General features: G+C 64.4%; 59 protein-coding genes (1 of these 59 cut by a window edge). 33 read left to right on the forward strand and 26 right to left on the reverse strand.

Translation table 11 applies throughout. The annotated features are described in order from the left end of the window. A partial coding sequence (locus ABZ677_RS07330; RefSeq protein ID WP_358367859.1) for a carboxyl transferase domain-containing protein occupies positions 1-497 on the reverse strand: 497 nt, incomplete at its 3' end. A 49-nt stretch (positions 498-546) separates the two neighbouring features. Then, positions 547-1,689 (reverse strand): acyl-CoA dehydrogenase family protein, encoded by a 1,143-nt coding sequence (locus ABZ677_RS07335; protein WP_094633368.1) that lies wholly within the window; start codon positions 1,687-1,689, stop codon positions 547-549. A gap of 95 nt (positions 1,690-1,784) precedes the next feature. Between ABZ677_RS07335 and ABZ677_RS07340 the strand changes: the two genes are divergently transcribed. From ABZ677_RS07340 to ABZ677_RS07365, 6 genes are all read left to right on the forward strand, one after another. Next, entirely contained in the window at positions 1,785-2,366 is a 582-nt protein-coding gene (locus ABZ677_RS07340) for a TetR/AcrR family transcriptional regulator (protein ID WP_230596325.1), read from the forward strand. 81 nt (positions 2,367-2,447) lie between these two features. Further along, positions 2,448-3,467: an LLM class flavin-dependent oxidoreductase gene (locus ABZ677_RS07345; RefSeq protein WP_037192325.1), complete on the forward strand. Its 1,020-nt coding sequence runs from the start codon at positions 2,448-2,450 to the stop codon at positions 3,465-3,467. Positions 3,468-3,551: 84 nt separating this feature from the next. Continuing rightward, on the forward strand, positions 3,552-4,358 hold the full coding sequence (locus ABZ677_RS07350; protein ID WP_358367862.1) for a transglutaminase family protein: 807 nt from the start codon (positions 3,552-3,554) through the stop codon (positions 4,356-4,358). 111 nt (positions 4,359-4,469) lie between these two features. Then, on the forward strand, positions 4,470-4,640 hold the full coding sequence (locus ABZ677_RS07355; protein ID WP_008718579.1) for a CsbD family protein: 171 nt from the start codon (positions 4,470-4,472) through the stop codon (positions 4,638-4,640). Between the two features lie 94 nt (positions 4,641-4,734). Further along, positions 4,735-4,995 (forward strand): lipopolysaccharide assembly protein LapA domain-containing protein, encoded by a 261-nt coding sequence (locus ABZ677_RS07360; RefSeq protein WP_094633367.1) that lies wholly within the window; start codon positions 4,735-4,737, stop codon positions 4,993-4,995. Positions 4,996-5,023: 28 nt separating this feature from the next. After that, positions 5,024-5,251 (forward strand): hypothetical protein, encoded by a 228-nt coding sequence (locus ABZ677_RS07365; RefSeq protein ID WP_358367867.1) that lies wholly within the window; start codon positions 5,024-5,026, stop codon positions 5,249-5,251. 49 nt (positions 5,252-5,300) lie between these two features. Here ABZ677_RS07365 and ABZ677_RS07370 read toward each other — a convergent pair whose 3' ends face one another. Continuing rightward, a complete protein-coding gene (locus tag ABZ677_RS07370) occupies positions 5,301-5,591 on the reverse strand; it encodes a hypothetical protein (RefSeq protein WP_037192502.1) in 291 nt (96 codons plus the stop codon). A 132-nt stretch (positions 5,592-5,723) separates the two neighbouring features. Further along, complete coding sequence (gene thiD, locus ABZ677_RS07375) at positions 5,724-6,515, reverse strand: bifunctional hydroxymethylpyrimidine kinase/phosphomethylpyrimidine kinase (RefSeq protein WP_358367870.1); 792 nt, start codon at positions 6,513-6,515, stop codon at positions 5,724-5,726. Between the two features lie 208 nt (positions 6,516-6,723). Here thiD and ABZ677_RS07380 point away from each other — a divergent pair, with 208 nt between their 5' ends. The 6 genes from ABZ677_RS07380 to ABZ677_RS07405 all read left to right on the forward strand — a co-directional run bounded on the left by ABZ677_RS07380 (position 6,724) and on the right by ABZ677_RS07405 (position 11,592). Then, a complete protein-coding gene (locus ABZ677_RS07380; protein WP_358367873.1) occupies positions 6,724-7,161 on the forward strand; it encodes an SRPBCC family protein in 438 nt (145 codons plus the stop codon). A 154-nt stretch (positions 7,162-7,315) separates the two neighbouring features. Further along, on the forward strand, positions 7,316-8,908 hold the full coding sequence (locus ABZ677_RS07385; protein ID WP_094739619.1) for an NAD(P)/FAD-dependent oxidoreductase: 1,593 nt from the start codon (positions 7,316-7,318) through the stop codon (positions 8,906-8,908). Between the two features lie 153 nt (positions 8,909-9,061). After that, positions 9,062-9,418 carry an anti-sigma factor antagonist gene (locus tag ABZ677_RS07390; protein ID WP_358367876.1) on the forward strand — a complete coding sequence of 119 codons (357 nt, stop codon included), beginning with the start codon at positions 9,062-9,064 and terminating at the stop codon, positions 9,416-9,418. Between the two features lie 31 nt (positions 9,419-9,449). After that, complete coding sequence (locus ABZ677_RS07395) at positions 9,450-9,839, forward strand: anti-sigma factor antagonist (RefSeq protein WP_358367879.1); 390 nt, start codon at positions 9,450-9,452, stop codon at positions 9,837-9,839. Between the two features lie 28 nt (positions 9,840-9,867). After that, entirely contained in the window at positions 9,868-10,317 is a 450-nt protein-coding gene (locus ABZ677_RS07400; protein ID WP_358367882.1) for an ATP-binding protein, read from the forward strand. A gap of 15 nt (positions 10,318-10,332) precedes the next feature. Further along, on the forward strand, positions 10,333-11,592 hold the full coding sequence (locus ABZ677_RS07405) for a SpoIIE family protein phosphatase (protein WP_358367885.1): 1,260 nt from the start codon (positions 10,333-10,335) through the stop codon (positions 11,590-11,592). 27 nt (positions 11,593-11,619) lie between these two features. On the opposite strand, the gene ABZ677_RS07410 is transcribed toward ABZ677_RS07405, so the two are convergent. Then, complete coding sequence (locus ABZ677_RS07410; RefSeq protein ID WP_358367888.1) at positions 11,620-12,861, reverse strand: TetR family transcriptional regulator; 1,242 nt, start codon at positions 12,859-12,861, stop codon at positions 11,620-11,622. A gap of 209 nt (positions 12,862-13,070) precedes the next feature. Here ABZ677_RS07410 and ABZ677_RS07415 point away from each other — a divergent pair, with 209 nt between their 5' ends. Further along, complete coding sequence (locus ABZ677_RS07415; RefSeq protein WP_358367890.1) at positions 13,071-13,466, forward strand: LuxR C-terminal-related transcriptional regulator; 396 nt, start codon at positions 13,071-13,073, stop codon at positions 13,464-13,466. A 26-nt stretch (positions 13,467-13,492) separates the two neighbouring features. On the opposite strand, the gene ABZ677_RS07420 is transcribed toward ABZ677_RS07415, so the two are convergent. Beyond that, positions 13,493-14,428: an MBL fold metallo-hydrolase gene (locus ABZ677_RS07420; protein WP_358367893.1), complete on the reverse strand. Its 936-nt coding sequence runs from the start codon at positions 14,426-14,428 to the stop codon at positions 13,493-13,495. A gap of 2 nt (positions 14,429-14,430) precedes the next feature. Continuing rightward, positions 14,431-16,095 carry an FAD-binding dehydrogenase gene (locus tag ABZ677_RS07425; RefSeq protein ID WP_358367896.1) on the reverse strand — a complete coding sequence of 555 codons (1,665 nt, stop codon included), beginning with the start codon at positions 16,093-16,095 and terminating at the stop codon, positions 14,431-14,433. A gap of 127 nt (positions 16,096-16,222) precedes the next feature. Between ABZ677_RS07425 and ABZ677_RS07430 the strand changes: the two genes are divergently transcribed. Continuing rightward, on the forward strand, positions 16,223-17,428 hold the full coding sequence (locus ABZ677_RS07430) for a helix-turn-helix domain-containing protein (RefSeq protein ID WP_358367899.1): 1,206 nt from the start codon (positions 16,223-16,225) through the stop codon (positions 17,426-17,428). A 207-nt stretch (positions 17,429-17,635) separates the two neighbouring features. Here ABZ677_RS07430 and ABZ677_RS07435 read toward each other — a convergent pair whose 3' ends face one another. Next, entirely contained in the window at positions 17,636-18,427 is a 792-nt protein-coding gene (locus ABZ677_RS07435) for a 3-hydroxyacyl-CoA dehydrogenase (RefSeq protein ID WP_358367902.1), read from the reverse strand. 287 nt (positions 18,428-18,714) lie between these two features. On the opposite strand from ABZ677_RS07435, the gene ABZ677_RS07440 reads away from it, so the two are divergent. Continuing rightward, entirely contained in the window at positions 18,715-19,398 is a 684-nt protein-coding gene (locus ABZ677_RS07440) for a class I SAM-dependent methyltransferase (RefSeq protein ID WP_353955432.1), read from the forward strand. A 97-nt stretch (positions 19,399-19,495) separates the two neighbouring features. Then, positions 19,496-19,861: a DUF1330 domain-containing protein gene (locus ABZ677_RS07445; protein WP_037192341.1), complete on the forward strand. Its 366-nt coding sequence runs from the start codon at positions 19,496-19,498 to the stop codon at positions 19,859-19,861. 52 nt (positions 19,862-19,913) lie between these two features. On the opposite strand, the gene ABZ677_RS07450 is transcribed toward ABZ677_RS07445, so the two are convergent. Further along, entirely contained in the window at positions 19,914-20,738 is an 825-nt protein-coding gene (locus tag ABZ677_RS07450) for a dienelactone hydrolase family protein (protein ID WP_358367906.1), read from the reverse strand. A 158-nt stretch (positions 20,739-20,896) separates the two neighbouring features. Next, positions 20,897-21,274, reverse strand: coding sequence for a hypothetical protein (locus ABZ677_RS07455; RefSeq protein ID WP_358367908.1), 378 nt, complete (start codon positions 21,272-21,274; stop codon positions 20,897-20,899). A 67-nt stretch (positions 21,275-21,341) separates the two neighbouring features. Between ABZ677_RS07455 and ABZ677_RS07460 the strand changes: the two genes are divergently transcribed. Then, a complete protein-coding gene (locus ABZ677_RS07460; protein WP_358367911.1) occupies positions 21,342-21,881 on the forward strand; it encodes a TetR/AcrR family transcriptional regulator in 540 nt (179 codons plus the stop codon). 21 nt (positions 21,882-21,902) lie between these two features. Here ABZ677_RS07460 and ABZ677_RS07465 read toward each other — a convergent pair whose 3' ends face one another. The 3 genes from ABZ677_RS07465 to ABZ677_RS07475 are packed head-to-tail and all read right to left on the reverse strand — an operon-like array spanning position 21,903 to position 25,658. Continuing rightward, complete coding sequence (locus tag ABZ677_RS07465) at positions 21,903-22,697, reverse strand: MerR family transcriptional regulator (RefSeq protein WP_358367914.1); 795 nt, start codon at positions 22,695-22,697, stop codon at positions 21,903-21,905. A gap of 55 nt (positions 22,698-22,752) precedes the next feature. Further along, positions 22,753-24,045, reverse strand: a complete 1,293-nt coding sequence (locus ABZ677_RS07470) for an MFS transporter (protein ID WP_358367917.1) — start codon at positions 24,043-24,045, stop codon at positions 22,753-22,755. Next, positions 24,042-25,658 (reverse strand): AMP-binding protein, encoded by a 1,617-nt coding sequence (locus ABZ677_RS07475; RefSeq protein ID WP_358367919.1) that lies wholly within the window; start codon positions 25,656-25,658, stop codon positions 24,042-24,044. The genes ABZ677_RS07470 and ABZ677_RS07475 overlap by 4 nt, the downstream gene beginning before the upstream one ends. Before the next feature lie 152 nt (positions 25,659-25,810). Between ABZ677_RS07475 and ABZ677_RS07480 the strand changes: the two genes are divergently transcribed. The 3 genes from ABZ677_RS07480 to ABZ677_RS07490 all read left to right on the forward strand — a co-directional run bounded on the left by ABZ677_RS07480 (position 25,811) and on the right by ABZ677_RS07490 (position 28,753). Further along, complete coding sequence (locus ABZ677_RS07480) at positions 25,811-26,422, forward strand: TetR/AcrR family transcriptional regulator (protein WP_037192353.1); 612 nt, start codon at positions 25,811-25,813, stop codon at positions 26,420-26,422. A gap of 97 nt (positions 26,423-26,519) precedes the next feature. Further along, entirely contained in the window at positions 26,520-27,731 is a 1,212-nt protein-coding gene (locus tag ABZ677_RS07485; RefSeq protein ID WP_037192355.1) for an acyl-CoA dehydrogenase family protein, read from the forward strand. Further along, the gene (locus tag ABZ677_RS07490) at positions 27,728-28,753 is read left to right on the forward strand and encodes a phosphotransferase family protein (RefSeq protein WP_358367922.1); all 1,026 of its coding nucleotides are present in this window, start codon (positions 27,728-27,730) and stop codon (positions 28,751-28,753) included. Before ABZ677_RS07485 ends, ABZ677_RS07490 begins: the two co-directional genes overlap by 4 nt. A gap of 14 nt (positions 28,754-28,767) precedes the next feature. Here the strand turns inward: ABZ677_RS07490 and ABZ677_RS07495 are convergent, their stop codons facing one another. Beyond that, positions 28,768-29,700: an arabinofuranosidase gene (locus tag ABZ677_RS07495; RefSeq protein ID WP_358368576.1), complete on the reverse strand. Its 933-nt coding sequence runs from the start codon at positions 29,698-29,700 to the stop codon at positions 28,768-28,770. Positions 29,701-29,813: 113 nt separating this feature from the next. Continuing rightward, positions 29,814-31,421 carry a diguanylate cyclase gene (locus ABZ677_RS07500; RefSeq protein ID WP_358367925.1) on the reverse strand — a complete coding sequence of 536 codons (1,608 nt, stop codon included), beginning with the start codon at positions 31,419-31,421 and terminating at the stop codon, positions 29,814-29,816. Between the two features lie 192 nt (positions 31,422-31,613). Here ABZ677_RS07500 and ABZ677_RS07505 point away from each other — a divergent pair, with 192 nt between their 5' ends. Further along, the gene (locus ABZ677_RS07505) at positions 31,614-32,771 is read left to right on the forward strand and encodes a beta-ketoacyl synthase N-terminal-like domain-containing protein (protein WP_358367928.1); all 1,158 of its coding nucleotides are present in this window, start codon (positions 31,614-31,616) and stop codon (positions 32,769-32,771) included. Positions 32,772-32,830: 59 nt separating this feature from the next. Here the strand turns inward: ABZ677_RS07505 and ABZ677_RS07510 are convergent, their stop codons facing one another. Then, positions 32,831-33,034, reverse strand: coding sequence for a zinc-ribbon domain-containing protein (locus tag ABZ677_RS07510; RefSeq protein ID WP_037192361.1), 204 nt, complete (start codon positions 33,032-33,034; stop codon positions 32,831-32,833). Between the two features lie 27 nt (positions 33,035-33,061). Beyond that, positions 33,062-34,279, reverse strand: a complete 1,218-nt coding sequence (gene fdhA / locus ABZ677_RS07515; RefSeq protein ID WP_358367931.1) for a formaldehyde dehydrogenase, glutathione-independent — start codon at positions 34,277-34,279, stop codon at positions 33,062-33,064. A 268-nt stretch (positions 34,280-34,547) separates the two neighbouring features. Here fdhA and araB point away from each other — a divergent pair, with 268 nt between their 5' ends. Genes araB through araA form a run of 3 tightly spaced genes read left to right on the forward strand, consistent with a single transcriptional unit; the run spans position 34,548 to position 38,417 of the window. Continuing rightward, positions 34,548-36,218 (forward strand): ribulokinase, encoded by a 1,671-nt coding sequence (gene araB / locus ABZ677_RS07520; RefSeq protein WP_358367934.1) that lies wholly within the window; start codon positions 34,548-34,550, stop codon positions 36,216-36,218. After that, positions 36,218-36,895 carry an L-ribulose-5-phosphate 4-epimerase gene (locus ABZ677_RS07525; RefSeq protein WP_037192368.1) on the forward strand — a complete coding sequence of 226 codons (678 nt, stop codon included), beginning with the start codon at positions 36,218-36,220 and terminating at the stop codon, positions 36,893-36,895. The genes araB and ABZ677_RS07525 overlap by 1 nt, the downstream gene beginning before the upstream one ends. 37 nt (positions 36,896-36,932) lie before the next feature. Continuing rightward, the gene (gene araA / locus ABZ677_RS07530; RefSeq protein WP_358367938.1) at positions 36,933-38,417 is read left to right on the forward strand and encodes an L-arabinose isomerase; all 1,485 of its coding nucleotides are present in this window, start codon (positions 36,933-36,935) and stop codon (positions 38,415-38,417) included. Between the two features lie 21 nt (positions 38,418-38,438). Here araA and ABZ677_RS07535 read toward each other — a convergent pair whose 3' ends face one another. The 5 genes from ABZ677_RS07535 to ABZ677_RS07555 all read right to left on the reverse strand — a co-directional run bounded on the left by ABZ677_RS07535 (position 38,439) and on the right by ABZ677_RS07555 (position 43,764). After that, entirely contained in the window at positions 38,439-39,377 is a 939-nt protein-coding gene (locus ABZ677_RS07535) for a TAXI family TRAP transporter solute-binding subunit (RefSeq protein WP_358367941.1), read from the reverse strand. Between the two features lie 25 nt (positions 39,378-39,402). Beyond that, entirely contained in the window at positions 39,403-40,767 is a 1,365-nt protein-coding gene (locus ABZ677_RS07540) for an MFS transporter (RefSeq protein WP_358367944.1), read from the reverse strand. Between the two features lie 123 nt (positions 40,768-40,890). After that, positions 40,891-42,291 (reverse strand): HAMP domain-containing sensor histidine kinase, encoded by a 1,401-nt coding sequence (locus ABZ677_RS07545; RefSeq protein WP_358367947.1) that lies wholly within the window; start codon positions 42,289-42,291, stop codon positions 40,891-40,893. Between the two features lies 1 nt (position 42,292). Further along, complete coding sequence (locus tag ABZ677_RS07550) at positions 42,293-42,952, reverse strand: response regulator transcription factor (protein WP_037192371.1); 660 nt, start codon at positions 42,950-42,952, stop codon at positions 42,293-42,295. Between the two features lie 164 nt (positions 42,953-43,116). Beyond that, positions 43,117-43,764 carry a hypothetical protein gene (locus ABZ677_RS07555; RefSeq protein ID WP_358367950.1) on the reverse strand — a complete coding sequence of 216 codons (648 nt, stop codon included), beginning with the start codon at positions 43,762-43,764 and terminating at the stop codon, positions 43,117-43,119. A 99-nt stretch (positions 43,765-43,863) separates the two neighbouring features. Here ABZ677_RS07555 and ABZ677_RS07560 point away from each other — a divergent pair, with 99 nt between their 5' ends. Next, positions 43,864-44,019 (forward strand): hypothetical protein, encoded by a 156-nt coding sequence (locus tag ABZ677_RS07560; RefSeq protein ID WP_317800909.1) that lies wholly within the window; start codon positions 43,864-43,866, stop codon positions 44,017-44,019. 27 nt (positions 44,020-44,046) lie between these two features. Continuing rightward, positions 44,047-44,787, forward strand: a complete 741-nt coding sequence (locus tag ABZ677_RS07565; RefSeq protein ID WP_358367953.1) for a hypothetical protein — start codon at positions 44,047-44,049, stop codon at positions 44,785-44,787. Between the two features lie 8 nt (positions 44,788-44,795). Here the strand turns inward: ABZ677_RS07565 and ABZ677_RS07570 are convergent, their stop codons facing one another. Continuing rightward, on the reverse strand, positions 44,796-46,010 hold the full coding sequence (locus ABZ677_RS07570; RefSeq protein WP_358367956.1) for a hypothetical protein: 1,215 nt from the start codon (positions 46,008-46,010) through the stop codon (positions 44,796-44,798). Between the two features lie 103 nt (positions 46,011-46,113). Here ABZ677_RS07570 and ABZ677_RS07575 point away from each other — a divergent pair, with 103 nt between their 5' ends. Both ABZ677_RS07575 and ABZ677_RS07580 read left to right on the forward strand, forming a co-directional pair. Next, a complete protein-coding gene (locus ABZ677_RS07575) occupies positions 46,114-46,791 on the forward strand; it encodes a hypothetical protein (RefSeq protein WP_358367959.1) in 678 nt (225 codons plus the stop codon). 32 nt (positions 46,792-46,823) lie between these two features. Beyond that, the gene (locus ABZ677_RS07580) at positions 46,824-47,339 is read left to right on the forward strand and encodes a hypothetical protein (RefSeq protein ID WP_358367961.1); all 516 of its coding nucleotides are present in this window, start codon (positions 46,824-46,826) and stop codon (positions 47,337-47,339) included. 147 nt (positions 47,340-47,486) lie between these two features. On the opposite strand, the gene ABZ677_RS07585 is transcribed toward ABZ677_RS07580, so the two are convergent. Next, positions 47,487-47,894: a DoxX family protein gene (locus ABZ677_RS07585; protein WP_037192373.1), complete on the reverse strand. Its 408-nt coding sequence runs from the start codon at positions 47,892-47,894 to the stop codon at positions 47,487-47,489. Positions 47,895-47,984: 90 nt separating this feature from the next. On the opposite strand from ABZ677_RS07585, the gene ABZ677_RS07590 reads away from it, so the two are divergent. The 5 genes from ABZ677_RS07590 (at position 47,985) to ABZ677_RS07610 (ending at position 53,825) form a co-directional block, all read left to right on the forward strand. Next, on the forward strand, positions 47,985-49,268 hold the full coding sequence (locus ABZ677_RS07590) for a competence/damage-inducible protein A (RefSeq protein WP_358367964.1): 1,284 nt from the start codon (positions 47,985-47,987) through the stop codon (positions 49,266-49,268). Between the two features lie 129 nt (positions 49,269-49,397). Beyond that, positions 49,398-49,820 carry a YqhA family protein gene (locus ABZ677_RS07595; protein WP_358367967.1) on the forward strand — a complete coding sequence of 141 codons (423 nt, stop codon included), beginning with the start codon at positions 49,398-49,400 and terminating at the stop codon, positions 49,818-49,820. Between the two features lie 72 nt (positions 49,821-49,892). Further along, positions 49,893-52,481 (forward strand): AMP-binding protein, encoded by a 2,589-nt coding sequence (locus tag ABZ677_RS07600; RefSeq protein WP_358368579.1) that lies wholly within the window; start codon positions 49,893-49,895, stop codon positions 52,479-52,481. After that, a complete protein-coding gene (locus ABZ677_RS07605) occupies positions 52,472-53,071 on the forward strand; it encodes a sulfite oxidase-like oxidoreductase (protein WP_358367970.1) in 600 nt (199 codons plus the stop codon). Before ABZ677_RS07600 ends, ABZ677_RS07605 begins: the two co-directional genes overlap by 10 nt. Before the next feature lies 1 nt (position 53,072). Continuing rightward, positions 53,073-53,825 (forward strand): ferredoxin reductase, encoded by a 753-nt coding sequence (locus tag ABZ677_RS07610; RefSeq protein WP_094633332.1) that lies wholly within the window; start codon positions 53,073-53,075, stop codon positions 53,823-53,825. 11 nt (positions 53,826-53,836) lie between these two features. Here ABZ677_RS07610 and ABZ677_RS07615 read toward each other — a convergent pair whose 3' ends face one another. Continuing rightward, positions 53,837-55,216, reverse strand: coding sequence for an alpha/beta hydrolase (locus tag ABZ677_RS07615; RefSeq protein ID WP_358367972.1), 1,380 nt, complete (start codon positions 55,214-55,216; stop codon positions 53,837-53,839). A gap of 32 nt (positions 55,217-55,248) precedes the next feature. Next, positions 55,249-55,576, reverse strand: the 3' portion of a protein-coding gene (locus ABZ677_RS07620; protein WP_358367976.1) for a nucleoside deaminase. 158 nt of this gene lie beyond the right edge of the window; 328 of the gene's 486 nt are visible here — the last part of the coding sequence; the start codon falls outside the window, past its right edge — the gene reads right to left on this strand; the stop codon is at positions 55,249-55,251.

The raw sequence follows: 55,576 nt of genomic DNA on the forward strand, positions 1-55,576 counted from the left end.
ACTCCGGAGGCGCGGACGTTGCGGTGGAAGATCTCGCCGTACAGTCCGAGGGAGACGACCCCTTCCTGGATGCGGGCTCCGGCACCTTCGTTGATCCCGACCAGGGGGCGTCCGGTCTTGACGGCCAGGTCCATGACCTTGACGATCTTCTCGCCGTAGATTTCGCCCAACGAGCCTCCGAAGACGGTCGCGTCCTGGGAGAACACGCACACATCGCGGCCGTCGACGGTGCCGTAGCCGGTGACGACGCCGTCACCGAAGGGTCGGTTGTCGGCCAATCCGAAGTTCTGGGAGCGGTGCCGGGCGAGGGCGTCGAGTTCGACGAACGAGCCCTCGTCGAGCAACGCGGTGATCCGCTCACGGGCGGTCAGCTTGCCTTTGGCGTGGACCTTGTCCACCGCCGCCTCACCGGAGGGAATCTCCGCAACCGCGAGACGTTTACGAAGATCGGCCAATTTACCCGCAGTCGTATGAATATCGGGTTCGGTCGTTGTCATGAAGGTGTCCCCTACGGTTGCTGTTCGGACGTGTCGAATGGTTCTGATGTCAGCTGGTTGCGAGTGAACGAGCGATCACCAGACGCTGAATCTGGTTGGTGCCCTCGAAAATCTGAGTGATCTTGGCGTCGCGCATATAGCGCTCGACGCGGAAGTCGCGGGTGTACCCGTAGCCGCCGAACACCTGCACCGCATCGGTGGTCACCTTCATGGCAGCATCGGTGGCGATCAGCTTGGCCACCGAAGCGTTGCGCGAGTACGGAAGTCCGGCGTCACGCCGACGGGCAGCATCGAGGTAGGTGGCGCGGGCGGAGTCCACTGCCGCCGCCATGTCCGCCAGCACGAAACCGAGGCCTTGGTGGTCGATGATCTTCTTGCCGAACGCCGTACGTTCCTGCGCGTACTTCACCGCGTCGTCGAGTGCCGCCTGGGCGATTCCCACTGCTACAGCGGCAATTCCGAGCCGTCCGGCATCGAGTGCACTGAAGGCGATCTGCAGTCCCTGCCCCTCCGCGCCGATTCGCCACTCGGTGGGTACGTGCACGTTGTCGTAGTGCGCCGAGGTCGTCGGGATCGCGTGCAGTCCCATCTTCTCCTCGGGCCTGCCGAAGCTCAGGCCGTCGGTTCCATCCGGAACCAGAAAGCACGAGATACCCTTCGATCCTTCGCCTGTTCGAGCGAACAGGTTGTAGAAGTCGGCCACTCCGCCGTGCGTGATCCACGCCTTCGATCCGTTCACCGTGTAGCCGCCCTCGGTCGGGGTGGCCTTGCAACTCAATGCGGCAGCGTCCGAACCGGCCTGCGCCTCGGACAGCGAGTAGGCGCCGATCTGTGCCCCACCGAGCATGTCGGGAAGCTTGTCGGCTTTCTGTCGGTCGGTACCGAACGCCATCACGGGATAGCAAGCCAGACCGTGCACGCTCACTGCGACTGCCACTGCCGCCCAGCGCGACGCCAGTTCTTCGAGGACCTGGAGGTAGACCTCGTACGGTTGACCTCCACCTCCCCATTCCTCCGCGTACGGCAGGCTCAGCAGTCCCGCCTCACCCAGGGTGGCGAACACGCGGTCGGGGTACGCCTCACGCCGTTCGTGGTCGTCGACGATCGGGTCGAGCACCTTGTCTGCCACGTCGCGGGTCAGCGCGATGAGGTCGCGCGCTTCGGCAGTGGGCAACAGACGATCGACGGGCACGTGAAAAACCTCCGGAAAGTTCGGACCAGTACTGCCGGATGATCCGCAGTACTGATGCAGAGTACTGCACAAGGCGATGCAGTACCATCCCTGATGTGAACGCACCCGTGACCTCGCATGCGACGGCACGCCGTTCCGAACTCTTCGACCAGCTCGTGAGCCTGTTTCTGGCGGAGGGCTTCGCACACCTGACGCTCGACACCATCGCGGCCCGCCTCCGATGCTCCAAGTCCACCCTGTACACACTGGCGTCGAGCAAGGACCAGCTGGTCGGCGGTGCCACCGTGCACTACTTCAAGTCCATGACCACGCAGGTCGAAAGCGCGGTCGCCGAGGTCGACGGCACCCGCAATCGCATCACCACATATCTGACCGCGGTGGGAGCAGCTCTGGAATCGGCGTCCGAGCAGTTCATGACCGACCTGGCATCACTCGAGGCGGCCCGCTCGGTGTACGAACGCAACACTGCGATCGCCGCGCGCCGCGTCCAGGAACTGATCAGCGAGGGCGTGGCCAGCGGCGAAGTGCGCGACGTGCACGCGGCCTTCGTCGGCGACGTCGCCTCCTCGGTCATGGTTCGCATTCAGACTCGCGAGGTGTTCCGCCTGACCGGACTGAGCGACGGCGACGCCTATCTCGAACTGGCGAAGCTCTTGACCGCAGGCATCGGCGCGTAGCCCCGACGCCGGGAATGGATTCACCCCGACACACGCTGAAGTACAGTGAATGTAGTTGATCCTTCAACGGAAGAGCACGTGATGAAGAAGATCGGATTCCTGTCCTTCGGACACTGGTCACCGTCCCCACAGTCGCAGACGAGGTCCGCGTCGGACGTGCTGCTGCAGTCCATCGACCTGGCGGTCGCAGCCGAAGAACTGGGTGCCGACGGCGCGTACTACCGCGTCCATCACTTCGCCAACCAACTCGCGTCGCCGTTCCCTCTGCTCGCTGCCGTCGGCGCCAGGACGAGCACCATCGAGATCGGCACCGGCGTCATCGACATGCGCTACGAGAACCCGTTCTACATGGCCGAGGATTCGGGCTCCGCCGATCTCATCTCGGGTGGGCGGCTGCAGCTCGGGATCAGCAGAGGATCGCCCGAGCAGGTCATCGAGGGTTACCGCTATTTCGGCTACACCCCGGCCGAGGGCTCCGATCATGCCGACATGGCCCGCGAGCACACCCGTATCTACCTCGACCTCCTCGAAGGCAAGGGCTTCGCGCAGCCCAATCCACGGCCGATGTTTCCCAACCCGCCCGGACTACTGCGCCTCGAACCGCACTCCCCCGGTTTGCGGCAGCGAATCTGGTGGGGCGCCGGCACCCGCGAGACCGCCGAGTGGACCGCGCGACAGGGCATGAATCTGATGAGTTCGACGCTGTTGAGCGAAGACACCGGTGTGCCGTTCCATCAACTGCAGGCCGAGCAGATCGAGCGATTCCACAAGACGTGGAGCGACGCCGGACACGACTTCGCGCCGCGAACGTCCGTGAGCCGCAGCATCTTTCCGATCGTCAACGATCTCGACCGTGCCTACTTCGGCCGGGAGGGCACTGGCGACGACCAGGTCGGCTATCTCGACGGCGGCAAAGCTCGATTCGGCAAGACGTACGCGGGTGAGCCCGATCGGCTGATCGAGGAGCTCGCTGCAGACGAAGCGATCGCGGCCGCAGACACTCTGCTGCTCACCGTCCCCAATCAGCTGGGCGTCGAGTACTGCGCGCACGTATTGGAGACACTGCTCCGCGACGTCGCTCCGGCGCTGGGGTGGCGTTGATCACCTGGTGAGCGTATGCGTTTGGGTTCGGCGAACGTGGGTACTGGCAGCGAGTTCACCCACCCCCACCTGCCAGGAGTTCCCATGCTCAAACGCGACGTATCCGCGCGCCTCGATGTAGACATCACCGCAGCCACCACGCTCGAATTCCAGATTGCGATCGCCCCACATCCGGGCACGACGGTCACCGAATCACTGTCCTTCGTTCTCCACGGCAACCCCATCGAGGCAAAGGAAGTGAGCGGGCCGCACGGCAACCGAATTCACGTCATGCCTGCCGACGTGGGCAACCTGCAGGTGTCGTACGACGCCACGATCCTGGGCAACACCACCCCGGCACCGGTCACCGACTACGACATGTCGCTCTACCTCCGACCCAGTCGGTACGCCGAGGCCGACAAGTTCTACGGATTCGCCGCAACCGAATTCGGCGACTACGCGGACTCCGAGGAACTGCTGGCCAAGATTTCCGCATGGGTGGGCGCGCGCCTGAGCTACGTTCCGGGAAGCAGTGATCCGATCGACGGAGCCGTCGACACGCTCCTCGCCGGACAGGGCGTCTGCCGCGACTACTCACACCTCGTGGTCGCCATGCTGCGTGCGGTCAACGTTCCGGCCCGCCTGGTGGCGGTGTACGCACCCGGCTGCGATCCGATGGACTTCCACGCGGTAGCCGAAGCGTTCGTCGGTGGCCAGTGGCGCGTCGTCGATGCCACGTGCCTCGCACCTCGCTCGACGCTGGTCCGGATCTCGGTCGGTCGCGATGCTGCCGACACCGCTTTCCTGGACAACCACAAGGGTGCCATCACCCTGAACAGTTCTGTCGTCACCGCCGTGGTCGACGGCGAGCTCCCCCAGGACGACATCACCGAGTTGGTCTCCCTCACCTGATCCCCAACCGGGTGCCATCGTGAGCTACCTCACAGCGGCGTTTGTTTTCGGCGACTGAAACCGACTAAGTATCCGTTACCAACATTCACAGCCACCTGAAAGGTGTTCACCATGAGCTTCATCGACAAGGCCAAGAACGCAGCAGAGGACGCCATCGGCAAGGCCAAGGAAGTTGTCGGCGACGCCACCGACAACAAGGACCTCGAGGCCGAGGGCAAGAAGGACCAGGGTTCGGCAGGCGTGAAGAAGGTCGGCGAGAACATCAAGGACACCTTCAAGTAACCCACTCCATCGCATCGAGTGCCGCCGATCTCGATGATCGGCGGCACTCGCTCTTCACCCCACTCTTCTTCACACCAGAGAACGGATTCCCCTCATGACCTCATCGACCGACACGGCCGGGACCACCAAGCGTCGCGGCGGATTCGCTTCGAAGCTCGCCCTCCTCATCACGCTCGTCCTCGTCGCAGCACTGGTGATCTTCGTGCTGCAGAACACGATTCACACCAACATCAACTTCCTCGGCTGGAACTTCGAACTCGCTCAGGGTGTGTCCCTACTCGGTGCCGCTGTCGTCGGTGCCGTCATCACGCTCGCCGCAACGGCCGCACTGAAGGTCCGACGCGCAGTCCGCTGACCGACTTCGACACGACAGGATTCCTCCGATGATTCCCTTGCTCGCACGCAAGTACCTGTATCGCTACCTCATCGTCGCGGTAGGGCTCCCCATTCTCGCCCGACTGCTGGCATTCGCCGGTCAGAGCCTCGAGAAGCGAACGGGAAAGGACAACGTCGTATCGAAAGGTCTGAAGTCGGCAGGCAGATTCGCGCAACGACGAGCAGACAAGTCGCAGGGCAGCAAGGATCGCGAGTCCGAGCACGCCCTTCGCTAGACCGGTCGACGAGTGCGTCGACCAGCTGTACCGACCGGCACGGCGACGATCAATGTCCTGCCGGGTCGGTCAGCGACTTGCCTTCCTGAGCCTTCACGCGCTTGCGCTCCAGCAGCACAAGCACAATTCCGGCGATCAGGAGAACCGGCGCGGCTACCGCCCCGATCCACGTCCAGCCACCGAACCCGTACCCGGCCGCGGTGAGTGTGAGGCCGAGGCTCACCAATGCCAGGCCGATGCAGATGTATCCCGGCCAGTTGCGGGTGTCGACGATTGCCTCACCGGCGTGGCCGCGGGTTGTCCGGTCGTCATCGGTGGCACCGGCGTCGGCTTCGCTCATGTTCTCGTGCTCCATGCGGACCTCTCGAGATGATGTGCGACGGCCACTGACCGCAAGCCGGTCCTGAGAAGCGTTCGCCGCCTGCACCTCGCTCTTCCCCGAACCCGCCGTCCACAAACATGCGACCGAGGCTCAGTCGTGCCAACTCACTGCAGCGAACGGAGCGTGGCTCGTCAGTCGACCGACGATGCCGGCGTGGGCGAAATCTTTGGCGGTGGCGACCGCGTCGAGCACGTCCGTGCCCTTCGCGAGCTCAGCGGTGATGGCTGCGGCGAACACGCAGCCGGCACCCGACACGCGTTCTTCGCCCACCTTGGGGGCGCGCAGCACCGTCAGTTCGGACCCGTCGTAGACGACGTCGACGGCCTCGTCGCCGGGCAGACCCGCGCCGCCTTTGACCACCACGATACGAGGCCCGAGATCGGCAATTCTCTTGGCGGCCTCACCCAGGTCGTCGACGGTGTCGATGGCGTCCATTCCGGACAAGGTCTGCGCCTCGAACAGATTGGGGGTGATCACGGTGGCCAACGGAAGAATGTCGCGCCGCAGGGCGTTGTCGGTGTCGAGTGCGGCGCCCGGCTCCTGGCCCTTGCAGATCAGCACCGGATCGACCACCACATGCCGCCACGGCTGCAGACGCAACGACGTCGCTACCGTGTCCACGGTGACGGGGGTGCCGAGCATGCCGATCTTCACGACATCGAGATCATGTGCGGCAGTGGCTACTTCGATCTGATCGGCAATGACCGTGCTGTCGATGGGTACGAATCGGTGACCCCAGCCCGCCTTCGGATCGAACGAGACGATGCACGTGATCGTGCCGACTCCGTAGACCCCGAGCCGCTCGAAGGTCTTGAGATCTGCTTGCAGACCGGCTCCGCCGGTGGCTTCCGAACCAGCGATGACGTACGCGATTGTCGACATGACCTCAGTATGACAATCGCCGATCCGCACCGACGCGAGTGGTCGCCACCGGATTGGGTCCGGCAGTTTCGGGGCATACGTCGATTTCGTTCGTGCCACCGAGCACGCAACGACACCGCGCAGTACATCGACTTCGAGCCCAGGAGTAGCGGCGCACGATCGGCGATCGTGCAATCACGCACCACGACGAGAGTTCGGAGGCCGAATCGTGCCCACCAGCAGAAGTACGACAGCCAGTTGCGAGGACGTCTGGAGCGTCCTGGCGAACGGATGGAGCTATGCGACCTGGGTCGTCGGCGCATCCCGCATCCGCGCGGTCGATGGACACTGGCCCGCTGTCGGTAGCTCGATCCATCACTCGGTCGGTGCGTGGCCGGCGGTGCTCAGTGATGTCACGCGTTCGGTGGGACTTCACGCCGGTCGCGAACTGGTGCTGGAGGCACGAGCATTGCCGTTCGGAAAGGCGTCGATCACGGTGCGACTGCATCCTGTCGCCACAGGGTGCCGTATCGAGATCATCGAGCATGCGATCACCGCGCCCTTCGATCTGGTGCCGGATCGGGTACAGCACCTGCTGGCGCATCCTCGCAACGCCGAGGCGCTACGCAGGCTCGCGCTCCTGGCCGAGCGGTCCACTGCACCGTGAGCAAGACACCACTGCGGCAATCGGTTTCGGGAAACGTGCTGTTCGTGTTCGTACGCGTTGCCGGAAGCCCCGCTCTCGGCGTGAGAGTCGCGCCGCACTTCGTCGGTAACCTGCTGACCAGCAAGACCGCTACCGACCAGAGGAGTGCAGTCTCATGACCACCACCGAGGTCGACGCGATCGTGATCGGCAGTGGCCACAACGGCTTGGTCGCGGCGGCAGCGATGGCAGACGCCGGCTGGGACGTCGTGGTCCTCGAGGCCGCCGAACACCCAGGCGGCGCTGTGCGCAGCGCCGAACTCGTTCCCGGTTTCACCAGCGACCTCTTCAGCGCCTTCTATCCGCTGGCTCTCGCCTCGCCTGCCATGAAGGCACTCGAGTTGGAAAGCCACGGGCTGCAGTGGTCGCACTCCCCCGCGGTGTACGGCCACGCGCGGTCACCGCAGGACACCGACGCTCCGGTCGTCCACCACGACGTCGAGACCACCGCCGCGCGGCTGTCGGAACACGACGCGCGAGACGGCCGAACCTGGCTGCGGCTCTTCGAGCAATGGGAACGCATTCGCGAGCCCTTCATGAATTCGCTGTTCGGACCGTTTCCACCGGCCGTCCCCGCGGCTCGACTCGTCCGCACCCTGGGAGTGCCGGAGACACTGCGCTTCGCACGATTCGCTGCCCTCCCCGCTCGGGTGATGGCTCACGAGCTCTTCCACAGCGAGGCTGCTCGCTGCCTCCTGCTGGGCAACGCCATGCACGGCGACGTTCCGACCGATGCCCCGGTGAGCGGCATGATGGGTTGGCTGCTCACCATGCTGGCCCAGGACGTCGGGTTTCCTACCCCCGTGGGCGGATCGTCCGCGCTGACAAGCGCGTTGATACGCCGTGGGGCCGCGTCGGGTGCGGTGCTCGAATGCGGTCAGGCTGTCGAGCACATCGAGGTGCGCGGCGGCCGCGCTCGTGCTGTGCACACTGCGGCCGGAAGCACGTTTCGGGCGCGCCGGGCCATCGTGGCCGACGTGTCCGCACCGGCTCTGTACGGTTCGCTGCTTCCGTTCGACGCCGTTCCGCGTCGCGTCCACGACGACCTGCGCACCTTCGAGTGGGACACCCCGGTGGTGAAGGTGAATTATGCACTCGATCGTCGAATCCCTTGGAACTCACCTTCTTTGGCCGATGCCGGCACGGTTCATCTGGGGGCCGACGACAACGGTCTCGTGCATTGGGCAGCCGACCTCACCACCGGGGTTCTCCCGCAGAGCCCCTTCATGCTGTTCGGCCAGATGACCACTGCGGATCGGAGCAGATCGCCGGAGGGCACCGAAAGCGCCTGGGCCTACACGCATCTGCCGAGAGGCGTCGTCGACGACGCGGCCGCCGACACAGTGGCGGATCGAGTGGACCGAGTCCTCGACGCTCACGCCCCGGGATTCCTGGACTCGGTCGTCGGCCGGGTCGTACAGCGACCGAGCGATCTGCACGGTGCCGACGCCAATCTGCACGGTGGTGCGGTGAACGGCGGAACCGCGCAGCTGCAGCAGCAGTTGATCTTTCGTCCGACGCCGGGGCTGGGGCGATCGGAAACGCCGGTGGAGGGCCTGTTCCTGGGTTCGGCATCAGCGCACCCGGGTGGCGGAGTGCACGGGGCAGCCGGCCTCAATGCTGCCCGGGCAGCTCTCGGCCAGCGAGGTGTACGTGGCTGGGTGAAGAAGAAGATCACCGGTTCGCTCATCGACGTGTTGACCCGGTAGCGCCGTTATCGGACCGAGATCCTTCGTTACCGATTCGAGACCTCCGACGGAGTCTTCCGAAATCGGACACTGGCATCGTTGAAAGCACAACAACTCAGCGTCTCGCAACCGGGGGCACCCGCCGGGAACGATCGCTTCGGGGAAGAGGTAAGCATGTTGACCAGCACCGCAACCATGGAACGCTCCATTCGCGATGACGAGGGCGTGTTCCGACTCGAGACGGTCATGGGCTCGAACCGCCACAACACTCTGCGAGCCTTCGGCGAACTGGACATGTCCACTCGCGCCGAATTCGTCCACAGTCTCGACCGGTTGGCCTCCGCGTCCGATCGGGTCTCGGTCGATCTGTCGGAGGTGTCGTTCATGTACTCCGGCGTCGCCAACGCGATCATCGACGCCACCTACGTACATCCGGGCAAGATCGCCGTGCTCGCACCCGCACGGTCGGTGCGCATGGTCCTGGAGGTACTGGGTGCAGGCGGCCTGTTCGCCGACACGTTTCGGTCGTGAATCGGACTCGCTAACAGGTAACGTCGAAAACATGCCAGACGAGCCGACCGGAGCACCCTTCGAGATCGCGGCGGCGGCACACGACGCGACTACCGTGCTCACCGTTCGAGGCGAACTCGACCTCGACACCATCCCGGAACTGTCGGCCGTCGCGTTCCCCGCTGCCGACACCGCACGAGGTGGACTCGTGGTGGACCTGACGAACGTCAGCTTCCTCTCGTCCAGTGCGATCACAGTGCTGGTTCGAGTGTGCGATCGACTACCCGACGCCTCGCGCATGGCACTGGTGGCGGTCGACGGTGTCGTGGTTCGGCCGGTGCAGCTCAGTGGCATCGATCGGGTGATGGCGACCTTCACGACCGTGCCCGACGCGGTGGACCATGTTCGGTCGGCATCTCTCGACGAGGAGGTCGACCGATGACTCGCCGATACCGACTCGGACACCTTTCATGACCGAGAGCAGCCCCACGGCGCTCCCCCATCGCTGGAGCCACACCGCGCCCGCCGAGCCCGCCGTGGCAACCGTCATCAGGCACCGGTTGCACCATTGGACCGTCGAACTCGGCGTGAGGAACGATCTGGTGGACGACATCGTCCTCGGGGTCTACGAGGCACTCGCGAACGTGGTCGAACACGCCTATCACTCGGTGCCCGAGCCCGGAACGATGACCATCACCGCCGCCTACGAACACCGGACGCTGACGGTGACGATCTCCGATACCGGAACGTGGCGTCCACCGACGCCTGCGACCAATCGCAGCCACGGTCTGCAACTGGCAGCCGCGGTGGCCGACGAACTCCTCGTCGACCATCGACCCGGTTACGGCACCGTGGTGACTGCGGTGTGGACCGATCCGGTCACGACCGACCGCGCGAGATCCGCCACCCGCTCGTCATGACCGAAGGGAGTCCCCATGTCTGCCCCGGCTGCTGATCTACTCGACACGGCACCCTGTGGCGTCTTCTCGGTCGACGTCGCCACCTTGCGAATCCTCTACGCGAACACGGCCGCTGCGCGGATCACCTCGCGCAGCCGCGAGGCGCTCGTCGGAACGACCGTCACCGAGCTGTTCACGGTCGAGTTCGAGCCGATGCTGACGGCTCTGCTGGATGTCGCGTCGACATCGGGATCGGACTCACCGATCGGAGCGACCGCAGACTTGACCGTTGCGACCGATCGACGTGCCGCGATTGCCGTATCGATTCTGGCCAACAGCCTGCGTACGCCCGCGGGGGCCCTGACGGTGACGATGACGCTGCACAACGAGACCGAACGCAACGTGCGCGAAAGGGACCTGGTCGACGCCCGCGACACCGCGGAGGCCGCCCAGGACAACGCAGAGGCCGCGCTGGACAGATCGCAGGACGCACTGAGCGCGTCGGAGGAAGCACGCAAGCTCGCCGAGGCGGAGAGAACGCAGGTGCAGATCCTGGCCTCGACGTTGCAACGCACTCTGCTGCCGCCGATCCTGTCGGCTCCGACGGGCATGAACGTGGCAGCCCACTATCACCCCGCATCCCTCGACGAGGTCGGCGGCGACTTCTACGACGTGTTTCCTCTCGACAAAGGAACGTGGGGATTCTTCCTCGGCGACGTCAGTGGCAAGGGGGCCGGAGCCGCCGCCGTGACTTCACTGACTCGGTACACCCTGCGGGCCGCCGCCGTCTTCGACCGCAACCCGATATCGGTGCTCGAGAACCTCAATACCGTTCTGCACCATGAGTTCCACGGCGACGACCCACGTTTCTGCACGGTGGTTTTCGGCACCATCACCCCGGGACCGGACGGCGCGGTGGTGAATCTCGCCAGCGGCGGGCATCCGCCGGCCCTGCGCATCACACACGACGCCGTCGTCGACTTCGTCGACACCACCGGTGGCCAGTTGGTCGGAGCATTGGCCGAGCCGCACTTCGCGTCGGCATCGGTGACCCTGCAACCAGGCGACGTCATGGTGTTCTACACCGACGGATTGACCGAAGCGATCGTCGGACCAGGACGGACGCGCTTCGACGACCACGGTGGCCTCGAATCCTTCGCTGCCGGAGAGGGTTCGACGACCGCACCGAAGATCGTCGACGACCTGACTTCCCTCTTGGCGTCCTTCGGGGACGGCCTGCAGGACGACGTCGCTCTGCTCGCCTTCGAGGTACCCCGCGACGACGCCGACTCGTAGCTGTCGAGGCCGAGCCCGCGGGTTCGCTCAACGAGCGCGAATTCCCGAGAGGAACACCCGCAGAACGTAGTCGGACACTTGTTCCGGGCCTTCCTCGGACCGGGAGACGGATCTGATGACCACGTTGTTGGCGAGTATCGTCGCCAGTTCACTCGCCGACGCCTCCGTACCGAAGTCGCCTCGCCGCTGGCCACGTTCGAGGATCGGGGTGAGCGCCGAGGGCAGCGGTAGTTGCTCCCGAATGGTGGTGACGGTGCTCGGCTGGTGAAACTGCTCGAAGCTCAGGGCCAGCAGCATTCCCGAGCTCATCGAGCGGTTGCGCGCGACGAACTCCGCAAGCCGATTGACCGAACGCTCCAGTGCAGCAATCGGTTCCACTTCCAGTCGGGCGTCGGCGCGCCCCAGCCGAAGGACGCGCTCGAACTCCGGCGTCAGTGCAGCGACGATGATGTCGACCTTGCTCGGGAAGAGGCGCTTGAGATCGGCAACGGTGAGCGAGGACGCTGTTGCGATGTCGGCGAGGGTGACCGAGAAGTATCCGTGCGCCGCGAACAACGTCTCGGTCGCCGCGATGACGTCGGATTCGATGTCGGCCCTCGAATGATCGAGAGCCTCGACAGCTGCAGGCGCGTCCGCCGGTCGTGCGGTGCGTTCACGACGATCAGAGTGAACCGGGTCCACAGCCCAGTCCAGCAGCGATTCGACGGCAGCGGACGCTCGAGACGTGGGCACCGTTCCCGGGCTGAGGGTTTCGCGGAAAGCGAGCCCGTCGAGCAGAGCGACGAGGACCGTGGACAGTGCGGTCACCGTCAGCGGCGTTCTCACCGAACCCCCGAGCTCACGCAGCTCGAGTCGGAGAGCGTCCTCGACGGCGTCGTCCATGGCGCCGAATTCGGGTGCCAGCGACGATCGTGCTCCGGCGTGGTCGGAGGCGATCATGGCGCCGATCATTCTCCTGCGCAGCAGGCCGGAGGTCAGTTGCTCGAAATAGGACGCGAGATCCGACGAGAGATGCCCTGCGTCGTCGGGCTTCGCGTACTGCAGGGTCACGTGCGCGAGCAGGTCCTCGACGAACGCTTCCTTGCCACCACGCTCCCCTGCACGGGAGGACCCGGGGTACGCATTGTGAAAAGTCTGATGCGACAGCCCGGCTTCTTCCACGACCGAGGCAATCGACAAAGACCTGGCCAGCACCGACATGTCGAGATCGGTCAGCAACCGTGAGCCCGCCCGGAGCAGTTGTTCGCGGGGTGTGGATTTCGGGCTCAACGACGACCGCCTACGGTGTTCGATCCAGTGGATTACGAACTATAGCAATGGTTCCGTCGGCCCCTGATTTTACAAGTGTGTAAAGCCAATTCGACAACTATCTCCAATGCAGTGCTCGGCCTCGAACCCTTTGGTGTTGTTTCATGTTTTCCGGCGTGGTCGGATGTTCGAAACACCCAAGTCGGACAGCGGGGTCGGATGCAATGCGAGTGACGAGTACAGGTCTGTCGACCACGACGATTCAGGCTCCGCCCGGTACCTCGATCCACCAGGCGCAGCGATTCGCGCCGCGCCGCAGTGCATCGACGGTGCGGGCCAGGACCGCCGCGAATTCCGGCACCGAGAAGCCCACCTCACCGCAGGACGCGTCGACGCTTGCCGATCCGGGACTCACCGCACGCGAAATCGCAGTCCTCGGTGCGTGGTTGCGCTGCGACTCCAAACAAGAAGTCTGTGCGGTTCTGCACATCGCGCTCGGCACGGTGAATACCCACCTGTCTCGAATTCGCGCGAAGTATGCCACGGTCGGTCGAGCGGCACCCACCAAAGCCTCGCTCGTGGCCCGGGCGCTGCAGGACGGCTTGGTCACCCTCGACGATCTCTGACCGACCTGCGCTGAGACGGCCCCGGATCACACCCGCCCTCGGTCGGCCCACGGGTCGCTGCGTCGCCACAGGGTCGGTAGTTCGAGGGCGATGCCGTCTCTTCGCGCGCAGGCGTCCAGCACATCGATCGAGGCAGACATGTCGTCGAAGGCGTACGCGAGCGCCTGCAGTGGTTCGTCCAGGGACCGAAAGAAGTTGTCCCAGTGCGTCAGGACCACGCGTCGGGCACCGACCGCCACGACCGTCTCCTGCCAGTACTGCTCGACGAACGCGTGCGGTCGGCGGCCGAGTTGTCCTATCGAGAGGTAGACCACGTCGGCACGGCGACCGTCGAGCATGCCGGACCGGAAACCGGCGCTGCTGTGGACGAGTGCGGTCCGGCCACTCGGAACGTGTTCGACGTGCATCGACCATGCCTCACCGCACCGGTACTCGCGCACCCGAGCCGGTTGGGTCAGTGGCCGGTCTATCGTTCCGTGCGCTCGATCCGGATACGAGTGGACCGATTCGACGAACGTGACGGCAAAGTTGCCGAGCGCCGTTGTCCCACCGTTCTCGACCACGACGATGCGGTCGTCCGGGAGGTCCGAACCCCGCCCGATGAAACCGGTCGAGGAACCGCCGACCAGAACGGCACCGGTGCGCAGCGCTACCGCCGCCGAGTCGAGTGCGTGATCGTAGTGCGAGTGAGCGCACAGCACAGCGTCGAGCGTGGTGATCCCTGCTCTGCGCAGGGCCGCATCGATGCGCTGCATGTCCGACCGCAGCGGTAGGGCAAGGGTTTTCGGAAGCGACGGTCGCGAGAAGAAGCCGTCGGTGAGGATCGCCGATTCGCCGTCGTCGAAGAGCACCGTGCTGACGCCGAGGAACGACACCGTCACCGGCGACCGCGGACCCGCCGACGCCGTGGTGGCGATCTCCGTCGGACCGGGCAGCGCGGGACGACCGATTCTCCTGGCCACTGTCACGCCTGCGCAGCGAGCGCGCGTCCGGCCTGCCGGCCACCGAAGATGCACCCACCCAGGAACGTTCCCTCCAACGAGCGGTACCCGTGCACACCGCCGCCGCCGAAACCGGCGATCTCACCTGCCGCCCACAGGCCGTCGATCGCGTGTCCGTCGCCGTCGAGGACACGACCCTGCAGGTCGGTTTGAATGCCGCCCAACGTTTTCCGGGTGATGATGTTCAGACGCACGGCGATCAACGGACCCGACTTGGGATCGAGGATCTTGTGCAGTGAGGCCGTACGGGCGATGCGCTCTCCGCGCGAACGACGCGAGTTGTGTATTGCGGAGATCTGCAGGTCCTTGGTGAACGGATTGTCGACCTCACGGTCGCGGGCCTCGATCTGCCGCTTCAGATCGGCGAGGTCGATCAGATCCTCGCCGGAGACCCTGTTCATTCCCTGGACGAGTTCGGCGAGGGTGTCGGCGACGACGAAATCCTCTCCGTTCTTCTTGAACGCCTCGACCGGTTCGCTCGCACCGGGCAACACTCGGCCGAGAACGAGCTTGAGGTTCTTTCCGGTGATGTCCGGATTCTGCTCCGATCCCGAGAGCGCGAACTCCTTCTCGATTATCTTCTGCGTCAGAACGAACCAGGAGTACTCGAATCCACTGTCCTGGATGGCTTTCAACGTTCCAAGGGTATCGAATCCAGGAAAGTTGGGAACAGGGAACCGTCGCCCACGCGCGTCGAACCACATGGACGACGGGCCGGGAATGATTCTGATTCCGTGGTTCTTCCAGATCGGATTCCAATTCTTGATGCCCTCGGTGTAGTGCCACATCCGGTCCTTGTTGACCAGGCGGCCACCGACTTTCTCGGTGATGCCGAGCATGCGGCCGTCGACGTGTTCGGGAACTCCCGAGATGAGGGACTTCGGGGCCGTACCCAACCGTGCCGGCCAGTTCTCGCGCACCAGGTCATGGTTGGCTCCGATGCCGCCCGCCGTGACGAGCACGGCTCCGGCACGCAGCTCGAACTCGCTCACCTCCACGCGGGTACTGCCAGAACCTCGCTCCGCGGAACTGGGTTCGAGAACTGCACCGCGGACTCCCTCGACCGTTCCGGCGCTGACGATGAATTCGTCGACGCGGTGGCGAAAACCGAAGCGCACCAACCCTTTGTCGGCGGCCTCACGCACACGACGCTCGAACGGTGCGACGACTCCTGGCCCGGTTCCCCAGGTCAGGTGGAACCGCGGAACCGAGTTTCCGTGTCCCTCGGCGAGGTAGCCACCACGTTCGGCCCACCCCACGATGGGTACCCAGCGCACACCCTGCGCGTGCAGCCAGGACCGCTTCTCCCCCGCCGCGAAATCGAGGTACGCGCGCGCCCACTGGTGCCCCCAGTAGTCCTCGCCTGCGGGATCGTCGATGCCGCGGTCGAAGGTCGCGGTGCCGAGCCAGTCCTGCCACGCAAGCTCAGCAGAATCCTTGATGCCCATGCGTCGCTGCTCCGGAGTGTCGACCATGAACAGACCGCCCAGTGACCAGAACGCTTGACCGCCCAGGTTCTGCTCGGGCTCCTGGTCGAGGAGCAGCACCCGCTTTCCGGCGTCGGCCAGTTCGGCGGTCGCCACCAGTCCGGCCAAGCCTGCACCCACCACGATCACGTCTGCGTCCATTGCCCCACTCTTCTGCTCGACCGACTGTCTCCCTCGACTGTGCTGTCGTCGGTGCAGGAACTCAAGGAAAGTTGCTCCAATGACGATACGGCTTATCAGTCACTGATAAATGTGAGACGATGCCGCGGTGTACCGAGCCAGGGCCGCGGTGGTAGCCGAGATCGAAGCCGAACTGGTCGCTGTGGTGGCGTCGGCAGTGCAGGGCGTACGGGATGCGATCCCGGTCTATCGCAACCTGCACGGTCCGCAGTTGGCGGACGTCGAGGCGATCGCCTACTGGTCGTTGCGTCGCCTGATGACGTTGTGGGCGGGCGGCGACCCCGCTATCGACGAACGCGATCACAGTCGATTCCGCGCGATCGGCGCCGCTCGCGCAGCCGACGGCCGGCCGTTGGCCGACGTGCTGAGAGCGTACCGAGTCGCGTCGAGCGTGTTCGTTCGGCACGTGGCGACGAAGTACCTCGATGCGCTCGATCCACCGGACATCGCCGATCTCAGCCTGGGCGTGCTCGACGCCATCGACGCAATATCCGAGGAGATCATCGGCGCCTACATCGTTGCGCGCGAACAACTCACATCCAATCGGGCGCAGGCTCACGCCCTCTTGCTCGACGACCTACTTGCAGGCAGACACAATTCGCCAGGAGCAGTGGCCGATCGCGCCCGCGAACTCGACCTCGAACTGCCGAGTCACCCGAATCTGCTGGTGGTGGAGCCGACCAGCGCAGGCAGATCACTGACCGACGACACCGTCGAATCTCTCGTTCTCGCATTGGGACTCGCACCGCCCGATCGCACCGCGCCGTCGACGACGACGCGGAATCATCTGTGCACCCGGCGCGAGCAGCGGGCGATCCTGCTGCTGCCGTCGACGATCGGTCGCGCCCAGGTCGACGTAGCATGTCGAGCGAGCGGTGTGCGTGGATGCCTGGTGGAGCGATCGACCGTAGCCGGTGTCGGCAGCGCGTGGAGACTCGCGTCGGAGGCTCTGGACACTGCACCGGATCACGCGTTCGACGGTCGTGCCGTGCTCGACACCGGTGACGGGCAGTTGCTGGCACTGTTGACCGCGCGGCCCACCGCGGACACGAGCGAGGTGGTGCGTACCGTTCTCGGCTCGCTCACCGAGTCGGCGAATGCGCACATTCTCGAGGGGCTTTCGGCCTTCATCGCCGCCGGCACCGCAACGGCCGCCGCGTCACAGTTGCATGTACACCCGCAGACTCTGCGCTACCGACTGCGCCGAGCCCAGGAACTGACCGGCCGGGATCCGCGATCTGCGTGGCATCGACTCGCGTTGGACACTGCGATTCAACTGCGGCAACTCGGGTGATCCGGTGTTCAGCAATGCCGGGCACATCGAAAACCCGGACACCCATGCATGAATCTTTGCGCGGTCTCGTCCACCTGAATGGGACAGTGATCGAGCGATTCAGTTGATGTTCCACGACTCGACAGCATCGAGTCGCCGGCCGTCGGAATCGTACGTGTAGAAGCCCTCTCCGTCCCCGAGGCCTGTCTTTCCCGCGTCGATACCCTTCTACAGCATATCGGCGAATTCGACTTGATCCTCGACACCGCTCGCGCGCGCGATGTGTGCTGCGACGTTGAAGCCGACCGTGTCGTATATCTGGAACGGACCGGCGGGAGCCCCGGTGGCTATTCGCCACACGTTGTCGATGTCCGCCGGATTGGCAACCCCGCCGACGTAGAGGTTGGCTCCTGCTTGCAACAGCGGAATCAAGAGACTGTTCAACACGTATCCCGGAACTTCCTTTCGGACCGGAACGGGAACGAGACCGATCTCCGAAGCGAAGTTCAAAACTGTATCGAAGTAGACGGGATCTGTTGCAGCAGTTGCCATCACCTCACCTGTATTGTACCGCCACACGAGATTGGCGAAGTGCAATGCAAGAAATTTTTCCGGCCGCCCGGTAGCCTCTGCAAAACTGCTGGGCAGTAGCGACGACGAGTTGGTCACGAAGATAGTTCTCGGCGGGGCCGACGCGGCGATATCCGACCAGACATTTCTCTTCAGCTCGAGATCCTCCGGAACTGCTTCGATCACCAGGTCGGCGTCCGAAATGGCTTCCGCGACGCTGGTGGTGGTCGTGATGGATTCGATGGCCTCGTCGAATCGCGCCTCGTCGAAAGTCTTCAGGTCACGCTTGTAGTATCCGCGCATCCATTCCCAGCGATCCGGCAGTTTGGCCAATAATTCGTCTGAAATATCGTATCCAACAACGGTTTTTCCGTGGTACGCAGCCTGCATCATGATCTGTGAACCGAGCACTCCAGTTCCGAATACGGTCACTTTCTCAACGTCGATCATGGACGACACACTTCCCATTCATCGAGTCACTGGTTTTCCCGCTCTGCACGTTCTACCGCTGACCATGGAACCACCGCCTCGGGGTCCAACAACGGATCGACTCGCTGAACGAGCGGTCGAGTCTCCCCGAGGAGCTGCTGGCCGGCGAAGGAGATCGAGCGCGCTCCCCAAGGCAGCGGCATGGCCAACTGCCCAGGGTGTCACCGATACTGTCGGTTGTATCCGTATCCGGTGGCCCTTCGCCGCCGTCCGTGCAGGATTTTCGACACTATCGAGGAACCGACGCAGTGAGCAGACAGACACCGCACCGACGACGAAAGCCGGACACCGTGGCCTTGTGGTCCGACCGCCTGCTCCCCCGACTGATCGACGTCGTGCTCGACGCGTCCTACGTACACCGCTTGCGGGCCCGCGCCCTCTCCGGGCTCAGCGGCGACGTCGTGGAGATCGGGTTCGGCTCCGGCACCAACGTTCCGGTGTACCCGAGTGCGGTGACGTCCGTCGCCGCCGTCGAGCCGTCTCGCGGCGCGCGGCGTCTGGCAGCCGACCGCATTGCTGCGTCATCGATTCCGGTCCATTTCGTGGGACTCGACGGACAGTCGCTTCCCCTGCCCGACAACAGCTGTGACGCTGCGGTCAGCACGTTCACGCTGTGTACTGTGCCCGACCCCGCTCGTGCACTGCGCGAGATCGGACGCGTGCTTCGTCCTGGCGGCAAGTTGTTCTTCCTCGAGCACGGTCTGTCCCCGGACCCCCGCGTTGCCGCGTGGCAGCGTCGCCTCGACGGCATCGAGCAACGCGTCGCCGGCGGATGCCACCTCGTTCGCAACGTCCCCGAATTGGTGACGGACGCCGGCTTCACGATGGAGAAATTGGACACCGACCGGCTACCCGGGCCACGGCTGCTGCGCCCGTGGGGACATCTGTCCCTCGGGGTTGCCGCTCTACCTGTCCGATGCCGAGGTCGATGAGCGAGCGGCTGCGTGCCACACAGTTGGTGCCGTCGCGGGTGTGTGCGCGGGTGCAATTACCGCTCCATCGGATCGTCGGCTGACGCATACTCGATCGATGGCTGTAGATCCCCGCGGAAAAGACCTGAAGCGCTATCTGGAAGAAGACCCCGGTGGGCCTGTGGTGATGCTCAACCTGCTGCGGTTCGCCGACGGTGGCCGCGATTCGTACGCAGAATATGCGAAAGCACTGGACGAGACGTTCCTTCCGCGCTACGGCGCGACGGTGCTGTATGCGGGCGACGGCTCGACGGCATTGGTAGCCGACGACGGTCAGGCCTGGGATGCGGTCCTGCTGGTGCAGTACCCCTCGCGCAAGGCATTCAGCGAAATGGTGGCCGATCCCGACTATCAGGCAGTGACGGCACTGCGGACCAGCGCGTTGAAGGAGGCGGTTCTACAGGCCACCGTTCCGTGGTCGTGAATCCGGGGCTCGCTGACCGAATTGCTCGGTCACTCAGCAGGGGTTCGCATACTCAATCTGTCGTGAGCAACCGACTACGGAACAGATCGAGTACCTGATCCAGCGCCTCCCGTGTCGGCTCCCCCGGCTCGTCGATCAGCCCTTCGGTGACGACCGAATGCGGTGGTCCAAATGCTTCCGGGTTGAAAGAGGAGTCGGGCAGTTCCACCGAGACGAATGCGTCGCCGAGCTGCTCGCGCAGCCATTGGAATCGTGCGGGCGGGCACATCTTGTCGCCTTCGAAACGCATTCCCAGGACCGTGAGCTCCCCTGCTGCACAACGACTTTTCACCTTGTCCAGGTCGCCCGGGGTGATGTCGATGGATCTACCGCGAGACTTCGATGCCGCGAACGGAAGTGAGGGCTGCGAGAGCACCGGTGCGATCAGTCGATCGTCCGCCGCCATGGCGAGAGCGAATCCTCCGGTGAAGCACATTCCGATGGCACCGACGCCTGGTCCGCCGCAGCGCTCGTGCTCCTGCTCTGCCAGAGCGCGCAACCACACCACGATGCGCGACGATTTACCGGTGGCGAGGATGGTGAATTCTCGACTGATGCACGCCGGCACCATGGCACGCGACATGGTGGCAACGGTGCCGAGCGCTCCCAGTGGCGCGGCCAGCGGATCCTTGCCGTCGACTCCGAACAGGTGCGGAACGACGGCCGTACAACCGATTCCGGCGACAGTTCTCGCGAAGTCCGCGACCCTGGGAGTGATGCCCGGCATTTCCGACATCACGATCACAGCCGGCCCGGTTCCGATGCGATACACGGGCGCCGTCCGCCCGTCCGCGGTGAAGTCGGTTCGCTCGAAGTCGGCCAGCGTGTCATCGGTCATGGGAGTGCGTCCTTCTGCCAGAGGTCCACCGCGCCGAGCCGACGCATGCCGTCAAAGCTAGATCATCGGATGGACCACGGCGAGAACACCGCGGTACCGCCCCTCACCGCGCACCAGAGGGTACAGCGGCCCGACCGAGACGCCGATGATGCGGATGATCACGAAGCGGCCGAGTCCGCGATGATCGCCACGCCCAGCACGACGAACAGCGTTGCGCCTGCCGCCACTCCGGCCAGACTCGCAGCCGGCGCACCTGCCCGACGACCGATCACACTTGCCGCGACGTCGAGGACATCGATCGCGATCCCGGCCTCCACCGCTGCTTTGCGAACGTCTGCGGATGGGTGGTGCAGCGCCATTCCCAGCGCGAGATCGCGGACTCCGAACAGGCGCGTCGCCACCCCCGCACTTCCGACTTGATGCATGGGTCCGAGGCCGAAGGCACGCCACGAATGTGCGGGACTCGCCCACGAGATCAGTCCGGCGGTCGATCGCAGAACCGACAGTGCGAGCAAGGGAGTCGAACGTGTACGCATGACGTCTCCTTCGAGTTGTAGTGGTCACTACAACAAAGGTACCTGTAGTGACCACTACGATCAAGGTGTGGTCAAGAAACACTCACGCGAAGAGATGCTGTCCGTGGCACTGGAGGCCGCCCTGGAAGACGGCCTGAGCCGCTTGACCTTCGGCAGACTCGCATCGCGTTTGAAGATCAGTGATCGCATGGTCGTCTACTACTTCCCGACGAAGGACGAGCTCGTCACGTCCGTTCTGTCGGTAGTCGGAGATCGACTGCAACACGTGCTGGCCGCGGCGTTCTCGGTGCCGACGACCGACCACCGCTCACTCGTCGCGACGGCGTGGCCTGTGGTGGCCCAGCCTGAGTGCGATCCGCTGTTCGGGCTCTACTTCGAGGCCATCGGACAAGCAACAGCAGGAATCGAGCCCTACAAATCCGTGGCCTCGCACTTGGTGGAGGGCTGGATCGAATGGCTCGGCGGCTTCGTCGTCGGGGACCAGGACTACCGACGCAGAGAGGCTGCCGCTGCCGTGGCTGTGCTCGACGGCCTTCTGCTCATGCGTCTGCTGGGAGGCAGTGACCTCGCCGACACGGCATCGACGTCACTGCTCGATCACCGATAGATCCACTGGGGCAGAGCGGGTTCAGGACGTCACCGGTTCTTCGATCGGCGTCTGGAACGACCACAGGTGCCCCTCCGGATCACGAACGCCGTACTCCCTGACGCCGTAGGGCATGTCGGCGGGCGCGTAGTCGATCGCTGCCCCGGTTGCGGCCACTCGAGCGTGATGGGCGTCGACGTCGTCGATCAGGACCGCGAGCGAGGCGGTGACCATGCCGTTGGTCAGGGGAGAAACCATTCGATGTTCAGGAGCTTCGCGGTGCAACCAGACAACACCGTCACCGGCGTGAACCTCTCCGTGGACTGCTCGGTCACCGTCGTATTCGATCGGTCCCGGAGCCAGCCCCAGCACGTCGACGAGGTAGGAGTGGGCCGCTGCGATGTCGCGGTAGACCAACAACGTGGTCCGACCGGTCACCGCAGGCTCTTCGGTCGACAGGCACGAGAGTAGATCCAACAGCGCGTCGTCGCCGAGAAGAGCACCGTGCAGTAGTCGGTCCTCGACCGCACGAACCCGTTCGCGAACCCGAGCAAGGTCCGCCATCCGACGGTCCAGGTCTGCCAGATGTTGCCGAGTCAGGTGCTGGAAATCCGCCACGTCCGGATCGACATCGGCGAGCGGAGTTCCCAATTCTCGGAGCAGTCGAATACGGTACAGCCGATCAATATCTCCTCCGTCGTACCGACGCCTACCCCCTCCGTCTCGGTCCGGAGCGAGCAAACCCAGTTCCTCGTAGTACCGCAACGTGCGTTCGGTGACGCCGGTTCGACGCGCGACGTCACCGATTCCCCAGGTGATCGAACCTTTGCTGTTCATGAACCAGACGGTAGAACCTCACGTCGCGTCAGGAGCAAGATCTGCCGTGGTCGGATCACACGTCCTCGAGTCGAATTCCCTTCGTTTCCTTCATGAAGAAGCACGCGACACCGGTCAAGGCGGCCAGGAACATGATGTACACGCCGAACACCCAGCCCAGATCGAGGCCGAGGAAGAGTTGGTTGAGATAGGGCGCAGTTCCGCCGAACACCGCTACCGAGAACGAGTAGGCGAATCCGATCGCCTGCGTGCGGAGTCGGGTGGGAAAGCTCTCCGACAGTGTCGACGAGAGAATCGAAGCCGGGACTGCGATGACGAGCAGTGCGACCGTGGACGGGAGCAGCAACGTCCACCACTGCGTCGAGATCATCATCGTCAGCGGGATCTGCAGAACGAACATCGATACGGCGAAGGTGGCAAGCATCGGCCGGCGACCGATCGAATCCGAGAGACGACCGAAGAACGGCAAGGACACCAACGCAATCAACTGAGCGATGACGAGCATCCAGTACGCGGTGTCCGGATTCATTCCACGCTGCGTGATGGCGAAGGTCGACACGTACGAAGTCCAGGTGTAATGCGCCGCTGTGATTCCCGACGTCATCCCGATCATCAACACGATTGCCTTGACGACCGTCTTTCGTGCGATCGGTGCCTGCTTCACCTTGTTCTGCTCCGAATCGAAGACGTCGCTCTCGTCCATGTTCTTTCGCAGGTACAACGCGAACAGTGCCAGAAGTGCGCCGAGCAAGAACGGGATACGCCAACCCCATTGGCCGACAGCCGATTCGGACAGTGTCGAGGTGATGACGCCACCTACCGTGTATGCCAGCGCCGAGCCACCGAAGATTGCGACGAATGCAACGCTTCCCCACATCCCGCGTCGGTTCGGTGGCGCGATCTCGCCGACGTACGAGTAGGCCGTCGCCGACTCGCCGCCGTGCGCGAAACCCTGCATGACGCGTGCGAGCAACAGCAGTACCGATGCCCAGGCCCCGATGGCCCCGTAGGTGGGCATGATGCCGATCAGCAGGCTTCCGGCCGCCATCATCAGCATGGTGGTGACGAGAACGAACTTGCGCCCCTTCTTGTCTGCGATCCGGCCGAACACGATGCCGCCGAGCGGGCGCATCAGGAATCCGACGGCGAACACCGCCAACGTGGACAGTAGGGCCGAGACCGGATCGGTCTGGCTGAACATCGCCGCGGCGATGAACGGTGCGAAGACCGCGTAGGCGCTCCACTCGTACCACTCGAGTACGTTGCCGATCGTGCTGGCGAACAACGACCTCTTCCGCGAGGAGATGTCCGGTGTCGAGCGGGTGTCGCGGGGTGATCCGACGGTCATGAGGTTCCACTTTCGCTCGAGTGAGTCTGTGCTGAAACAGGTTTGAGTGCTGCGCGGCGAATCTTGCCGGTCTGCGTCTTGGGCAGCTCGTCGATGATGTGTATGTCTTTCGGACGTTTGTAGGCAGCGAGCCGATCGCGCGCGAAGGCCATCAGCTCGTCCGTGGTCACGGCCGAGCCACTGCGGACCGACACGTACGCGACGACCGATTCCCCCTGATAGGCGTCGGGACGACCGACCACGGCTGCCTCGAACACCATCGGGTGCTCGTAGAGGGCGTCCTCGACCTCCCGGGGCCAGACCTTGTATCCGGAGACGTTGATCTGGTCCTTCAGCCGGTCGACGAGATAGACCCACCCCTGTTCGTCGATGATCGCCACGTCTCCGGTGTGCAGGCGACCTTCGGGCATCGTCGACGCCGACGCCTCCGGGTTCTGCCAGTAGCCCGAGACCACCTGCGGCCCGGACACTTCCAGCTCGCCGGCGACTCCCGGCTCGGTGGGTAGCCCGGTGGGGTCGAGGGTGCGCAGCTGCACGCGAGGAAGCGCAAGTCCGACGGACAACGAGCCACTCGACGCGTCCACCGGTGCCCGGAGTCCGGGCGGCACCGCGATCACGCCTGCGGTGGTCTCGGTCATTCCGTATGCATTGTGGATGTAGCACCCGAACTTCGCCTCGAACGCGGAGACGGTGGCCGGAGGAATGGGCGCACCGCCCGAGTAGAGCGCCTTGACCGAGGCGAAATGTCTGCGGTCCACGCCCGGGCTCTCGGAGATCGCGTTGAACACGGTGATGGACCCGATGGTGTAGGTGACCCGATGCTCGACGAACGCGTCCAACGTGACGCCTGCGTGGAAGCGGTGAGCGAACACGAGCAAGCAGTCGCGCACCAGAGCCACCGCAGCGTCGAGCATGGCCCCGGTGATGTGGAACAGCGGGGCGACGGCGAACACGACGTCGCCGTCCTCCATTCCCACACGCTCACCGAAGTCCGTGGCTGTCGCCAACGCGTTGGCGTGCGAGATCCGAGCACCCTTGGGCGGCCCCGTGGTTCCGGAGGTGTAGGCCAACAGCGCAAGATCGTCCGGCTGCGGTGCGAATTCGTCCATCACGCGACCTCGGTAGGCCTCGACGAGGCCGAGCAGGTCGTTCTCGGGCGTCGGCATGATGCGCGTCGTCGCGTCGAACACACGCGGATCGTTACGAGTCTGTAGATCCAGTCCGCTGGTGCTCACGAAGAACCGAATCGTGCTGCCCTGCAACAAGGTTTCGAGCGCGACGAGATCCGACTCGTCGCACACGAGGGCGACGGGCTCCGCGTCGTCGAGCAGGTGGCGCAGTTCTCTGTTGCGGTACATCGGATTCAGGATCAGAGCCACGGCGCCGATCTTCCACAGCGCCAAGAACGTCAGGGCGTAGTGGGGAACGTTCTGCAGATAGATGCCGACGCGGTCGCCGCGGGTGACTCCGCGGTCCACGAACGCGGCGGCGAGAGCGTCGGAGGCCTCGTCGACCTCGCGGGCGGTGAGGACGCCATCGAAGTACGCCAGCGCGGGCCGATCGGGCGACCGGAGCACGCGGGCACGCCAGGCATCGAGGATGGTGAGGGGCATCGAGGACTCTTTCGATCGAACGTTGGCCTGGCCGAGATGGACCGACCGAGCACTCGCTCGGTCGACACTCCGTAGTGTTACGGATCACAGAACAAGTGTCAACCGGGTGCTTCCGGGACCACACCCGCCGCCCGGCCATCTACGGTGGGCGCATGACCGCGACCTCCACCTGGCGAACGTACGAGGGCTCGAACCTCTCCCCTGCCTTGTCGTCGGCGTTGAACACGTTCGTGGAACAGGGCTACCACGGCACATCGGTGCGGCAGATCGCGGCGGGAGCCGGACTGTCGGTTCCCGGTCTGTACCACCACTTTCCGTCGAAGCAGGCTCTACTGGTCGGCATCATGGACGCGTCGATGGACGAGCTGTTGGAACGAACTCGATCGGCAGAGGCCGGTGCCGGCTCGTCGCCGAGTGACCGTTTCGACGCAGTGGTCGAATCCCTGCTGCTGTTCCACATCCACAGGCGCGACGCCGCCTTCGTGTGCTCGACGGAAATCCGCAGCCTCGATCCGGCGAATCGCGACGCCTACATTTCCAAACGCGACGAGGAACAGCGGCTGCTCGACGCGATCGTCGCCGCCGGTGTCGATGCAGGCCTGTTCGACACTCCGCACCCGAGGGATGCCAGTCGAGCCGTCACGACGATGTGCGTCGGCGTCGCCACCTGGTACCGCCCCGACGGGCCACTGCCTCCGAGCGAGCTGGTGGCGGTCTATCTCGACATTGCTCGTCGTACGGTCGGAGCAGCGACCGGCGAGTAGGAGTAGCTGCCCCGGACTCCTTGACCCGACCGAGCGATTGTGTCAACCTTCCAGAGACCGAGCGAGTGCTCGGTCGGTACCGGAATGGGAGCGCATCGTGGCCATCGATCTGACGTACGACCCCGACATCGAGAAGCTGATCGATCGGACGCGCACGTTCACCCGCCATCACGTGCTTCCCATCGAAGACCGATTCCTGGGCAACATCGCCGACGCCGGTGGCGACGAGCTGCGCATCGAGATGCAAGCGGCCGCGAGGGACGCGGGCGTGTTCGCGCCGCACGCGCCGGTCGAATACGGCGGTCACGGACTGTCGATGAGCGACCGCGCGCCGGTGTTCGAGGAAGCAGGCTACTCGCTGTTCGGCCCGATCGCCCTCAACCTCGGTGCCCCCGACGAGGGGAACGTCCACATGCTCGCTCACATCGCGTCGGCAGCGCAGAAGGAGCAATTTCTCGCTCCGCTCGCGCGCGGCGACATGCGGTCTGCTTTCGCGATGACCGAACCCGCGCCGGGTGCCGGTTCCGATCCCGCGGCACTCACCACCGCCGCCGAGCGGGTCGAGGGCGGCTGGAAGATCAACGGACACAAGTGGTTCATCACCGGCGCCGACGGTGCAGGCTTCTTCATCATCATGGCCCGCACCTCCGGCGCGCCCGGTGATCGCGGCGGGGCAACGATGTTCCTCGCCCCCGCCGACACCGCGGGCATCAGGGTCGGCCGGCACATCGGCACTCTGGACAAAGCGATGATCGGCGGTCACTGCGAGGTGTTCTTCGAGAACGTGTTCGTGCCCGACGAGAACGTGCTCGGGGCCGTCGACGAGGGATTCGCCTACGCCCAGGTGCGTCTGGGGCCCGCCCGCATGACGCACGTGATGCGCTGGCTCGGGGCCTCCCGCCGTGCGCACGATATCGCCGTCGCGCAGGTGGCCAGGCGTGAAGGGTTCGGCGGAAAGCTCGGCGATCTCGGCATGGTGCAGAAGATGGTCGCGGACAACGAGATCGACATCGCCGCCACCCGCGCGCTCCTGATGGTGGCGTGCTTCGAGCTCGATCGAGGTGGGCACGCGGGCAACGAGACGTCGATCGCGAAGACGTTCGCGGCCGAGGCCATCTTCCGCATCGTCGACCGCAGCATCCAGATGTGTGGTGGCCTCGGGGTGTCCGACGATCTCCCACTGGCCAGGCTCTCACGCGAAGTGCGCCCGTTCCGCGTCTACGACGGCCCGTCCGAGGTTCACCGGTGGGCCATCGCCAAACGGACGATCGGTGCAGCCAAGCGCGCAGCGCGGGAGGCACAGTCGTGAGCGAACTGCCGGGCATGAATCGCGAGGCGCTGGAACGGTTCCTGCGAGGCAACGGCATCGAGGTCGACGGAGAACTGTCGGTCGAGATGATCAGCGGTGGCCGATCCAATCTCACCTACAAGGCGTACGACGACTCCTCGACCTGGGTCGTTCGCCGCCCTCCCACCAGTGGGCTCACGCCCTCGGCGCACGACATGGCCCGCGAGTGGGCCGTCACGGAAGCCCTTGCATCCACCGATGTTCCGGTTGCCACGACCGTCGCGTTCGATCGGGACGGTTCTGCGCTGGGTGCGCCCATGACCGTGGTGGAGTTCGTCCCGGGTCGAGTCGTTCGTAGCCGCGAGGATCTTGGCGATCTGACGGATGCACAGGTCACCGAGAACGCCGCCGAGTTGGTCCGAGTGCTCGCCAGGCTGCATGCCGTCGACCCCGACGCCGTGGGCCTCGGCAGCTTCGGCCGACCCGACGGGTTCGTCTCGCGGCAGGTCGCCACGTGGGCTCGGCAGTGGGAGCGAGTCAAGACTCGCGACCTGCCCGATGTCGAACGATTGCATCGTGCGCTCGAAGCGGCAGTACCGGCAGGATCTGCGTCGTCCATCGTGCACGGTGACTATCGGGTCGACAACACCATTCTCGCCGTCGATGACGTCGGTTCCGTTGCTGCGGTGGTGGACTGGGAGATGTCCACGCTCGGTGACCCCCTGACCGATGTTGCTCTGATGTGCATCTACCGCCAACCGGTCTTCGATGCAGTCCTCGGCGCCGACGCTGCGTGGACGAGCGATCGGTACCCCTCCGCGGCCGACCTCGCGCAACACTATGCAGTGGAATCCGGTCGAGAACTTCATGATTGGGGCTTCTACCTCGCCCTCGCCAACTTCAAGCTCGGAGTGATCGGCGAGGGAATCACCTACCGCGCGCTGTCGGGCTCCGACACCGGGGCCGGTGCAGGCAAGGCCGCGGAGGCCACCGGGGAGTTCGTCGCAGCCGGGCTACGAGCACTCGCAGGAGCCACCGACTGACGCGGAACCCTCTGTCAAGCAGGCTCTCTCATCACGCCGACATGGCGGACGGTACCCGACACACCAGGAAGCTCGCGAGGCTCGGACCAGGTGTTCAACCCGTCCGTACTGTCGGAGTAGAAGTACTTCCGGTTGGTGTAGTCGTCGTAGTACAACCGCCATGTGCCGTCGGGCAACTCGATGACCGCCGGACCTTCTTTCAGTGGTCCGAAATCGCGGGTGGGAACGACGGTGTACGGCCCGATCAACGACGGTGCCGTCCAATGCTCGATGACCTTGTGGGTCTCGTTCTTGGTGAATGCGTGGTAGGTCGGCCCCAGTTTGACCACCGTGGTGTCGATGTGGTCCGCTCCGATGCCGACGAACGGAACCGGGAAGCTCCACATCCTCAGGCCCGGATCCATGGCCGTCATCAGATACGGCACGAACCCGCCTCCGGTCGACAGCGAGACGATGATGCTCACGCGGTCGCCCTCGACGAACCACTCGGGTGCCCATGCCTTCGTGGTGAACGGAGACAATGACGGTCCGTCCGCGAAGCCGGCCGATCCGCTGAATCCGGGAGGGCTGGCCGATCCGGTACCGGCTCCGGTGCCCGGCAGGAAGGCGCAGCAGAACGGGATCGGGAAGTTCTGCAGGAAAGTCCAGTTCACGCGGTCACTGCTGCGCGCGAAGCCGACGTTCGCGCCGCCGCCGGTCGTGTACGTCGCGTAGTACATCCCGTCGGTGTGCCGGAATATGCTCGCATCGCGTACCACCCCGGACGGAGGTCGGTAGGCCGATGTCTGCAGTGCTGTGAAATCGGTGCCGTCGCTGGACTGGTAGACATCCATGTCTCGATCGCTGTCGTTGCTGAAGGCCACCATCGTGTAGCGCCACGCGGAGGGTGCAGCGGCACCGGTTCCTGCAGCGGAGAACAGCAGTCCGGCGACAGCCAGGATCACCATCGGTACGACGAGCAGGAACCTGCGCACGGTCGATATCACCGAAGCAGTATGTCCGACGCATACGCACCATGCGTACCTTTGGTAACAGATACAACAGATTGCTACCGATGTTGTTATGAATGCGAAATGTACTGAGTAACGGGCTTGGCCTGGTACATCTCGTGATCGGCATCGTCGAGGATGTCCAGAGCACTTCGAGTGTCGTCACGGTCGACGGTGACGACACCGATGCTCGCCGCCACCGTCAACACCCGCCCCGCGGTCGTGATGGGTGTGGCGAATTCGGCACGAACATCGTCGGCCTCGGTACCCACACAACGCGAAACGACCGCCACGAACTCGTCGCCCCCGATACGACCCACGAAAGCATCGGCCGGGAGAGCACGCGTCAGACGGTGTGCGACCACCCCCAGGACGGCGTCGCCGACGGTATGACCGTGCAGATCGTTGATGGTCTTGAAGTTGTCGAGGTCGATGAACAGAACGGCCATGGAGTCCTCGCGATCGGGCTTGGCCAGCTGTTCGTCCAGGCGAGCCAGGATCAACGGCCTGTTCGGCAGACCGGTCAGGTCGTCGTGCGTCGCTGCATGCTCGAGCTTCATGCTCATCCGGTAGGTGTCGGTGATATCGACGAACGTCGCCACGACGGAGGGGTTCGGGTCGCCCGCGGTGAGCATCGTCGCCGTCAACGACAGCCAGAAGTTCCGGCCGTCCCGGCGACGTTCGATCCCGATCACCGCCTGGCAGGGCTCGCCGGTTTTCCTGGTGACGGCGACGGGATGCTCGAACGGGTGGATCGGCCCTTCGTCGGTGCCGTACACCCGGAACGGAAGAACCGACGCCTGTCCTGCAGTCGGCACTCCGACCTGGATGTCCAGAATGGTCTTCGCAGACAGATTCGCCGATTCGATTCGGCCGGTGTGATCGAGAACGACGACACCCGCCTCCAGAGATTCCACGACCGCGGTGAAATGATCCTCGACTCTGCGCACGGCACTCTGGTCGGCACAGACCAGTACGTAGCCGTCGGGCATCTGGGCGGCGGACACGATCACCGCGAGCGCGGACCCGTCCGCACGCCGATGGGAATCGCACAGCCTCCCGCCCACAGCGAGAATCGCGGCCGGATCGCATGGCACCCCGACGGCCGTCGAGACCTCACGACCGAGCACGTCCGCTGCCGGTCGCCCGTAGACCGACTCCGCAGCAGGATTCCAGCTCGACACCAGACCGTCGGCGGACACACCGATGATCGCATCGCTGACGTGCTCGACCAGCGCGGCTTGCTTCTGCAGCGCCTTCTGCGCGGCCTTGTGTTCGGTGAGGTCCCGAAGAATGACCTGGTACGCCGGCTCTCCGTTCCACACGGTGCGCACCGATACCGCTTCCATCGTCAGCGTCGTCCCGTCGAGGGCCAGCACCGTTGCTTCCGACGCGGCGCTGGCGGCGCCGTGAGAGTCGAGGGCGGAGATCCGTTCGAGCATGGGGCCGACCGATTCCGCGGCGATGAACTTCGTGATCGGATGCCCGATGACGTCCGCTGCATCCTCGGCACGCAGATACCGCATCCCGGCGGGATTGAGGTAGACGAGGATGCCTCGTCGATGTACGCCGATCGCGTCCGGTGAATGCTCGACGAGAACCCGGTAGCGATCGGCGAGACCGGGCGACGCGGGACGCGATCGAGGGTCGTCGACGTCATCACGCTCCCCTGGAACCATGCTCGGTCCTCGCGATCGTAGACGGACGGTCAACAACCGATTGAACCACTTACCAACGTGCCGTTGGCGACTCACGTCCGTTTCGGACTGTATGTCCCGCTTTCCGACTGGACCTGATGCCGGTTTGGGGGGCTAAATCAAGGAGCGAGCCGAGTCCGGTTTCGCGAACCTCGAAAGAAACGGATTTCCACGATGAGCTCTCATGGCATCGACATCACCGGGATCGGCGCACTGTCCGGCTACGGCTGGGGCGCATCCGCCTTGTGGGACGGCCTGTCCACGGGCAAAGCGGCGGCCACGCTGCACCACGACCTCACCCGACCGGGCCAGAATCCGGTCTGGTTGGCGAAGGTCCCCGACGGCGGGGACCGGAGCGAAGGCACCAGCCGATTCGGACGGGCACTGCGCGGGGCAGCGCGGGAGGCAATCGACGACGCGATGGCGCGGGGCTGGCAGCCCGGCCGACGAGTGGGTCTCATCCATGCCGTCGTCCTGGGTGAAGTGGACGAGTGGCGCAACTTCTATCTGCGCGACGGCGGAGAACGCCGTGTTCGTGACTATCTGACGCTGATGCCGTCCACCCCGGTGTCCCTGCTGATGCAGGAATACGGCTTTCACGGCCCGGCCATGAACGTCTCGGCGATGTGCGCGTCGGGCAATGCGGGTCTGCTCACCGCCAAGATGTGGCTCGATACCGGGTTCGTCGACGACGTGGTGTTCGTCGCCACCGATCTGTCCCTGACTCCGGAGAACATCGACCACTTCGTCGAGCTCGGCGTCGGTGTGGTCGACGTGGAGCCGCAGGATGGCTGCCGACCGTTCCAGGAAGGCAGCCGCGGGTTCGGAATGGGCGAGGCCGCGACGGCCTTCGTTCTGTCGACGCGCAGTTCGGCCTCGTACGCACGGGTGCTCGGCGGCTCGATGACACACGACGCGTTTCATGCCACGTCGATCGACCCTGCGCTCACCCAGGTGCGGGCCTGCTTCGAGCAGGCGTTGGTCGACGCGGACGTCACTGCCCAGCAGGTGCGGTATCTCAACGCCCACGGACCCGGCACCGCACAGTGCGATGCGGCAGAAACCACCATGTTGGAGACGGTGCTGGACTCCCACGCGCAGGTGTATTCGGTGAAGCCGCTGACGGGACATTGCCAGGGCGCGGCGTCGGCTGTCGAAACCATCTCTGCGGTCATGGGATTCGAGCGCGGACTGGTTCCTGCTGCCCCGCAGGTCTCCGATGCCCATCCCCTGCTGCTCGACGGATTCACCACTGCCGAGCCAGGGTTGACCATGAAATCGTCATTGGGAATGGGCGGACACAACTCGGTGGTGGTACTGGCTCCTGCATGAGCTGCATTCGTCGAGCCGGCAGCCCGCGTATCGCAGGCGGCCGGCTCGACGTGCAGACGTCAGACCTGAGCTGTGTTGCCGCAGATTCCGCATTCCTCGAACTCGACTCGCTTCCAGCGCGCGACCGGAACGAAGAACAGCGTGAATTGCTGGTATTGCTTCATCCGCGCCCACTGGGTGGTGTTGTGGCACCGCGGACAGTTGCGGGTTGCCCCTTGGCCGATGTGTTTACGCTTGCTGCCGAAGCCGAACAGAAGGAACATGACACCAGCCTAGGGGCCCCGACTCCGTCAGCTCGCGATCATGCCGTGTGGATCGATGACGAACTTCTGCGCGACTCCACTGTCGAATTCACGGTAGCCCCGCGGTGCGTCGTCGAGCGAGATGACGGTTGCGTTCACTGCCTTCGCGATCGAAACACGGTCCTTCAGAATCGCATTCATCAATTCACGATGGTAGCTCATCACCGGGCACTGCCCCGTAGCGAACGACAGTGACTTCGCCCAACCGGTGCCGAGACTGAGCGAGAGTGCGCCGCGCTGGGCAGCCTCGTCCACACCGCCGGGGTCCCCGGTCACATACAGTCCGGGAATACCGATACCCCCGCCCGCCGTGGTGATGTCCATCAGCGAGTTCAGGACGGTTGCCGGTGCTTCGTGGGACGAATCTCCTCCGTGACCGCGGGCCTCGAAGCCCACGGCGTCGACCGCCGCGTCGACCTCGGGCACCCCGAGGATCTGTTCGATCTGATCCTGCGGAGCTCCCTTGCTCACGTCGACGGTCTCGCAACCGAACGTTCGCGCCTGGGCCAAACGATCGGCGTTCATGTCGCCGACGATCACCACCGATGCGCCCAGGAGTTGCGCGCCGACCGCGGCAGCGAGGCCCACCGGGCCTGCACCCGCGATGTACACCGTCGCACCGGGTTTGACTCCGGCAGTCACCGCTCCGTGAAATCCGGTCGGGAAGATGTCGGACAGCATCGTCAGGTCCAGGATCTTCTCCATGGCCTGGTCGCGATCCGGGAACTTGAGCAGGTTGAAGTCCGCATAGGGTGCCATGACGTACTCGGCCTGGCCGCCCACCCAGCCGCCCATGTCCACGTAGCCGAACGCCGAGCCCGGTCGATCGGGATTGACGTTGAGACAGATTCCGGTCTTGCGCTCCTTGCAGTTTCGGCACCGGCCGCACGCGATGTTGAACGGTACGGAGCAGATGTCGCCGACCTTCAGGAATTCGACGTCTCGGCCGACCTCGACGATTTCGCCGGTGATCTCGTGACCGAGCACCAGCCCCTCGGGCGCAGTCGTACGCCCACGAACCATGTGCTGATCACTACCGCAGATGTTGGTCGAGACGACCTTGAGGATCACTCCGTGCTCGCATTTGCGTCCGACGTTGGCCGGGTTCACTCCAGGTCCGTCGGTCAACTCCAGGCCGGGAAAAGCGATGTCCTGAACCTCCACCTTGCCCGGTCCGGCGTACGTCACTGCGCGATTGTCTGCCATGAGTTCTCCTCTTCGTCGAGTGAGCTGGGTGACCAGCGGGCCGGGATCATGGATCCGATCAGCTCGTGTGGCCCGTGTCACACCAGTATGCACAGATCCGAATAGGTGCGTTGCCGAGGAACTCGAATCGACGCAAGCGGACACCCCGCGAGACTCTTCGCCTCGCGTTCGATGAACCGATGCGTCCCACGCACTTGACGCAACGCGATGTTAGCGCTCACACTGTGTTGCACACGTCACAGCGGGTGGCACTACTAAGGAGATCTGGATGCCGGTTGACCGTTACACGTTGGGAGTCGATTTCGGCACGCTCTCCGGCCGGGCCGTCGTCGTCCGGGTCTCGGACGGTGCCGAGATCGCCTCTGCCGTGCACGATTACCGTCACGCGGTGCTCGAAGAGACACTGCCTGGCGGCACGGTCCGATTGCCCGACGCGTGGGCACTGCAGGTACCCGACGACTATCGCGACGTCCTGCGTCGTGCGGTCCCGGCTGCGCTGGCTGCCGCCGGCGTCGAACCCGAGCAGGTGGTCGGCATCGGTACCGACTTCACCGCGTGCACCATGGTCCCCACCTACGCCGACGGCACTCCGTTGTGTGAGGATCCGCGCTTCGCCGATCGACCGCACTCGTACGTGAAATTGTGGAAACACCATGCAGCACAGGCGCAGGCGGACCGCATCAACGATCTCGCTGCGCGTCGCGGAGAGAGTTGGCTCCCTCGCTACGGCGGACTGATCTCCTCGGAATGGGAGTTCGCCAAGGCGCTGCAGATTCACGAGGAAGATTCCGAGATCTACGACGCGATGGACCGATGGGTCGAAGCGGCCGATTGGATCGTCTGGCAGCTCTGCGGACACTACGTACGCAACGCGTGCACCGCCGGATACAAGGGCATCTATCAGGACGGGCACTACCCGTCCGTGGACTTCCTCACCGAACTGGCACCGGACTTCGGTTCCTTCGTCGCCGACAAACTCGATCAGCCGCTGGGCGAGTTGGGTTCGTGCGCAGGTACGTTGACCGCCGAGGCTGCGCAATGGACCGGACTGCCGGAGGGCATCGCCGTCGCTGTCGGCAACGTCGATGCGCACGTGACGGCACCCGCGGCCGGCGCGGTCGAACCGGGGCGGATGGTCGCCATCATGGGAACCTCGACATGCCATGTGATGAGTTCGACCGTTCTGAAGGAAGTTCCCGGCATGTGCGGGGTGGTGGACGGCGGAATCATCGCCGGATCCTTCGGCTACGAGGCGGGCCAGAGCGGCGTCGGTGACATCTTCGGATGGTTCACGCGCACCTCGGTACCCGCGTCCTACAGCGAGGCGGCGGCCGCGGCAGGTGAGTCGGTACACGAACACCTGACTCGGCTCGCGCAGATGCAGGACGTGGGTGAGCACGGGCTCGTCGCGCTCGACTGGCACAGCGGGAACCGGTCGGTCCTGGTGGACCACGAACTCTCCGGGCTCGTCATCGGAACCACGTTGGCGACACGCCCCGAGGACACCTACCGAGCGCTGCTCGAGGCCACGGCATTCGGAACCCGCGTCATCGTCGAAACGTTCCGCAACAGTGGAGTTCCGGTCGAGGAGTTCGTGGTGGCGGGTGGTCTGGCCCGCAACCCGCTGCTCATGCAGATCTACGCCGATGTGTTGCGAATGCCGTTGTCGGTCATCGCGTCCGCCCAGGGCCCGGCCCTGGGATCCGCCATTCATGCCGCGGTGGCCGCCGGGTGCTATTCCGATGTGCCCGTCGCATCGAAATCGATGGGCAAGGTACGTCGGGCCGCATTCGTACCCGACGAATCGCGATCGAAAGCCTACGACGCACTCTTCGAGATCTATCTGGAGTTACACGATCGATTCGGCCGAGACGTGCCGACCATGCGCCGCCTCCGAGCGCTCCGACGTGACGCACTGACGCGAAAGGTGGATGCATGATGACCGTCGTCGACGACGTACGCGAAGTCATCGAGGAGATCCGCCGCGACGTATGCACCCTGCACGCCGAGCTGGTGCGATACGGCCTGGTCGTGTGGACGGCAGGCAACGTCTCGGCGAGGGTCCCCGGCCGGGACCTGATGGTCATCAAGCCCAGTGGCGTCTCCTACGACGACCTCACGCCCGGCAACATGGTGGTGTGCGATCTGCACGGCAGGGTGGTCGAGGGTGACCATGCACCGTCCTCGGACACCGAGGCGCAGGCCTATGTCTACCGGCACCTCGAACACATCGGCGGTGTGGTGCACACACATTCGCCGTATGCGGTGGCGTGGGCGGCCCGAGGAGAACCCATTCCGGTCGTCACCACGATGTGCGCAGACGAATTCGGCGGAGACATTCCGGTCGGCCCCTTCGCGGTGATCGGCGACGACTCGATCGGACGCGGCATCGTCGATACCCTCGCCGACAGTCGATCTCCGGCGATCCTCATGCAGAACCACGGTGTCTTCGCGGTCGGCCCATCCGCCCGATCCGCGGTGAAGGCCGCGGTCATGTGCGAGGACGTCGCCCGATCGGTACACCTGGCGTATCAACTGGGACAACCACTTCCCATTCCGAGCTCGAAGGTCGACGCACTCTACGACCGTTACCAGAACGTCTACGGCCAGCGCTGACCGGCGCGCCGAATTCTCTTTCCACGGAGGTACCCCCATGTCCGAAATATGGTTTCTCACCGGTAGCCAAAGCCTCTACGGCCCCGAGACCCTCGAGCAGGTAGCAGTTCAGTCTCGCGAGATCGCGGACAAACTCGATGCGGCACTGCCCGTCTCGGTGGTCTGGAAGCCGGTGCTGCTCGACGCGTCGTCGATCCTCCGCTGCATGCGCGAGGCGAACGCCGCCGACGAATGCGTGGGCGTCGTGACCTGGATGCACACCTTCTCCCCCGCCAAGATGTGGATTGCCGGACTCGACGCGTTGGACGTTCCGCTGCTGCACCTGCACACGCAAGCCGGAATGTCGTTGCCGTGGTCGACGATCGACATGGAGTTCATGAACCTGAACCAGGCCGCCCACGGCGACCGCGAGTTCGGGCACGTCGAATCTCGGGTGGGTGTTCTGCGCACGATCGTGGCAGGCCACGTCGACAATCCCGCGGTGATCGAGCGTGCGGAGCAGTGGGTGCGAGCAGCTCTCGGTCGCGCGGAGCTGAGGTCGTTGTGCCTGGCTCGTTTCGGCGACAACATGCGCGACGTCGCAGTGACGGAGGGCGACAAAGTCGAAGCGCAGTTGCGATTCGGGGTGTCCGTCAACACCTACGGAGTCAACGATCTGGTCGAGGTCGTGGACGGTGTGAGCGATTCGGCCGTGTCGGACCTCGTCGACGAATACCGGTCGCTGTACGACATCGCACCGAGCCTCGACAAGGGCGGTGACCGCCACGACTCGCTTCGGTACGGTGCCCGCGTCGAAGCCGGACTGCGGCAGTTCCTCACCGAGGGTGGATTCAAGGCCTTCACCACCAACTTCGAGGATCTCGGTGGGCTTCGCCAATTGCCCGGACTCGCGGTGCAGCGCCTGATGGCCGACGGCTACGGCTTCGGCGGTGAGGGCGACTGGAAGACCTCGATGCTGTTGCGCGCCATGAAGGTGATGGCCGAGGGCCTCGACGGTGGAACGTCGTTCATGGAGGACTACACCTACAACCTCGTCCCGGGGGCGGAGAAGATCCTCGGCGCACACATGCTCGAGGTGTGCCCCTCGATCACCACCTCCCGGCCCACCCTGGAGATCCATCCACTGTCCATCGGCGGCCGCGAAGACCCCGTCCGCCTGCGCTTCACCGCCGATCCAGGCCACGGCGTTGTGGTCGGACTCTCGGACGTCGGTGAACGATTCCGGTTGACGGCCAACGTGATCGACGTCGTCGAGCCCGACGAGGCTCTCCCGAAGCTGCCGGTCGCCTGCGCCGTATGGGAGCCGCAGCCCTCACTCGCGGTGTCAGCGGAATCCTGGCTGACGGCCGGGGCACCCCACCACACAGTTCTGAGTACCGCGATCGGTTTGCCTGTGCTGGAGGCATTCTCGGACATGATCGGGGTCGAGTTGCTCACCATCGATTCCGCAACCACGACACGAGGATTCCAACAGACACTGCGCTGGAACGCGGCCTACCACCGACTGGCGGCGAAGTTGTGAGGTCGTTTCTCCGAACGCCGGTCACCCGTGCCGTCGGCGATATTCCTGTTCGGCTCCGGGGTGGAGCGGGATGCTGCCGGTCATGACCAGCGACCGCGCGTCGAGAAATTGGCTACCGATCGCCTGACCGGGTACCAGCCCGGACGACTGATCGAGAAGCACACCCACCAGTGCAGCGACAACGCGGTCCGGCACGTCCGGATGTGCCAGGAGAAGATTCGGAATGCCGACGGTGGTCACCTCCGGATGTTCGCCGTACACGTTTGCCGGTACCAGCACGGCCTCGTACGCGGTACCGAATTCGCGTCTGAGATCAGCGACGACGGTGCCCAGATCGAGTAGACGAATCGCGGCTCGAGGCTGGGCAAACGCCGGAGTCGGCAACCCGCCCGCCCACATCACGGCATCGACTTCGTTGACCGTCAGGGCATCTGCCGCCGAGCTCATCGACAGCTGAACCTGTTCGACGGCACCTGCTTCCGCCACACCCGCTGCGCGGAGGACTCGCTGAGATACCTCGGTGGCACCGGACCCCGGGGCACCGATGCTGACGTTTCGCCCTCGCAGATCGTCCATGGACTCGATGGTCGAGTCCGCGCGCACGGCCACTTGAAAGTAGTTCTCGTAGACGCACCCGACCGCCGCCAGATCTCCACTCGGGTGACTGTAGGCGGCGTCCATGAGCGTCAGGGCCAGCTCGGCCTGCCGAGAACCCAACGCCTCGAGGTTGTCGACGGAGCCGGCCGACGTGAGCGGAACGATCTGCGCTACATCGGTTTCCGCGGCAGCGTCGGACAGCAATACGGCGAACTCCCAGAAGAATCCGCCGACCTCGCCTGCCGCGAGGCGCAGCTGCATCGGCGGGTCCGACGCGCAGGCACCCACGGCGGCAGTGCCCAGGGCCAACAAACCGGCCCGCAGCGCCGTTCTACGCGAGAACGACGCTGCGGGCACGGCCATGTCAGTCACTGTAAGGCGTCGCAGGTCACTGGAACGCTCGACCCTGCTCTCGGTCGAGCACGGTCTCGGACTTGTTGCGCAGTACGAAGATGTACACCAGCAGCGAGATGGCGATCACGACGGTCACGTAGAGGATGAACCAACCCACGTGCCCGCCGTTCTTCGCAGCTTGGTAGATCAGTGGTGCTGTGCCGCCGAAGGCCGAGTTGGCGAGCGCGTATCCCAAGCCGACGCCGAGTGCGCGGACGTGCGAGGGGAACAGCTCTGCTTTGACGATCGCATTGATCGAGGTGTAGCCGGTGAGGATGACGTAGCCGACGCACACCAGTGCGAGTGACTGCACCACCGACGTCGCCATCGGCAGGTACGTGATGAGTACGTAGGTGTACAGCACGCCTCCGATACCGAAGAAGACGAGCAGCGGCTTGCGGCCCACCTTGTCGCTGATCATTCCGCCGATGGGCTGCAGCAGCATGAGGAAGACCAGGCCTGCGAGGTTGATCCAGGTACCGGTCATCCCCCGGTCCTCGTACGCGGTCTTGACCATCGAGGGTGCGTTGACGCTGTAGGTGTAGAACGCAATGGTGCCACCGGCCGTCACCATGAAGCAGATCAGCAACGCCCGCCAGTGGTTGGCGACCAGCTCCTTCAAGGAACCGGAGGCTTTGTCCGCACCGCTGCGAACGGCGTCGAGTTGATCCTTGGTCAAGGATTCGTCCATGCTGCGGCGCAGCCAGAAGACCACCACTGCCGCGACTCCGCCGATGAAGAAGGCTATGCGCCAACCGAAGTCCTCGATCTGTTCGCGCTCGAGGAACACCTGCATCAGCAGCAGAGTCACCTGTGCGAGCACATGCCCACCGACGAGGGTGACGTATTGGAACGACGAGAAGAATCCCCGGCGCTCGCGCGTGGCGGCCTCGGACATGTACGTCGCCGACGCACCGTACTCACCACCGGTGGCGAAGCCCTGAACCAGCCGGCACAGGATCAGGATCACGGCGGCCCATACGCCGATGCTCTCCCGTCCGGGAGTGAGCGCGATGACCAGCGAGCACGCCGCCATCATCGAGACGCTGAACGTCAGTGCAGCCCTGCGCCCGTTGCGGTCCGCGTAGCGGCCGAAGAACCACGACCCGACCGGTCGCATCAAGAACGTGACCGCAAAGATCCCGTACACGTAGATGGTGGAGTTCTTGTCGGCCGAGTCGAAGAACTGATTCTCGAAATACGTCGCGAAGACGGTGTAGACGTACACGTCGTACCACTCGACCAGATTTCCGGACGACCCCCGCAATGTGTTGAAGACGGCACGGCGGGTGGCAGCGCGAGAGGAAACGGGTGGACTCGGGAGCGTCGAACCGGTGATCGAGGTGGCCTCGTTGGCCATGTTTGGTCCTTCCACATTCAGCGGGCAATTGGGCTGCCGGTCAACGATCGGCAACCGAAGCCTCCCTACTGTGACGGCAAGCACAGCCCGGAACCAAGCCGTTTCGGATTTCCTAACACTCCCTTAGGAAACGGCCTTCGGGAGCCGCAGTTCGATCCGCAGTCCCACCGGCCGACGCGCCATGACTCGAAGGGATCCACCTACTCGCTCGGTCAGGGCGTGGACGATCGACAGACCGAGACCGGTACCGTCGCCGTGCGCGCTCGACGCTCGATAGAACCGATCGACGACCTTGGCGAGTTCGGCATCGGGCACACCGGGTCCGTTGTCGGACAACCACATCGTGATGTCCGCGTCACTGGTTCGGTAGCCGATCTCGATGCCGGAGCCGGACCCGGCGTACTTGGTTGCATTGCTCAGCAGAGCGTCGAGGATTCGAGTCAGGTCGTCCTCGGATATCGCAACTCGACCATCCGTCTCGGCATTCGGCTCCGAGACGTGGACAGTCATTCCGGCGACCGCTATCGTGCTCGACCAGAATTCGACGCGATCTGCGACAACCGCACCGAGATCACATCCCGAAGATCGAGTGCTCGTCGGTGTTTCGGCAGCCGCGAGAACGAGCAGGTCTTCCACCACGGAGCTCAGGCGATCGACCTCGAGGGTGGTCCGTTGGTGCGCATCGGTTGCCGAATCCGGCACCCGCATTCCCAGCACGTCCATCCGAATTCGCAACGCTGCCAGTGGGTTCCGGAGAGCGTGGGCGGTGTCGGCCACCAATCGACGTTGCGCAGCGGTGGCGGCCTCGACGTCGTCGGCCATGGCCTCGAAGGCACTGGACAGCTCACGCACCTCCGGTGGCCCGACGTAGGGCACCGGCTCGAGGCGTTGCGATCCTTCGATAGACACCTGATCGTGGAACTTGTCGCCGAACGAATGGACGCGGGAGGACAATGCACCGAGCGGACGAACGACCCAGCGCGACAACGCAACAGCAATCGCCGCCACCGTCGCGAGAATCAGCATCGCACCGACAGCGATGACCACCCAGGCAAGTGCGACGTCCCTGCGCGCAGAATCGGTGGAGGCCTCGAGGACCACCGCGCCGTCCACTTGCGTTCCCCCGCCGACCGGCGCGGCAATCAACACCGACGAATCCGACCACGGCGTCAGACTCGACGGTAGGTCGCCGCGCTGATTGCGCAACGCTCCTGCCACCGCCTGCTGAACGTCGGCACTCTGCAAGTCCATGCCGGACACCGCCCGCGCCTCTCCGGTGCGATCGACGACGGCGACGCCCTCGTCGTACAGACTGTTGTAGCGCTGCACCGATTCTCGGATACGTGCTACGCCGGATTCGTCTTCTCGCGAGCTCAGTTCTGCGAAGAACGATGCTGCAGCGGCCCGATTCTCGCCGAACCGTTGGGCCCGTTCGCGGCCGACCAACAGTGCGAGGGGAACCGACAGAGCAAGCACGACGACGGTGGAGTAGATCATCAACACCAACAGGACACGCCGCCGCACGTCAGGTATCCCAGCGGTAGCCGAAGCCGCGGATGGTGACGATGGCACCCGGGCGAGCGAGCTTGGAACGCAACGCCGTCATGTGGACGTCGAGCGTTCGTGAAATCGCGACATAGGCGTCACCCCAGATCGCGTCCATCAACTGTTCCCGGCTCACTGCTTCGCCGCGTCGCGTCACCAGATGGGCCAACAGGTCGAACTCTTTGGTGGTCAGCGCAACAGCGCGTCCGCCGACTTCGACGGCACGACCGGACAGATCGACGACGACGTCACCGAGTGTCAGCCTGTCCGCCGCGGGTTCGGTGGCCGCGCTTCGACGATGCGCGGCCACCTCGAGTCGCGCGTGCAATTCACCCAATCGAGCCGGCTTGACGACGTAATCGTCTGCGCCGCCGCGCAGAGCCCGTACCACCGAGCGCTCGTCGTCCCGTGCTGTCAATACCACCACCGGGACCGAACTGAGGGTCCTGAGCTTGCGCAGCGCCTCGAGACCATCCATATCGGGCAGTCCCAAATCGAGCAACACGACGTCCATCTCGTGATAGCCGAGCAGAAGGTCGGCACCGCGACGCATACGGACAGGCGCGTGTCCCACCTCGGTCAACGCGTCCACCAACGCATCACCGACCCCGTCGTCGTCCTCCACCACAGCTATACGCATCGACCTCAAGATAGGCCATCGTCGGAGTTGGACGAGTGCTGTTGGCTACGGGTCGGCACGCGCGCGCGGACGTGAGTGTTCAGGATCGGGTGTCATGCGCGGGATGCCGCCGGTGAGCGACGGTGGTGAACGCTCAGGTGCGGCCCGTGGGCGCACCCAGTTCGTCAGGCAGGGGCGCTCGCGCGAAGACCGGGTGCACGAGCTATATCGATGACCTGCTCGCGCGTCAACACGCCCCTGGCATTCACATCGATACGGGTGCCGTCGGTCGCGCGCGCGATGACGCGACTCGTGTCCTTGCTGTCCTGAATGTCGAGCACTGTTCCGTCGGCTTGCGTCGAGCGCTCGTCGACGACGCCCGCGAAGCACGGACCAGCGGGCTGATCGGACAACCCGACGGTGACTGTCAGCGTGCCGGTCCTATCGCCGGCGGTGACGGTTCCGAGCGCGTCGGCCTCGCCGTCCAACGACTGCCGTACCGCGACCGCGTCGAAGCCGAAGGTCGGTGCGAACGGTTCGGGTTCGACGGTCGCTCCGGTGGGTAGTGCCGCGATCAGGGCCTCGGTCATCGCTCGTGCTTTGGCCTCGAACCTCCACGGCACCTCGGAAACGTCGGCGTCACCCTCGCTGACAAATGCGTAGTTCACTCGCACCAAATCCTCTGGCTGAACGACCTCCTCGCAACCTGGAATGACGACTGGGTCAGGCTGCGGTTCGTGCAACAGGCCGGCCACAACCGTGCCGCCGGCGACGATCCCGACGATCACCGCAACCGTCGACCACACCGAGCCACGTGCGCCTGTCGATTTCATACAGTCCTTGCCCTCCCGGGGTGTAGTTCTGCGCGCAGCGGGGCACACCCACATTGTCCAACCTTCGGCGACCCCTCGCCCCGACTTTGTGGAGACTTCATGACGATGCCGACCGATGCAAGCGATGCAGTCCCGTCCCACGGCAGCAACGACGGGCCGCGCGAACACACGGCCGAAACCGACGCGATCGAGGGCGCGCACGTGGACGACGAGAACGTGCCCCACCCTCCCGAGAATGGGAACGAGCAGAACTGAACCGCGAGTCGACGGCATGATCGGTAGATGATCACGAACCCGTCCGTCGACAAGTTCCGCCGGTTGGCGCAATCGTCACCGTGGCGATGGAAGACCGTCGAGTTCGAACTCGTACCTCCTGGCCACACACTCGCTGTGCACGCATGGATCCGTCGTCCCGGAAACATGCGTGTGGAGGACGCCAACGGCAAGGTCGTCGAAAGAGTGGGCGCTGGAATTCCACTCGCGGGTACGGGGGTGCAGTACTCGAACGGTGCACCTCGCCAGTCGGAGGGGCGGTGGCCGTCGGACACGACACCGACATTCGATTCCGACGGCCTGGTCTCAGGGCTACCGTCCATGACCGACTCATGGCTCGTGGACTATGACGACCCGTTCTACGAGAACTACCAGTGGATCGCGATGCTCAACCCCGTCGAAGTGACCCGCTCCGCACACGATCATTCGTCCACCGAGACAGTCACGGAATTATCCGAGGTGAGGGCCGTCGAGCATCACGGCCGAGCGGCCTGGCAGGCGACTGTCGTCACGACGGACCGATACGACGCCCGCTGTGAATGCTGTGCACTGTTGAGCGGGCACTACGACTCCGAGACACGCCGCTGGGTCCCGGGACCACCGGTCACCGTGCGACTGGACGTCCAGACCGGCATCTGCGTCCACGTCGGCCCGGCCGGCGATGGCGAACCTGATCTCGACATGTCGATCCTTGCTGTCGACGCCCCTATGGACGACAGTCTCTTCACGATCAGTGGCCGTCAGCGATAACTCCCGACTCACAGATCCAAGCCTGGAGCCGACGCGAGCTCGACGAGTGAATCGACGTCGATTCCGTCCCCGAAGCTGAACTGCACGAGCGTGTTCGACGGCCGGAGCACACTCAACCACTCGTTCGGCTCCCCACCTCGCGGAGCTTCGTCGGACCGACTGGTCACGACAGTGCCGTCGGGCAGAGTCGATCGGTTCACACCGGAGCTGTCCTGCGCGTCGGTACTGCGCCACCCAGTGGTGTCCCCGGTCGATATCTCGATTGTCAATTCCGTGGATCCGGTCGGTGTCGATGCGTTCACTGTGGTGCACGCACTTCCACTTCCGGACGACCCGAGCACCAGATCGCCGATGGGCCGGTCGGATTGCGTATCCGGAAAGACGACTGCCCACTGGTCGGCCAGTGACGCTCCGATGCGTTCGACCGTGTCCTCGGACAGCAGGAGCGTCGGATACTCTCGGTACGAACCACAGTCACGAGGCGGTGGCGGTGTTCCGTCGGGAACCTGTGCGGTGACGCGCAATTCGGGGTTCGCGACGATGCCGCGAAGCTCGTCCACCTCCAGCGGGAGCATCACGTCACTTCCGTCGTTCGACGTTCTCGCGTGTACGAGAGTGTCCGCGAAATACGCGACCGCAGTGCGGCGACGCGTCGCCCCTCCGTTGAAGTCCGACACCGCATCCAACGTGTCGACAACAGTGCCGTCGGGCAGGGTCGTTCGTTCGTCGACGCGCTCTTCGACGCACGGCGGAATCTCCCCGTCCCACTCTTCGACCGAAACTCCGAGGGGCGCCAGCACATCCCCGCGACCGACGACGCCGGAGGCCGAACTGTCACCGCTGATGTCCTCGACCGTGACGCCCTCCGCAATCTCGACGCCCTCGGGATAGATCTGTATCGGTTGGAACACCAAAGAATTCGACGGCGGAGCGAACTCCAATTCCACATCGGCGGGCAAGGATTCGATCAACGCAGTTGACATTGCCGACGCCTTCGCGGCCGTAAGCCACGGATAGTCGGGGTTGTCGTACCGACCCCCGTAAGAACCGATCGAGAAAGAAAAGCCTTCCTCGGCAGGAAGAACGACCTCGCAGCCGGGTATGGGCTCGACGGAGGGCCGGTGATCTTCGAGGACTCCGGCAACCACGGTTCCGACGGACACGATCGCTACGACCACCGCGACGTCCATCCAGACCCCACCGCGTCGCATATCGGTTCGCATTCGCAGAGCCTAGCTTTCGACTCGGGACGTCTCGGTCATCCGAGGCACCAGCACCGAATCCCTTTCCTTGCGCACCTGCGAGCGTTGGTGCAAGGTGGCTGGCGTGAGCAATCAATCCGGCTCGAACCCAGCACCGTTGCGCTTTCTGGGCGTACCTGTCAACGAGATTCCGGCCATGGTGCCCTTGCGACTCGTACTCGCACACACCGACACCATCGCGGTCTGGCTCACCGGCGCACACATTTACAGCCGTTGCGTGACGTTGTCGGTCGAAGCCGCGGTCCCGACCACGGATCGCTTCCTCGGTATGTACGGCTACGGAAAGCCCGAGTCCGGCCGTACCCCGCCCATGCTGATCGGCTTCGAGGATGCGCAGGGCACTGTATCCACCAATCTCCCCGGCCGACCCACAGGCCTGCAGGCGAACGGCGGGAACGGAAGCGGCATTCACGGGCGGATCGGTCTCGTACTCACTGCCTTGCCTGCCCCAGGCCCGATGAACGTCCACTTCGCATGGCCGTACTTCGGAATCGACGAAACGCGATACACGGTCGATGCCAGCGCATTCGCCGCTGCTGCTGCAGATGTGACCACTTTGTGGGACGAACCCGATCCCGAAACCGCAGCGCAGATCGACATGGACAATCGACAGATTCCCGAGATCGAGATTCCTGAAGGCGGTTGGTTCGCCGCTGCTGCCGCACGGCAGAAGCCACCACCGCGCGACCCCAACGCACCGAGGCGAATCAACTTCGCACACGTCGACGACCGACGACACTGAGTTCTCGACGCAATTCCCGTATCGTCCTGTTCGTGACTCGACCCTGGACCGTCAGAATGTCTGTTGTCTTCGCCGCGCTCGCAACAGTTCTCGTCGGAGCACCGGGTGTGGCATCAGCACACCACCAGGAGTTCACGCCGTTCCCGTACAACCTTTCCTTGGGCAGAGAACTGTCACTGCCGTGCGCGGGTGAGGTGGGCGGCGACGTGTACACGCCTCACGACCGACCGGGTATCGCGGTGATCACGTTGACCTGGAGAACGTTCTTCACCGACGGATGCCCGCTCACCGTGTTCGTGAACATGAACAATTTCGACGCCCCATGGGTCGACCCGTACAGCGGTGCCAAGCCGACCGGCGGCACGTGGATGGTCCACCTGAACTCCGCACTCACCGGAGCCGCACCGCCTGAGGGTGGCGAGTGGACCGAACAGCTCGCGATCGACATCGGTTCCGGTAGAGCGGGACTGACGGTGACCACGGACTCTCCACTCAACACCACCCTGCTCGACCCCGCCGGTAATACCGTGCGCTTCACCGTGGCCTGACATCGCTTGGTCTCATTCGCTCCGGGTGCAGGTTGTTTCCGGGAACACCCGAATTCGTGGCAAACGCGCGCGCGTTTGCGGAGAACAGGGATAACCCCGGTCACCTGAGCAGTCGAGTAGCGGCGCGGACCGCTCGAACGTTGCCCCCTACGTTCGGCGCAATGGAATGATGCTGCGCACCCGCTCGTCCCGTAGGTACAGCGCACCCCACGCTGCGATGCCCACGTAGATCGCGAAGAACACGGTGCTCAGCAGAGGCTTCTCGACACGCCAGTTGGTGAGCACGGCTCCACCGAGATAGCCGGTGAGCACGATGGCACCCAGGATCGACGTCGCGGGAACGGCATAGAGAACCAGGATGACCAGCATGACGATGCCGGTGATCGGAGCCATGTCGTCGCGCAGGCCGAGGTCGACCGATGCGTCCTTCACCACCTGCAGATTCAGAATGTGGCCGATCGCGTCGAACAGTAGGAAGACGATCACGAGGATCTGTAGAACGAGGCCGATCCGCGGAGCGATCTTCCCCGGCGCGCTGGTGTGGGTGGTGGTCATGGTTGTCTCCTCGGTAGCGGTCGATGTCACCTCTTGGACCCGGTCCAACCGAGAAAGTCACCGGCGCACCCCAGTCAGTAAGGTCTAAGCATGACTGTGCGAGCAGGTGTGGTGGTCACGGGAACCGAGGTTCTGGCCGGTCGGGTCACCGACCGGAACGGCCCATGGGTGGCTCAGCGACTTCTCGAGATGGGCGTCGACGTCGCCCACATCACCGTGTGCGGTGATCGACCGGACGATCTGTCTGCGCAGGTTCGGTTTCTGGCCGACCAACGCGTGGACTTGATCGTCACCACCGGAGGTTTGGGTCCGACCGCCGACGACCTCACTGTTCCGACCGTCGCCGCGCTGTACGGCCGCGAATTGATCCTGGACGCCGAGCTCGAAGATCGCATCCACGCGATCGTGCAACGGTGGCGAAGCCGCATGAGTTCTGCAGCCGACTCCGAACCGCTACGGGCCGGTATCCGCAAGCAGGCGATGGTTCCGCAAGGTGCGCAGTCCATTTCACCGACCGGAACCGCACCCGGGGTCGCGATACCGGCCGACGACTCCAGGTCGCTGCCCGCCGTCCTCATCCTGCCCGGCCCACCTCGCGAACTGCAGGCGATGTGGCCGGAGGCCCTCGACAGCGCACCCGTCGCCGAGGTTCTGGCCCGCCGCACGCAGATGCGACAGGACACCATCCGCGGTTATCGACTGTCCGAGGCCGACCTCGCCGCGACGCTGCGAACGGCAGAGCGCGAGATCACGGGATTCGGCGAACTCGAGATCACCACCTGCCTGAGTCGGGGCGAGCTCGAAATGGTGACCCGCTACGCCGAATCAGCGAGAACCGCATACACGGAACTCGAAAATCTCATCGACAAAATCCATGGTGCACAGGTCTTTTCGACCGACGGCTCCACCATCGACGACATCGTCGCGAACCGCTTGTCCGGGCATCGAATCGCGACGGCAGAATCGTGCACCGGAGGGATGATCGCCGCACGCCTGACCGACCGCGCAGGATCGTCGGCGTACGTCATCGGCGCGGTGGTGTCCTACGCCAACGAGGCGAAGACCGGCCTGCTCGACGTCCCAGCCGAGGTGATCGATCGGCACGGAGCCGTCAGCGAGCCGGTGGCGGCGCTGATGGCCGAAGGCGCACTGAAGCGGCTCAGCGTCGACATCGCGGTATCGACCAGTGGCGTTGCGGGCCCGGGTGGCGGAACCGAGACCAAGCCGGTCGGGACCGTGTGCTTCGGTAACGCCGTCACGGGCCGACCTACCGTCACCCACACGCTTCATCTCCCCGGCGACCGAGCAAGCGTGCGTGCACTGTCCACCACCGCAGCAATGCACATGCTCGCCGACGCGTTGAAGACTCGCTGAAGGTCTCGTAGACAGCGCAGGAGGGACCCGAACATGTCGTCACCGAAGGACAACTCCGAGCAGCATTCACAACCACCTGTGAACGGGCAGCCAACGGGTCGCCGACTTGCCGTCGAAAAAGTCCGTTTCATGAGCATCGTCGGCGCCTCGACTGCCCTCCTGCTGTCGGCCGTCACCTACATGTGGGCGTTGGCAAAGGGTGTGGACTTCGTCCGCCTGCTCATCGTCGAGGGCCTCTCCTCCGACAAAGCACTGGTCAAATTGTTCGAAAGTATCGACTCGATCCTCATCGCGACCGTGCTTCTCATCGTCGGATTCGGATTGTGGGAATTGTTCGTACACGACCTCGACCTGCCGCCTTCGCTGACAACCAACTCGTTCGGTCAGTTGAAGAGGCAGACCGCAGGAACGCTGCTACTGGTGCTGGTCGTGCGATTCCTGGAAGTGTCCATCACCAGGCCGGAACCGGATGAGCTCATCGCTCAGAGTGTGTCCACCGCGTTGGTCGGCGGTCTGCTGATCGTGTTCGCAACCTGGCATCGCAGTCCGTGAATCCACTGCCGGGCGGCGGTAACCTAGTTAGGTTCGGCATTCCTTATATAGACTCCGTCGGTGCTCAGCGAGATGACCTACGTCGACCGCCCCGGTGTGCGCTTCGCGCGCGACCTCGGCCGCTTCGGTGACGAACCTGCTCTGATCACGGCCGACGAGGCGCTCACCTATCGTGACCTCGATGAACGCGTCGAGCATCGGGCGTCGGAACTCGGGACGACGCGTTGTCTCGTGCTGATCTCCGGTTCCAACGACGTCGACGTGATCGTCACGTATCTGGCAGCGCTGAGGGCCGGGCATCCGGTGCTGATGGCTCCGAACGAAAATTCTGGCCACCTCGACGGCCTGATCGACGCATACCGGCCCGATGTGGTGGTGCGCACCGTCGACGGCCGCAGCGTCGTCGAGAAGGCCGGCCGACGACCCGAGCATGACCTGCACCCCGACCTCGCGTTGCTTCTCAGCACGTCCGGTTCGACCGGATCGCCCAAACTCGTCCGACTCTCGCACCGAAACGTGCAGTCCAACGCCGAGTCGATCGCCGAGTACCTCGGTATCCGCGCCACCGACCGAGCAGTGACGACGCTGCCCATGCACTACTGCTACGGACTGTCGGTCGTCCACAGCCATCTTCTCCGCGGTGCCGCGTTGATTCTGACCGATTCCTCCGTCACCGATCCCGCCTTCTGGAATCTCGTGCGGGCCCAGCGCGGAACGACGTTCGCCGGCGTGCCCTACACCTTCGATCTGCTCGACCGGATGGGATTCGATCAGCTGGATCTGCCCGAGCTGCGCTACATCACGCAGGCCGGTGGCAAGATGCCGCCGGATCGCGTCCGAAAGTACGCCGAGCTGGGCCGACGTCGGGGATGGGACTTGTTCGTCATGTACGGGCAGACCGAGGCAACTGCCCGAATGGCCTATCTGCCATCCGATCTCGCCGCCACCCACCCACACACCATCGGCCGTCCCATTCCCGGAGGGACCTTCCGCCTGGAGACAGTCGACGACTCCCCCAGCGGTACAGGCGAACTCGTCTACTCCGGGCCGAACGTCATGCTCGGGTACGCCGAGAGCCCCGATGACCTTCGCCTCGGTGACATCCTCGCGGGCGAACTACGCACCGGCGACCTCGCGCGACTCACGGACGACGGATTCTACGAGGTGGTGGGCCGCCGAAGTCGATTCGCGAAGGTGTTCGGCCTGCGCATCGACCTGCAGCACGTCGAGTCCACGCTCGCGCAGCACGGGCTGACGGCGTGCTGCACCGGTGGAATCGACGAGTTGGTCATCGTCGTGGACGGCGGTGACATCGACGCAGTCCGCCGCACTGCCGCGCAGAGCAGTGGACTACCCGCGGCAGCGGTACGGGTGTGTCTCGTCGACCGACTACCGCGAACGCCCACCGGCAAACCGGATCTGCGAGCGGTTGCGGAGATCGCTGCCCGGCCCGAACTCGACCCGTCGGACGCCGTCCCGGCCACCGCTGACGTGAAGGCACTGTTCACCGAGATTCTGCACTGCTCACAGGTGGAGGACGACAGTACATTCGTGAGTTTGGGCGGCGACTCCCTGTCCTACGTACGTGTGTCGATACGGCTGGAGGCCATGCTCGGCCACCTGCCCGAGAACTGGCACACCACACCGGTGCGCGAGTTCGATCGGAGTCAGCGCTCACGGCGTGGCTGGCACCGAATGGAGACGAACGTTCTGCTGCGCGCCCTCGCGATCGTTCTGATCGTCGGCTCACACATTCACCTGTTCGCGGTGCTCGGCGGGGCCCACGTGCTACTCGGGATAGCCGGCTACAACTTCGCCCGCTTTCACCTCGGGGCCGTGGATCGCATCGAACGGACTCGACGCGTGCTCCGAAGCGTCGCTCGGATAGCCGTCCCCAGCATGGTGTGGATCGGATGCGTCATCGCCCTCACCGGGGACTATCGAATCACCAGCGCATTTCTGCTCAACGGGATCCTCGGCCCCGACGGGTGGTCTGCGGAATGGCGGTACTGGTTCGTCGAGGCGATCGTGTACATCGTTCTGGCCGCTGCTGCGGCACTGACCATTCCATTGCTCGACCGTCTCGAGCGTGGTCACTCGTTCTGGTTCCCGATGGGACTCGTGGGCCTCGGACTCGTCACCCGCTACGGGCTGATCGACATCGACGACAGCCCCAACCGGATCCTCACCGCGTCGGTGGTCTTCTGGTTGTTCGCATTGGGTTGGGCTGCGGCGCAGGCGAAGACGATCCCGCAGCGACTGTGGGTGACGGCTGCCATCGTCGGTACTGTGCCCGGGTTCTTCTTCGGCGACACGCAACGAGAAGTCATCGTCGCTGTCGGACTGTGCATGTTGGTGTGGTTGTCGTCGATTCCGTTCCCAGCGATGCTGAGCCGAGTGGCAGGGGTGTTGGCGAGCGCCTCCCTCCACATCTACCTGACCCATTTTCAGGTCTACCTGCCGCTTCGCGACGACCATCCCTGGCTCGCATTCGCCCTGTCGATCATCGTCGGAATTCTGTACTGGCAGGCGGTCGAATTCGTACTTTCCCTCCGCAGTCGAATCGTGTCGCGATCGACGACGGTCCGTTCCGACATCGCCGTGCCGTCCGACTTGTCAGGCTCCCGACCACGAGCGCACAATTGGCCACCATGGCATTGATCTCGAAGGGCTTCGTGGGTCGGCGACGCGGCGACGACGGGCGTACTCCCCCCGGTCAGTATCTGACCAAGGATTTTCCCGTCCTCGCGATCGGGCCCGCGCCCGTCGTCGCGACCGACACGTGGTCGTTCTCGGTCACCACCGAACGCGGCGACACTCGCAGCTGGACCTGGGACGAATTCGCGGCTCTCCCGCACGAGACTCCGACCGTCGACATCCACTGCGTCACCAAGTGGTCGAAGCTCGACACCACGTGGAAGGGCGTGAGCCTGGACGTTCTGCTGGACGGTCTCGATACCGATGCCGGCTACGTCGTGGTGCACGGCTTCGACGGCTACACCACCAATCTTCCCCTCGAAGATCTCAGGGATGGGAAGGCCTGGCTGGTCACCGAGTTCGACGGCGCTCCCCTGACTCGCGAACACGGTGGTCCCGCACGGCTTCTCGTTCCACATCTGTATTTCTGGAAATCGGCGAAGTGGATCTCGAGCATCGAGCTCACCGTGGAGAACGAGCAAGGCTTCTGGGAACGCGGTGGGTATCACGACTACGGAGATCCGTGGCGCGAGCAGCGGTACCAGGGCGACTGACGTGACATCGGCAGCCGGGGCGAAACCCTGGCTCGTTGCCACGGCGGCGACCGTGCGGCGTGAGACACCCACCGCGTCCACCCTCGTTCTCGACGTCGACGGATGGCCCGGCCATCTCGCCGGACAGCATGTGGACGTCAAGCTCACCGCCGAGGACGGCTACAGCGCGCAGCGAAGCTACTCCTTGGCGTCGGCACCCGACGGCACGTCGCGCATCGAGATCACGGTGCAGAACGTCGCCGACGGTGAGGTGTCTCCCTACCTGGTCGAGGCCGTCGAGGTCGGTGATCGCATCGAGATCCGCGGACCGGTGGGTCGATGGTTCGTCTGGCGACCGTCCCAGCCCTCCGAGACCCCGTCTCCGCCGATCCTGTTGGTGGGTGGCGGTTCCGGAATCGTCCCGCTCCGCGCGATGGTGCGCGCCCAGGCGTCCGCAACGGGCGGACGGGTGCCGTTCCGGGTGCTGTACTCGGTGCGCGAACCCGCGGAGGTCTATTTCGCCGACGAGTGGGCTCGCCCTCCGGCCGGCGTGGACGTCACCATGATCCACACGCGGCGTGCCCCTGCCGGCAATGCACGGCCACTCGGCCGCATCACGATCGAGGACCTCGACGCCCACGGATGGCCGGCGGAGTTCGAGCCGCGGTGCTACATCTGTGGCCCCACGAGCTTCGTCGACACTGTGGCCGACATGCTGGTGGAGCGGGGGCACTCGGCAGCGAACATCCGAACGGAGCGTTTCGGACCGAGCTGAGGTGCGGTGGATCAGACGATGCCGCGGAGGAATTCGATCTTGAGGCGGCTGTATTCGTCGGTCCACTCCGAATCCACCGACATGAACGAATGGTCCAGTCTTGCCTCGTTCTTGCTGTACAGGTTCAGGCGATTGGCGACGCCCACTCTGTCCAGTCCGGCGCTCAGTTCGGCTGCCTGGTCGGGGAAGGTACCGGTGTTGCCGTCGGAGATGAAACTGGGCGGAAAGTCGGCTGTGATGTTGTCGATGACGTTCGCCTGCGCCAGCACTGCTGCGTCGGTGGTGTCGAGGTAATTTCGGGCGGCGATGTCGAAGAAGAAACCGTTCGACGGGCTCGGTGATTGCGGTGCGCCCGCTCTACCGACATCGAGGGCAGCACTCTCGAACACGATCGCCTTCAAGGCACTTCGGTCCATGGTGGGTTCCATACCCAGTGCTCGCGCGTAGTCGGAATTGGTCTGCACGGTGGCGTAGTTGCCCACGATGTGGCCACCCGCGCTGGTTCCGGCGAGCACGACGCGACTCATGTCGAGTCCGTACCCGTCGGCGTTCGCTTCCAGAAACTGCATGGCCTGGCCCAGTTGGATTGTCTGCGTGGGGAATCGGTAGCTCGGCGCGAACGCGTAGTTCACCGACACCACGTTGTAGCCGGCGTCGAGCATGGGGCCCGCCCACGATGCACCGCCGGAATCTGCGCTGGGAGCACCATCCGTTTTGTCACCGACGATCCAGCCACCGCCATGAACAGTGACGTACGTGGGCCGACCGACCGATGGATCGTCGTCGGCAATATAGATGTCGAGAAACGAATTCGGAAGCGTCGAGCCGTATTCGACGTCGCTGGTGAGTCGTGCACCGTCGACGACCGTCGTCGCTGTCTGCGCGTCGGGCTCGAAGGAATTGCTCTGCCCCAACGCATGCAGCGATCGGACCAGCGGTGCCGGATCGGCCGCCATCCCGACGACCGCGGCGGAGCCCACCAATGCAATCGTTGCAGCGAGGCCGGCCGGGAGGGCGGTGGCAACCCTACGAGTGGAGGCCGCCGAACGGCCCGCCCACGCCGACGCGAGCAGAAAGAAACCGAGCGCAACGGCCGCGGTCAAGGCTATGACCCACAGGGTGTGAAATCCCGTCACCAGCCATGCCGCCTGGGTCACGACGGTGACCGACCCGAGCGACGTTCCTACGGCTACGTGCTTTCTGGCATCGGAAGCGACGAGACAGACTGCCACGACTGCCGCGGCGATTATCCACAACCCCACAGCGAGCTGCTGACGGATGAGGACGAACTCGAGCCATGCGAGTACGACGCTGACGCCGCCTGTGACCGCGAGCGCAGCCGCCCTCGCTCTGGTTCGGCGCACTGCTCCGGCCTCGATGCCGTCCGGCACGGTCTTCTCCCTTGTCTTTCTCGAGTGCGTGACTACGCAGACGCGTGGCGTTGCCGGTGAAGTTCGCGAACGGTGTCGCAGAACTCGGCCACCGGCCCGTCCACCACGATGCCCGGGACGATCCGTTCGATGGGCAATGGTGTGATTGCGAGTGGCGCAGCACCGAATTCTTCGAGCCACGTGAGTAATTGAGCCGTCGACGTGGCATAGACGATGCGGCCGAGTCCTACTATCCCGTGGCTCGCCGAGCACATCACGCAGTGTTCGCCGGAGGTGTAGACCGTGGAGGATCGACGCTGATCGGCGTCCAGGTTGGTCGCAGCCCACCGAGACAGTGCGATCTCGGGGTGCCGAGTGGGA

This window comes from Rhodococcus sp. NPDC006774 (assembly GCF_040636045.1).
In the GTDB taxonomy this organism is placed as follows: Bacteria; Actinomycetota; Actinomycetes; order Mycobacteriales; family Mycobacteriaceae; genus Rhodococcoides.

What these genes read in the sequence shown, in the direction of transcription:
- ABZ677_RS07405 (WP_358367885.1), top strand. Translation starts at nt 10,333, where the DNA reads ATGTCTGCCCCGGCTGCTGATCTACTCGACACGGCACCCTGTGGCGTC.
- ABZ677_RS07360 (WP_094633367.1), top strand. Translation starts at nt 4,735, where the DNA reads ATGACCTCATCGACCGACACGGCCGGGACCACCAAGCGTCGCGGCGGA.
- ABZ677_RS07510 (WP_037192361.1), bottom strand. Translation starts at nt 33,034, where the DNA reads ATGTTCCTTCTGTTCGGCTTCGGCAGCAAGCGTAAACACATCGGCCAA.
- ABZ677_RS07345 (WP_037192325.1), top strand. Translation starts at nt 2,448, where the DNA reads ATGAAGAAGATCGGATTCCTGTCCTTCGGACACTGGTCACCGTCCCCA.
- ABZ677_RS07540 (WP_358367944.1), bottom strand. Translation starts at nt 40,767, where the DNA reads ATGGCCAACGAGGCCACCTCGATCACCGGTTCGACGCTCCCGAGTCCA.
- ABZ677_RS07400 (WP_358367882.1), top strand. Translation starts at nt 9,868, where the DNA reads ATGACCGAGAGCAGCCCCACGGCGCTCCCCCATCGCTGGAGCCACACC.
- ABZ677_RS07500 (WP_358367925.1), bottom strand. Translation starts at nt 31,421, where the DNA reads ATGGTTCCAGGGGAGCGTGATGACGTCGACGACCCTCGATCGCGTCCC.
- ABZ677_RS07450 (WP_358367906.1), bottom strand. Translation starts at nt 20,738, where the DNA reads ATGACCGATGACACGCTGGCCGACTTCGAGCGAACCGACTTCACCGCG.
- ABZ677_RS07355 (WP_008718579.1), top strand. Translation starts at nt 4,470, where the DNA reads ATGAGCTTCATCGACAAGGCCAAGAACGCAGCAGAGGACGCCATCGGC.
- ABZ677_RS07445 (WP_037192341.1), top strand. Translation starts at nt 19,496, where the DNA reads ATGGCTGTAGATCCCCGCGGAAAAGACCTGAAGCGCTATCTGGAAGAA.
- araA (WP_358367938.1), top strand. Translation starts at nt 36,933, where the DNA reads ATGTCCGAAATATGGTTTCTCACCGGTAGCCAAAGCCTCTACGGCCCC.
- ABZ677_RS07505 (WP_358367928.1), top strand. Translation starts at nt 31,614, where the DNA reads ATGAGCTCTCATGGCATCGACATCACCGGGATCGGCGCACTGTCCGGC.
- ABZ677_RS07365 (WP_358367867.1), top strand. Translation starts at nt 5,024, where the DNA reads ATGATTCCCTTGCTCGCACGCAAGTACCTGTATCGCTACCTCATCGTC.
- ABZ677_RS07535 (WP_358367941.1), bottom strand. Translation starts at nt 39,377, where the DNA reads ATGGCCGTGCCCGCAGCGTCGTTCTCGCGTAGAACGGCGCTGCGGGCC.
- ABZ677_RS07565 (WP_358367953.1), top strand. Translation starts at nt 44,047, where the DNA reads ATGATCACGAACCCGTCCGTCGACAAGTTCCGCCGGTTGGCGCAATCG.
- ABZ677_RS07595 (WP_358367967.1), top strand. Translation starts at nt 49,398, where the DNA reads ATGAGCATCGTCGGCGCCTCGACTGCCCTCCTGCTGTCGGCCGTCACC.
- ABZ677_RS07495 (WP_358368576.1), bottom strand. Translation starts at nt 29,700, where the DNA reads ATGGTGATCCTGGCTGTCGCCGGACTGCTGTTCTCCGCTGCAGGAACC.
- fdhA (WP_358367931.1), bottom strand. Translation starts at nt 34,279, where the DNA reads ATGGCAGACAATCGCGCAGTGACGTACGCCGGACCGGGCAAGGTGGAG.
- ABZ677_RS07585 (WP_037192373.1), bottom strand. Translation starts at nt 47,894, where the DNA reads ATGACCACCACCCACACCAGCGCGCCGGGGAAGATCGCTCCGCGGATC.
- ABZ677_RS07350 (WP_358367862.1), top strand. Translation starts at nt 3,552, where the DNA reads ATGCTCAAACGCGACGTATCCGCGCGCCTCGATGTAGACATCACCGCA.
- ABZ677_RS07455 (WP_358367908.1), bottom strand. Translation starts at nt 21,274, where the DNA reads ATGCGTACACGTTCGACTCCCTTGCTCGCACTGTCGGTTCTGCGATCG.
- ABZ677_RS07555 (WP_358367950.1), bottom strand. Translation starts at nt 43,764, where the DNA reads ATGAAATCGACAGGCGCACGTGGCTCGGTGTGGTCGACGGTTGCGGTG.
- ABZ677_RS07465 (WP_358367914.1), bottom strand. Translation starts at nt 22,697, where the DNA reads ATGAACAGCAAAGGTTCGATCACCTGGGGAATCGGTGACGTCGCGCGT.
- ABZ677_RS07480 (WP_037192353.1), top strand. Translation starts at nt 25,811, where the DNA reads ATGACCGCGACCTCCACCTGGCGAACGTACGAGGGCTCGAACCTCTCC.
- ABZ677_RS07435 (WP_358367902.1), bottom strand. Translation starts at nt 18,427, where the DNA reads ATGATCGACGTTGAGAAAGTGACCGTATTCGGAACTGGAGTGCTCGGT.
- ABZ677_RS07605 (WP_358367970.1), top strand. Translation starts at nt 52,472, where the DNA reads ATGGCATTGATCTCGAAGGGCTTCGTGGGTCGGCGACGCGGCGACGAC.
- ABZ677_RS07590 (WP_358367964.1), top strand. Translation starts at nt 47,985, where the DNA reads ATGACTGTGCGAGCAGGTGTGGTGGTCACGGGAACCGAGGTTCTGGCC.
- ABZ677_RS07550 (WP_037192371.1), bottom strand. Translation starts at nt 42,952, where the DNA reads ATGCGTATAGCTGTGGTGGAGGACGACGACGGGGTCGGTGATGCGTTG.
- ABZ677_RS07560 (WP_317800909.1), top strand. Translation starts at nt 43,864, where the DNA reads ATGACGATGCCGACCGATGCAAGCGATGCAGTCCCGTCCCACGGCAGC.
- ABZ677_RS07425 (WP_358367896.1), bottom strand. Translation starts at nt 16,095, where the DNA reads ATGGACGCAGACGTGATCGTGGTGGGTGCAGGCTTGGCCGGACTGGTG.
- thiD (WP_358367870.1), bottom strand. Translation starts at nt 6,515, where the DNA reads ATGTCGACAATCGCGTACGTCATCGCTGGTTCGGAAGCCACCGGCGGA.
- ABZ677_RS07470 (WP_358367917.1), bottom strand. Translation starts at nt 24,045, where the DNA reads ATGACCGTCGGATCACCCCGCGACACCCGCTCGACACCGGACATCTCC.
- ABZ677_RS07390 (WP_358367876.1), top strand. Translation starts at nt 9,062, where the DNA reads ATGTTGACCAGCACCGCAACCATGGAACGCTCCATTCGCGATGACGAG.
- ABZ677_RS07600 (WP_358368579.1), top strand. Translation starts at nt 49,893, where the DNA reads ATGACCTACGTCGACCGCCCCGGTGTGCGCTTCGCGCGCGACCTCGGC.
- ABZ677_RS07370 (WP_037192502.1), bottom strand. Translation starts at nt 5,591, where the DNA reads ATGAGCGAAGCCGACGCCGGTGCCACCGATGACGACCGGACAACCCGC.
- araB (WP_358367934.1), top strand. Translation starts at nt 34,548, where the DNA reads ATGCCGGTTGACCGTTACACGTTGGGAGTCGATTTCGGCACGCTCTCC.
- ABZ677_RS07525 (WP_037192368.1), top strand. Translation starts at nt 36,218, where the DNA reads ATGACCGTCGTCGACGACGTACGCGAAGTCATCGAGGAGATCCGCCGC.
- ABZ677_RS07475 (WP_358367919.1), bottom strand. Translation starts at nt 25,658, where the DNA reads ATGCCCCTCACCATCCTCGATGCCTGGCGTGCCCGCGTGCTCCGGTCG.
- ABZ677_RS07570 (WP_358367956.1), bottom strand. Translation starts at nt 46,010, where the DNA reads ATGCGAACCGATATGCGACGCGGTGGGGTCTGGATGGACGTCGCGGTG.
- ABZ677_RS07385 (WP_094739619.1), top strand. Translation starts at nt 7,316, where the DNA reads ATGACCACCACCGAGGTCGACGCGATCGTGATCGGCAGTGGCCACAAC.
- ABZ677_RS07395 (WP_358367879.1), top strand. Translation starts at nt 9,450, where the DNA reads ATGCCAGACGAGCCGACCGGAGCACCCTTCGAGATCGCGGCGGCGGCA.